The sequence below is a fragment of the Exiguobacterium aestuarii genome (assembly GCF_020171655.1).
GTDB lineage: Bacteria > Bacillota > Bacilli > Exiguobacteriales > Exiguobacteriaceae > Exiguobacterium > Exiguobacterium aestuarii_A.
The window spans coordinates 1-57,671 of sequence record NZ_JAIVAC010000001.1; the positions used below are offsets into that span (position 1 = coordinate 1).

The window sequence follows — 57,671 nt, forward strand, 5'->3', positions numbered from 1 at the left end:
GGGATCTCCCCCTGTGAGGATAGGACGTTGCCAGGCAAGATCGTTCCGCAATAGCTCAGTGGTAGAGCAACCGGCTGTTAACCGGTAGGTCGTAGGTTCAAATCCTACTTGCGGAGCCACTTTCTCTTTTGGAGAGCTGTCCGAGTGGCCGAAGGAGCACGATTGGAATTCGTGTAGGCGGCAAAACCGTCTCAAGGGTTCGAATCCCTTGCTCTCCGCCAGTTTTTCAAAATCTAAACATGGCCCGTTGGTCAAGCGGTTAAGACACCGCCCTTTCACGGCGGTAACACGGGTTCGAATCCCGTACGGGTCACCATTTAATTTTATATCGTCGCGGGGTGGAGCAGTCTGGTAGCTCGTCGGGCTCATAACCCGAAGGTCGTCGGTTCAAATCCGGCCCCCGCAATTAATGTCCGGTCTCGTGGTGTAGGGGTTAACATGCCTGCCTGTCACGCAGGAGATCGCGGGTTCGAATCCCGTCGAGACCGCCATTTTTATTTTTAGAAAATCAAGACTACATATGGCTTTGTAGCTCAGTTGGTAGAGCAAAGGACTGAAAATCCTTGTGTCGGCGGTTCGATTCCGTCCAAAGCCACCATATGTGGGGGGGTAGCGAAGTGGCTAAACGCGGCGGACTGTAAATCCGCTCCCTCGGGTTCGGCGGTTCGAATCCGCCCCCCCCCACCACTTAGGGGCATAGTTTAGCGGTAGAACTACGGTCTCCAAAACCGTCAGCGCGGGTTCGATTCCTGCTGCCCCTGTTTTAATTTAATCATGGCGATTGTGGCGAAGTGGTTAACGCACCGGATTGTGATTCCGGCATTCGAGGGTTCAATTCCCTTCAGTCGCCCCATTATTATTGGGCTGTAGCCAAGTGGTAAGGCATCGGATTTTGATTCCGACATGCGAAGGTTCGATCCCTTCCAGCCCAGCCATTTTGCGGAAGTAGTTCAGTGGTAGAATACGACCTTGCCAAGGTCGGGGTCGCGGGTTCGAATCCCGTCTTCCGCTCCAATGACTTTTTGGCGCCATAGCCAAGTGGTAAGGCAGAGGACTGCAACTCCTCTATCGTCGGTTCGATTCCGACTGGCGCCTCCAACATAATATGCCGGTGTGGCGGAATTGGTAGACGCGCACGACTCAAAATCGTGTTCCTCTGGAGTGTCGGTTCGACTCCGACCACCGGTATCCGTATGACTCTAACTGAGGTTAGGGTCTTTTTTTATTTCAATTTCATATTTATTCCATATTGATTTGTAAATCAATGTAATTTAAAGTAAGTCATATAAAGCGATAAAAATTATTTTTGTAAAAAGGAAAAAGAGTTTTATTTTTGTGACTAACTATTAATAGTTAGTCATATAATTTATGAAGAAAAATATTACATCAGGAAAAGCTATAGAAAAACTAAGTCATGGGGGTGCAGTTTTGAAATCAGGAATAACGTACAGTGAAAACTCTATTGTTTTGTCAGTTGCTGCTGGACAAACAATTCATTTAATCGAAAAATGCTTTGTACATGCTCATCCTATCTCGAATGGATATAATTATTCACCTACGAAATATATAACATTCCGTCAAGCAAATGGTGGTGTAATGAACAAAATTTACACTATTGATCGAACGTTCCCTATCGAGATGAAAAATTGGGAAAGGGAAATTAATCAATTTGATATACCAGAAATCATAAAAAAAGAACTCACAATTTATATAACTAGTCGGTACAAAGACTTTGATTTTGACAAGGCCCCAAAATATAAATTTTATTTATTGCGTTTGCTTTGTGAACTTCCGAATAATCCCCATCCTCCATCAAATAATGCAGGAGGATGGTACTATAATTTGAAAGATTTGAAAGAGAGTACTGGGGTCGTAAACACTATAAAAAAATCCAAATAAGTCTGATTGATTGGGATACTTGTCGTGATAGATATTTTATTTGTTGGCGCTAAAGATTCACTAAACCATGATTTAATCATTATTACGTGAATAGTTTACTGAATAATATTATACGGAGAATACACTATTTGTAGTAAGCTGTGAATTATCCAACTATTAAACAATTAAGATATATCAAAATATTTTTTTCAGTGATTTTAGAAAAACTTACGAATACTTGTTGACAGTTTAATGGTATAGGTGTATATTAACTGTAGTCGCTTGAACGACAACAATATTTCATGCGGGTGTAGTTTAATGGTAAAACCTCAGCCTTCCAAGCTGATGACGAGAGTTCGATTCTCTTCACCCGCTTCATATCTCTCTGCCGAGTGGCGGAGAGATTTTTTGTATGCGAAAATATATAGAGGAGGTGAACGGAATGGACCCGTACACATTAAAACAACAAATCCTCGAGTATGCCGAAACCATCGGAATCGATGAGTTGAAAGTGACGACGGCTGATCCGTTCATCGTCATGAAACAGCGACTCATTCGACAGCAAGAGAAAGGGTTTGCCTCTGGGTTTGAAGAGCCCGACCTAGAGAAGCGTACAAACCCGGAACTCTTACTCGAAGAAGCCCAGTCAATCATTGCGATTGCGATTGCCTATCCAAGTAAGTTGAAAGACGCACCCCGTAGTGTCGCTGGAGAGAGGCGAGGGCTATTTGCCCGAGCCTCGTGGGGACTGGATTACCATCGCGCCGTCGGCAATCGATTAGAGCAGCTTCAAACGTACATTGAAGAGTTGGTTCCTGGAGTGCGTACGCGCTCGATGGTCGACACGGGTGAGCTCGTAGACCGGGCCGTCGCCGAACGTGCCGGAATCGGCTTCAGCGGAAAAAACTGCTCCATCATCTCACCTGAGAAGGGATCGTACTTATATTTGGGGGAAATGATTTTAGACGTTTACTTGCCTCCGGATGAAGCGATTGAAGATGGATGTGGCGACTGTGATAAGTGTATGACGGCATGTCCGACAACGGCCCTTGTGGAACCAGGTGTACTGGATGCGAAACGTTGCATTGCCTATTTGACACAAATGAAAACGTTGATGCCACGAGAGTTTCGTTCGAAGCTCGGAGGTCGCTTATACGGATGTGATACGTGCCAGCAAGTTTGCCCGTACAACCGTAAAAAGGATTGGCGTCACCACGAAGAATTGTTGCCGGAAGCAGAAATCGTCAAACCGCTGTTAGAGCCGCTCTTGACATTGAGTAACCGAGAGTTCAAACAAAAATTCGGACATTTATCTGGCGCATGGCGTGGAAAGAAACCGATTCAGCGAAATGCGATCTTGGCGCTTGCACATTATCGGGAACCATCTGCAATCCCGATTTTACGTGAATTCATCCAAAACGATGAACGTGAAGACATGCGAGCGACTGCAGTATGGGCGATCGGTGCGATTCTTGGTCCCGATGCCGAATCGATTTTTGAAGAAATTGAACGAAAAGAAGTGTCTGATATGGTACATGAAGAGATTCGTATCTATCGAGAGGAGTGGGCACATGAAGATCGTGTCGTCTAAATGGGGACCGTTAGCGTATGAATTAAACGCAGCGGGCAAACTGACAGCTCTTGAGTTCACCACACATGAACCGTCAGAAGAAGCCCCTGACTGGTTACAACATCTCATGTTGCGCGTTGAGCAGCATGGATTCCATGAATCAGATCGTGCCTACATCGAAATGAAGGGAACACCATTTCAACAGGAAGTATGGGATGCGTTGTTGACGATTCCATATGGTGAGACACGGACATATAAACAAATTGCAGAACAAATCGGTCGGCCGAAAGCTGTTCGTGCCGTCGGCCAAGCGCTCAACCGAAATCCGTTACCGATTTTATTTCCGTGTCATCGGGTGATTGGAAGCAGTGGGAAGCTTGTCGGCTTTGCAGGAGGGTTGTCTGAAAAGCAACGCCTACTTGAATTTGAAATGAAAAAGTGAGGGAAATGAACTATGGCGATTCATGTCGTAATGTTTCAACCAGAAATACCAGCAAATACAGGGAACGTCTCACGTACGTGTGCGGCGACAAACTCGGTTCTTCATTTGATTCGTCCGCTCGGTTTCTCGACAGACGATAAAATGTTGAAGCGTGCAGGGTTAGATTATTGGCAGTTTGTCGATGTACGTTATCATGATTCGTTAGAAGAATTGTGGGAGAAGCATCCGGACGGACAGTTCTTTTATATCACGAAGTATGGGGAACAATATCCGAGTGATTTAGACGTTTCGGACGTAGAAGGCGACTATTTCTTTGTATTCGGTCGTGAAACGAAAGGATTACCGATGGAAGTGATTGAGAACAACTTAGACCGTTGTATCCGTCTTCCACAATCGAACCTCGTCCGTTCATTGAACGTGTCGAATACAGCTGCCATCATTGTATATGAGGCTCTACGCCAACAGGGATATGCAGGGTTGAAATAAAAAAAGAGCCGGATTCTTACGAATCCCGGCTCTTATTCGTTACCCTCAGGTTTACGGTTATATCCAGCTGTCAAAATCGCTGCGAGGAAGACGACGCTGATTCCAACCATCAATAATAGGCCCATCCAAAAATCCCCCTTTTAATCTCCATAACTATAAATAGTATAATATACTTGGTAGTAGAATTGCACTGAATATAAGAAATTACTGTGAAATTGGAGAAGGAACATGAAAACAAATGTGTACTTACTGAGCTATGCCCCACTCATCGGAATTATTTTGTTTTCCATGTCACTTGCGATTGCGACGTCCGAGTATGTGATCCAGTGGCTGAATCAAATTGGCGTATATAGTGAAATCATCGAACTGTTATCCGTGCAAGAAACGAAAGTATTCGTACTTGTCGTGTTCTTCACCATCTTCTTTATGTTGTTTAGTGCACTCAAACTGGTCGCCGATACGTTCAATCAACTCGGCTTCGCTTTTTTTGCGCGAGAAACAAACGGGACGTCACTCCATCGGCTTAAACCTGGGGCGATTATTTTCCTCATTGGTTCTGGGATCAGTTTTCTGTTTCTCAATACATTACTTGCCGTCATGGCCGTCCTCGTCTGTACGTTATTGATGTATCTCTTTTACTACGTCTGGCAAGTGAGTCAATCGATGTCCGTTCCCCGAGCGATCGGCTTGTTGCTCATGCAAGGTGTCATGTGGGCGACATTGATCAGTGGATTAGGATGGTCGATTCTGCGGCTGTTTAACTCTGTCGGGGACATCATCTTATGAGAGAGAAATTTGAGCCGACGTTTGATGAAATAGAGGCGTGGTGTCAGACATTTGTTCCAAAAGAAACGTTGTACTGGATCGATTCTACTTTCTTTGAAGAATTGCCGAGTAGTGTCCTCATTTTACCGAGAGGAGAGTTTTCCCATCACCCCGCTTATAAAAATCCGCATCTTTCGAATGCCTATCTGACATGGATGATGGGGGAAGGCGTCACACATGTTGTCCATGCCCCGTCAAACGCGATTGATGGTTTACGACATGACGTCAAGTCGCGTCTTCTTGAATATCAGGTGACGACGAATCGTGGGCTTGTGTTACCTCTTACGGTTGAGCAGCGGAATGAGGTATCCGATGACGCGATCGTGGAGAAGGATGGGCAATCTTTCATCGTCTTAGACGAGTCGAACTGGAACAAGCTTTCGACAGAAACCCGTCATTCGCTTATCTATCGCTATGCGAAAGAATGGGATACGTGGGAAGGGGAACGATGTGATGAACGGACACCAGCACATCTCGTTACATATGCGAACACATTTCCGATATATGAAGGGAGTAACTGTCTGGCAGCGACGTTATTCGCAGCTACACAACATGAGTGGATGATTCACCAGTGGATTCATCCGGAGACATTTCTTCAGACGATTCAGCAGAGCGGTTTTGAAACGGTAACGGATGCTGTTCCGGAAGCAGGTGACGTCCTTACTTTTTGGAACGAACAAGAGCAACTTATTCACGCCAGCTACTGTGTTCGAAAAAACCTATATTTCAACAAGCACGGTCAAGTTCGTTTTAACCCATGGAAACTCATAAATCACGATGAATTATTGAAACACTGGGGAAGCTATCGCATGCGAATCGAACGCAGCGTGTAAGTCATCAAAAAAGAGTCAGCTGATGAAAATCGGCTGACTCTTTTTGATTAATGCGCCTCTGTCCAGATGATTGCCGGGTAAGCACGGTTGGCGAGTTCGGGGAACGGGCGCGGCGTGTCGGCCCCGAGCCAAACCGCGGTGATGGTTTGATCTGTAAGTCCGACGTACCACATATCTTTATTATCGTTTGTTGTCCCTGTCTTTCCTCCGAGGTACTCATAATCACGTTTCACCTTACTCGCGTAACGTCCCGTCCCGTATGTCGTGACGGTCGCTAAAGCCTTTTTCATCGTAGTCATCGTATCGGGAGACCAGACTGCCTCATCGGTCAAGATAGGCGTCAATGCGGGCTCATCCGTTTTGAATGTGATTTGTTTAATCGTATGACCCGACGTATAGACGCCTTTGTTTAAGAATGGTGTGTAGGCGGCCGCAAGCTCTTTCGGAGAGACGCCTTGTGTGAGACCACCGAGCGCGCTCGCCAAGTTCTCGTCCTGTTCATCCCATTGACTGAACATCATATCAGCCGTCTCATAGGCTCGTTGCTGATCGATTGTGGAGAAAGCAGCCAAGGCCGGCGTGTTGTAGGAATAGGCGACCGCATCTTTCAATAACACATCTCCTAACACGCGATTATGACTGTTACCTGGACAATAAGAACCATAGCAAGCTGGTCGTCCATCGAGAACCGTCTCAAGCGTCGCCCCCGTCTCTTCAATGAATGGGGCGAACACGAGAATCGGTTTGATTGCGGACCCCGGTTGACGATAGGCTTGCGTTGCGCGGTTGAATTCACCGACTTGTGTCATTTCCGAATCAACCATCGCCACGATTCGTCCTTGTGGTGTCAGTTCCGTATATCCTCCGTTTAACCCGGATGGCAACTGACTCATCACTTGCTTCGCTTTCGTCTGTTTGGCCGTCGACAGGTACGTCTCGATCGTCGCTTCGTGCGTCGATAAATAGTCTCGTGCTTCGGCATCATCCAAATCGTATCGAGAGCGTACTAACTGAATCGCTTCACGAACAACCGTATCCATATAGTCCGGATATTGAATCGTTTGACTTCGATAAGCGGCTTGCAGTTTCACACCATGATATTGATCATAGGCGCTTTTTGAGATGGCGCCCGCCTCGAATAGTTGTGTCAAAATCCGGTCTTTTCGCTCGAAATAAGCATCTGACGGCTTGAGCGGGTCATACAGTGACGGATTGTTCGGTACTGTCAACAAATAGGCGAGTTGGTTCCAGTTGAGGTCGGCGAGCGGTCTCGAAAAGTATGTATCGGCCGCGGATTGAATACCATAAACATTATGTCCAAAGAAAATAACGTTGCTATAGGCGGTCAAAATTTCTTTTTTGCTATAACTTTTTTCTAATGCTCGTGCAATCAATAATTCTTTCACTTTTCGTTCATATGTCCGTTCGTGAGTTAAATAAACATTTCGCGCGAGCTGTTGGGTGATCGTGCTTCCACCTTGCACAGATGTCTCGTTCGCGTTATTAATAAATGCCCGGGCAATCCCGCTCAAATCATAGCCGGGATGGGCATTGAATTTTCGGTCTTCAATGATCATGATGGCTTCTTGAATGTGTTCAGGTAATGCCTTTGGAGAGACGTCATTTCGGCGACCTGCCAAGTAAATCTGCTGTTCGCCACCATTGTACGCGAGCGTGATCGCATGCTTCGACGAGAGTGGTTGCTCTGATACCAGTTCTTGTCCCCAAGATAAAATTTCATTTGTCTTTTCGATTTCTTCTTTCAAAGCATTCGCAAGCGTCAAAGAAGTCGCCAGTAGTCCTGCGAAAAACAAGATTCCAATCCAAGCTCTCATCGTTTCACCTCTTTCTACTCATTATATCGTCACATTTACGAAAAAATAAAAATGTAAACGTTATCATATAATAATTCGAGAAGGAATACTTTAGGAAAGAGCGAAAAAGGGTAAAAGAGGTTGTATATTACGATTTTGAGGAGGCTTATTATTTATGAAGCAAGAAATGGTTGCGATGCTCCTTGCGGGAGGAGAAGGAAAACGATTAGGGCCTCTCACGCGAAAAACGGCGAAGCCTGCCGTTCATTTTGGCGGAAAGTACCGAATCATCGATTTCCCATTGTCAAACTGCACGAACTCGGGAATTACAACAGTCGGGGTGTTGACGCAATACGAGCCGCTTGAATTGAATCGTTACTTAGGAATTGGGACGGCATGGGATTTAGATCGTCGTAACGGGGGCTTAGCCATTCTCCCACCTTACCAAGCACAGTCGGGGAAAAATTGGTACGAAGGGACAGCGAACGCGATCTATCGTAACTTGAGCTACATCGATGATTACGATCCGGATTACGTTTTGATCCTATCAGGAGACCACATCTACAAGATGGACTACGAGAAGATGCTCGAAGCCCACAAAGAAAAACAAGCCGATGTGACGATCTCCGTCATGGAAGTGCCTTGGGACGAAGCTTCACGTTTCGGGATCTTGAACACGGCGGATGACCTTCGCATCAATGAGTTTGAAGAGAAACCTGAAGATCCAAAGAGTAACTTGGCGTCGATGGGGATTTATATCTTCAACTGGAGCGTCTTGCGCGAACATTTGATTAAAGATGCGGAAGATGAAACATCAAGCTTTGACTTCGGAAAGAACATTATTCCAAACACGCTTCTCCAAGGGCTTGATGTTTTCGCCTATAAATTTAAAGGCTACTGGAAAGACGTTGGAACGATTCAATCGCTTTGGGAAGCAAATATGGACCTTCTTGAGGAAGAACCACCATTCGATTTATATGACCCGAACTGGAAAATCTATTCGGTTAACCCGAATCAGACACCGCAATATATTGGAAAAGATGCATGCGTCGAACAGTCTGTGATCAATGAAGGGTGTCATATTGAAGGAGAAGTACAACATTCGGTTCTATTCTATGACGTTCGTGTCGGCGAAGGATCGCTCGTGAAAGACTCGGTCATCATGCCGGGGGCTAGAATCGGGAAGGATGTAACAATTCACAGAGCCATTGTCGCAAGCTGTGCAGTCATTGAAGACGGCGCGACAGTCGGTGAGCCGGGTGGTGAAATCGTTGTTATTGAACCACACGAAAACATTGAAAGCGGCACCGTCTTCAAACAACGAGTTTGATACGAGTAAAGAGACACGCAAGGAGGCGTTACTGTTGACGAACGATTTATTAGGGGTCATTAACTTAGGCACGGAGCAAGGTCTGTTTCCGGAATTCACAGGTCATCGCAATTTAGCAGCGGTTCCATTTTCGGGACGTTATCGTCTAATTGATTTCACGTTAACGAATATGATTACACAAAACATCAGTCAAGTGGGAATCTTCACGTTAGACAAGTACCGCTCGTTGATGGACCATCTCGGATCAGGAAAAGAATGGGACTTGGACCGTTCACAAGGGGGACTACACATTTTCCCGCCTGCCTTAAAACCTGACGGGGAAGCATATCTCGGTGACTTGGCCAACTTCTCGATGCACCGTGAACATTTCATTCGCAGCAAACAGCCGTATGTCGTTATTACGGGATCGAATGTGTTGACGACAATCGACTATAACGACATGCTCGAACATCACAAGTCGATGGGAGCAGACATCACACTTGCCTATACGACTCACGAACAGAAGTGCGGCTACTGTCGTCCGATTCGCCTTGGTGAGAACGACCGTGTCGTCGGCGTGTCAGAACGCGGCTTTTCACCAGATGATGAGTACGCTTATACAGAAACCATCATCATGTCGAAAAATCTCTTTATGCGTCTCGTCGATGAAGCGACGTCTAAAGGAGAATATGATTTGTTAGATGGTGTTATTCGTCCGCAGCTCCATCGGTTGCATGTTCACGGCTACCATTATGTCGGGAAAATGCAAGTCATTCATTCGGTGCTCTCTTACTATAACGAAAGCATGCGATTGCTTCGTGGGGAAGGAATCATCTATGATTTCCCACATATTTATACAAAGATTAAGCATGAACCACCGACTCGTTATTTGAAAGGTGCGAAAGTGAATGAAGCGCTCGTGGCGAACGGGTGTAAGATTCATGGAGAAGTTCAAAACAGTATTCTCTTCCGTGGTGTTCAAGTGAGTAAGCACGCACGCGTGAAAAACTCAATCATTTCGTCGAAGTCAATTATTGAAGAAGGCGCTGTCGTCGAAAATGCGATTCTTGATAAAGAAGTCGTCGTAAAACGGGGGCAAGTCATCCGAGGTACAATCGACGAACCGATTGTCATCGCAAAACGAACAGTGGTGTGAGGAGGATTTTATGAAAATTTGGTATGTTGCTTCAGAAGCGGCACCGTTCATGAAAACGGGGGGGCTCGCCGACGTTGTCGGTTCGCTCCCTCAAGCGGTGGCGGATTTAGGAGAAGAAGTGAGTGTCGTCATGCCGAAATATGGCTCGATTGCTGCTGAATATGTGGACGAGATGGAGTATTTATTTGACCTCATCGTTCCGGTCGGTTGGCGGAAGCAATTCGGTGCGGTCTTGAAATTAGAGCGAGACGGCATCACGTATTACTTCATCGATAACGAATACTACTTTAAACGTGACGGTGTCTTATATGGGCACTTTGATGATGCGGAACGCTTCGCCTTCTTCTCACGGGCGGTCCTTGAGATGATTGGAAAGATGGAAGAAGTGCCTGATGTCCTTCATTGCCACGACTGGCAGACCGGCATTTTACCGGCCTTTCTACGAATTCACTATCAACATATTGAAGCGTATCAACACATTCGTACGGTCTATACCATCCATAACCTGCAATACCAAGGGATTTTCCCGGAAGAGATTCTCGGTGAACTATTACAATTCGGTCATGAACATTTTACGGCCGAAGGAATTCAACATAACGGTCTTGTCAATTACATGAAAGCTGGAATTGTTCATTCCGATCAAATCACGACCGTCAGCCCCTCATACCGTGACGAAATCATGGAACCGTATTACGGGGAAGGTTTGGACGGGGCACTCCGTCATCGCGCGGTTGACGTTCGAGGGATTTTAAACGGCATCGATTTAGCGACGAACGATCCAAGTACAGATGCGCGAATCGAACAGACGTATAACCTCGATACGTACAAAGAAGGGAAACTTGCGAATAAACGGGCGTTACAAGAACGACTCGGTCTAGAAGTACGAGATGACGTCATGCTCATCGGGTTCGTCAGCCGCCTTGTCGACCAAAAAGGGCTCGATTTAATCAATGGCGTATTTGAAGAACTCGGTCAACTGCCATGCCAATTCGCATTCCTTGGTTCAGGACAACCAGAATATGAAGGAATCGTTCACGAGATGACAGCAGCACATCCAGGGAAAGTGGGCTCTTATATCGGTTTTGACATCGAACTCGCTCACTTGATTTACGCTGGATCGGATGCTTTTTTAATGCCGTCACGTTTTGAGCCGTGTGGACTCAGTCAATTGATTTCGATGCGTTATGGAACGTTACCGATCGTCCGTGAGACGGGTGGACTTCGTGACACGGTTAAGCCATATAACGAATTCACACAGGAAGGGACCGGATTCGGGTTCATGAACTATAATGCTCATGAGATGCTGGCAACGATCGAAAAAGCGATTCGTGTCTTCTATGAGAAAGAAAATTGGCATGCCCTCGTCCATCAGGCGATGACCGCGGACTTTAGCTGGAAACAATCCGCCAAGCAATATCGTGAGTTATATCATTTATTCGCATGAGTGGAAGGAGCTAACTTGATTTATGTTCACAGATAAACAGAGCTTTGTCGACGCGTTTAAAGAACGATTCATCGCATTAAATGGGAAGTCGATCGAGGATGGGACAGAGCAGGAAGTGTATCAAACCTTGGCAACGATGGTGCGCGAACAAGCCATGCCAAAATGGATCCACACGCGAGACCGTCAAGAAGAAAAACATAGTAAACAAGTCATCTACTTCTCGCTTGAATTTCTATTAGGTCGATTCCTGTATAACAACTTGTTGAGTCTCGACGTGTTAGAGCTCGTCAAAGAAGGACTCGAAGATCTTGGATACGACATCACGGACATCACGGAGATCGAGCCAGAACCGGGACTTGGGAACGGGGGACTTGGCCGCTTAGCAGCCTGCTTCCTCGATTCATTGGCCGCGCTCAGTTTACCTGGACACGGAAACGGGATCCGTTACCGCTATGGTCTCTTCAAACAAAAGATTGTTGATGGGTATCAAGTCGAGTTACCGGACAACTGGCTACGTGACGGCAATATGTGGGAGACGAGACGTCAGGATAAAGCGGTCGATATCAATTTCGGTGGCTGGATTGAGATGAAGCAAATCGGAGACCGGTTACGCGTCGTCCATCATCCGGATGAAGTCGTAAGAGCGGTACCTTACGATATGCCGATTATCGGCTATCAAAATGACGTCGTGAATACGTTACGTCTTTGGAACGCGGAGTCGCCGCTTGACGATGAGGCGTATTTAGAGAAAACGAAAGGGACGTACAAAGACTTGTTGCGATACAAACAGTCGATTGCGACCATTTCGGAATTTTTATATCCAGATGATACGACGTATGAAGGAAAAGTACTGCGTTTGAAACAACAGTATTTCTTTGTGTCGGCGGGGATTCAATCGATGCTTGCTTCCTATGTGAAGCGGAATAAGTCGCTCAAACAATTAGGTGACCATTATGCGATTCATATTAACGACACGCACCCGGTTGTTGCGATTCCTGAATTGATGCGAATCTTGATGGATGAGCATGGGTACGGTTGGGACGAGGCGTGGCGCATCACGAAGAGCGTCATGTCGTTCACGAACCATACGCTACTCGCCGAAGCGCTAGAGAAATGGCCGGTCGAGATGTATCAACGGCTATTACCTCGTGTGTATCAAATTATCGAGGAAATCAATCGACGTTTCTGTCGGGATGTGTTGGTCAACTATCCTCATCTGGAATCACATATGGGGGAAATCGCAATCGTATCGAATGAGCACATCAACATGGCCAACTTGGCTGTCGTCGGCTCTCATTCGACGAACGGGGTTGCCCAGATCCATACCGATATTTTAAAACAGCGCGAGATGCGTTACTTATATGAGATGTTCCCACTACGCTTCAACAACAAAACGAACGGGATCACACATCGACGTTGGCTCTTGAAATCGAATCCGCGACTGTCTGACGCGATCACGGAAGCGATTGGACCGTCATGGGTCGAACACCCGAACGACTTGGAAAAGTTGATGGGTGTCTCGAAAGATAAGAGCTTCCAAGAAACCGTGATGGATGTGAAACAACAAAATAAATTTGATTTGGCTGCTTATATCCAGGAGGAGACGGGAGAGGTCGTTGACCCGCATTCCATTTTTGACGTTCAAGTTAAGCGTCTCCACGCCTATAAGCGTCAGCTTTTAAATGCACTTCATATCCATGCGCTTTACTTGAAGATTCAAGCGGATCCAACGTTTACGATGGTTCCTCGTACGTTCATTTTTGGCGCCAAGGCGGCACCGGGGTACTATTACGCGAAGGAAATCATTCGCTACATCAATGCCCTCGCTACGTTGATCAATAAAGATAAGCGGGCGAGCCAATTCATTAAAGTCATCTTCCTTGAGAACTATCGTGTCTCGATGGCGGAACGTATTTTCCCAGGTTCTGACTTGAGCGAACAAATCTCGACAGCGAGCTATGAGGCGTCGGGTACCGGAAACATGAAGTTCATGATGAACGGTGCGTTGACAATCGGGACGTTAGACGGTGCGAATATCGAGATTCGTGACGCGGTCGGAGACGATCATATCTTTATTTTTGGGTTATCCCCACAAGAAGTCATGAACTATAAAAAGTTCGGAGGATACCATGCGGCGGAAATTTATCATGCCCACCAAGAAATTAAAGATGTGGTCGATGGTCTCGTCAACGGTACATTCGATAAGGTCGGCGAATATCAGTTCCAGTCGATTTTCGACTCACTCCTCGTCTATAACGATGATTTCCTCGTATTGAAAGACTTCATCTCCTATATGCGAGCACAGCGACGCGTCGACGAAGTCTTCAGCGACCGTCCGCGTTGGGCAGAGAGCTCAATCGTCAACACGGCAAAATCAGGAATCTTCTCGAGCGACCGTACCATTACGGAATATGCAAACGCAGTCTGGAACATTAAACCGACGAGCGTCAAATAAAGATTATTTTGGAATAGCATTAACTTCGGTGTAAAATGAAAACGATCCACCCGTTACGGGTGGACCTCGTTTTCTGGATAGCTGATCCAGTCAGAATAGGATCCGGGATAAAGTCGAACATCGTCTTTCCCAAGAGCGTGCAGCGCCAGAATATTGACGCAGGCGGTCACGCCGCTACCGCAATAAAAAATTGGATTTTCCACGGTAAGGACGTCTTTATAAAGTTCTTTTAAATCGTGAAAATCTTCTAATGTGCCTAGCTCGGTGATGGCTTCGGCATAAGAACAGAGTAATGCGTTTGGGATATGGCCTGCCTTTTGGTCAATCGGTTCATGTGTCCCGTTAAAGCGATCCTCTGTTCGCGAATCATAGAGTGAACCGCTCGTAGCGGCTTTTACTTCTTCGAGTGTCGCGATCATGTCATCTTGAAAATCTGGGGCATAGTCACTCGCTGGGTAGTTCGGCACGTCGGTCGTGGTCTCACCGCAATAAGTGATGCCGGATTGGATACCGCCTTCTAGGACGACGACCCGTTCGTGACCGGCCCACTTGAAGAGCCACCACGCACGAGCTGCGAATGGGAAGCCATCATCATAAATGACGACCAAATCTTCTTTTTTCAAGCCGATGCGACGGAGTGTTGCCGTCCACGCTTCTTTTGAAGGAAGCGGGTGACGTCCGCCATGTTCGCCGAGCGGACCGGACAAGTCTTCCATCAAATCGAGAAAGACGGCGTTCGGAAGGTGTCCCTTTCGGTAGACATATTTACCATAGGACGCGTCGTTTAGCGAATATCGGCAATCGATGAAACGAATCGAGTTCGTATGCACGATTTGTTTTAATTCTTGGGCACGCATTGTTGGAAACATTAATATCACCTCGAGGTTTCGTTACTCTCATCGTATACAAGATGGAAGCAATTGGCGAGTACTTCGATTGAATTTTTTGAGGGTGAAAGGGGAATGAATCATGACATGGCAACAAACGTATGACCGTTGGAATCAATTTGAAGGACTTGAGCCGCATTTACGAGCGGAACTTGAGGAACTCGCAAAAGATGAGACAACGTTAGAAGACGCATTTTATAAGACGCTTGAGTTCGGGACAGGCGGAATGCGCGGAGAAATCGGACCGGGTGCGAACCGAATGAACGTATACACGATTCGAAAAGCGTCACAAGGCTTTGCTGACTTTATCGCAGCTTCGGGAGAAGAAGCGAAACGTCACGGCGTCGTGATCGCCCATGATTCGCGCCACTTTTCACCAGAGTTTGCATTAGAGGCGGCACGGACGCTTGCGTCAAACGGAATCAAGACATACTTGTTCCCAAGTTTGCGCGCCACACCGGAACTCTCGTTTGCCGTACGTCACTTGAATGCGTTCGGTGGTATTGTCATCACGGCGAGTCATAACCCGCCTGAATACAACGGGTTCAAAGTGTATGGGGCAGACGGTGGACAGCTTCCGCCAGCAGAAGCAGATGAACTCGTCAGTTACGTCAATGCGATTGAAGATGAGTTGAAGATTGATATCGAAGATGAGGCGGCGCTTCGTCAAACAGGACTACTCGTCACAGTGGACCCATCTGTCGATGAAGCGTATATGGAAGCACTCCAGTCGATTCGGATTCATCGTGACGTACAGGACAGTCCCCTTCAAATCGTGTATTCGCCACTCCATGGGACGGGACGCCGTCCGGTCATGGAAGGATTGAAAGCGTATGGGTTTGACCATGTGACGATTGTAGAGGAGCAAGCAGAACCAGATGGTGCTTTCCCAACCGTCAGTTATCCGAATCCAGAAGAAAAAGCTGCGTTTAAACTGGCGATGGAATATGGGGATCGTGTCGGGGCCGATTTGCTCATGGCGACCGACCCGGATGCAGACCGTGTCGGCTTGACAGTACGTGGACGTGACGGGGAATGGTTCGTCTTGACTGGTAACCAGACAGGTGCGCTCTTGATGGATTATATCTTGTCACAGAAGAGTGAGACGGGAACACTCCCATCGAACGGTTTCGTCGCCAAGACGATTGTCACGTCAGAACTCGGGGCTGCGATTGCGAAAGCATACGGCGTGCATCTTGAGAACACGTTGACAGGATTCAAGTTCATCGGTGAGAAAATCAAGCAATATGAAGAATCAGGCGAATATGAATTCCTCTTTGGCTATGAAGAAAGCTACGGTTATTTGATTGGTGACTTCTGCCGTGACAAAGATGCTGTCCAGGCTTGCTTACTCGCAGCGGAGATGGCGGCATATCATAAACAGCATGGCCGTACGCTTTATGATGCTTTGCAGTCGATTTATGAGAAGTACGGTTTCTATGAAGAGTCATTACAGTCGATGACGTTGAAAGGGAAAGCCGGTCTCGAACAAATCGGGCGTATGATGGAAGCGTTCCGTGCCAATCCACCGAAAGAAGTCGGGGGATATGAAGTCGTGCGTTTCGAGGACTATAAGAAGCAAGTGGCGACTGACTTACGGACGAACACGTCTGAAGCGATCGAATTGCCATCATCGAACGTATTGAAATTCGTCTTTGCCGACGGGTCTTGGTTCTGCCTTCGCCCATCTGGCACAGAACCGAAAATCAAGTTTTACTTTAGTGTGCATGCGGATCGCGCCGAGAAGACGACAGCGAAACGTGAAGCGATTGAAGCGGACGTCATGAAACAGGCGAAAGCCATCGATTGATGAGAGACATCACTCTAGCGATAGGGTGATGTTTTTTGTTTGACATGAAGACATCACGCCAGTATGATGAGGTTATTGTTTAAAACCGTGTAATCATATAAGGATTATAGGAAAGGCGGAATCATCATGAAAAAGACATTAACAAGCGTACTCGCAATCGGAGCTTCAGTCGGGCTTCTCGCAGCTTGCGGTAACGAGACAGACAGTGGAGCGGACGAAGCAGTCATCACTGTCGGGACAGAGGCGACATACCCACCGTTCACATACAAAGATAAAGGTGAATTGATGGGATATGATATCGACGTCTTGAACGAAGCGGCAGAACGTGCCGGTTATAAAGTAGAGTATGAGGCAATGGACTTCAAAGGACTCGTTCCAGCACTTGATGCAGAACGAATTGACATGATTGCCAACCAAATGAGCATCACACCTGAGCGTGAAGAGAAGTATGCGTTCTCTGACCCGTATGCGGTATCAGGAGCTCAAGTCATCGTTGGTTCGGATAACAACGACATCCAAGGCGTAGAAGACCTCGACGGCAAATTAGTCGGATCGACACAAGGTTCAGTCTATGCACAAATGGCTGAAGAAGCTGGCGCTGAAGTGAAATACTACAAAGGGGCGAACCAAGTGCTTCAAGACCTCGAAGTCGGTCGTCTTGATGCAGCATTGAACGACCGTCTCTTCATCTTGACAGAGCTTGAAAAAACAGGCTATGACGTCAAAGCAGTCGGTGACATCTTCAACACAAGTGAAGCTGGATTCATGACACGTCAAGATAGCGACGTTCTCGAGAAGTTGAACAATGCACTTGCGGAAATGAAAGAAGACGGTACGATGCAGGAAATCGGTGAGAAGTACTTCGGTGAGGACATCAGTCAATGAATGAACTGATCACGACCGTCATAGATAACCGCTCGGTCTATCTTGAAGCCGTCCAGCTCACGTTGATCGCCAGTGTCCTGTCGATTCTTCTCGCCTTGGCGCTCGGTCTGATCATCGCTTTACTTCATAGTAGCCCGATTAAAATTGTACGGTTGTTCACGCGGACGTACATTTCGTTCTTCCGTGGGACACCACTCTTACTTCAATTATTGATTTTGTATGTCGGTCTCACTGGGTTCGTGCAACTCAGTGGGATGCAGGCGCTCATCTTCGGACTTGGATTCCACTTTGCGGCCTATATCTCGGAAGCTTTCCGGGCAGCCATCAACTCTGTCGACAAAGGACAGGTAGAGGCGAGTGTCGCGCTAGGAATCCCGAAAATGAAGCGTTTCAAAGACATCATTTTCCCACAGGCGCTCTCTCGCGCCATCCCGCCTGTCTCGAACTCGGTCATCGACATCATCAAGTCGACGTCACTCGGTTCGGTCATCGCGGTTCAGGAGTTAACGTATGTGTCTGACCAAATTGCCGCAACGACGTATTTGGTCATGCCGTTGCTCTTGTTCTCGGCTTCGATTTACTGGATTTTATCGACTTTGATTCAAGCCGGTCAACACAAGCTCGAACAGCGCTATGCGATTCGATAAGAAAAAACCTCGATTCAGATGAATCGAGGTTTTTTGTATGCCTTAACGGATGACTTGTTCTGTTTCTCCGTCGAAGAAGTGCGCTTTTGTCATATCGAGTGCGAGTTCGACATCGTCACCCATGTGGATGTTCGAGCGGCCGTCAACGCGTGCTGTGAACTGTTGTCCACCAAGTTCAGCGTAGAGGTAAGACTCAGAACCCATGAGCTCAGCGACGTCGATGTGCGCTTTGAACGTGTGTGTCGTTGGTGAGTCGATGTAGATTGGCTCATCATGGATTGATTCTGGACGAATCCCGAGGACGAGTTCTTTTCCGACATAGCCACGGTCACGGAGTGTTTTCATTTTTCCTTCTGGAACGTTGACTTCTTCACCGTTCGTGATGAATTTACCTTCAGCGAGTGTACCGCGGAAGAAGTTCATCGAAGGTGAGCCGATGAAACCAGCGACGAAGATGTTGTCTGGGTTGTCGTATACTTCTTTCGGCGAACCGACTTGTTGGATAAGACCATCTTTCAAGATGACGATGCGCGTTGCGAGTGTCATCGCTTCTGTTTGGTCGTGGGTAACGTAGATTGTCGTTGTGTCCAAACGGTTGTGGAGCTGGATAATCTCTTTACGCATTTGTACACGAAGTTTTGCATCCAAGTTTGAGAGCGGCTCATCCATCAAGAAGACTTTTGCATCACGAACGATGGCACGGCCGATAGCGACACGTTGACGTTGTCCACCTGAGAGCGCTTTTGGTTTACGCTCGAGGTACTCTTCCAACCCGAGAATACGAGCAGCGTCTTTTACGCGACGATCAATCTCGTCTTTCGGGAACTTACGGAGCTTCAAGCCGAACGCCATGTTGTCATAGACACTCATGTGCGGATAGAGCGCGTAGTTTTGGAAGACCATGGCGATATCACGATCTTTAGGAGCAACGTCGTTCATTCGTTTCCCGTCAATGATAAAGTCACCGTTTGAAATCTCTTCAAGACCTGCGATCATACGAAGTGTCGTCGATTTACCGCAACCAGATGGTCCGACGAAGACGATGAACTCACGGTCTTTGATGTGTAAGTTAAAATCGCTGACGGCTTTGACGCCACCATCGTAAATTTTATCAATGTGTTCTAAACGAATTTCTGCCATGTCGTTAGCCTCCTAAAGAATCTGTATGTTTATAATAGCGCTTACAAGAACGATTATATGATGAAACCGCTTGCATTGAATATAGACAAGTTGCACAAAAACCGTCAATCGGATTTGTGCAACGTGACCATTAGTTGAAGGAGACTCGCGTCATAGAACTTCCGTGCATCATAACCCGTCGTCTCGAACAGACGATCAAGTCGATAATTCAGCGTGTTTCGATGCATGAAGAGTGCTTTGGCCGTATGGGAGACGTTCAATGAATGACTGAACAACGCCTCAAGCAGTTCAATCGTCGATAGATCAAGCATCTCCATGAGTGAAGCCGTGATATGGTTCCGCTCTTTTAAGTCCTGCTCTTGTAGTAAATAATGGTATAATAATTGACTAGCAGGGTAAGTTTTAGTAGATAGACGAGCGTATGGCATGAGCAGTTGATGTTGACGATACACACGGGCGAGAGGACCTTGAGAACGTTCGCTATAGACAGCGTGTGCTTCGATGAAACAATCGCTCGCGATGGCACGCAAGACGTCCTCGAACTCCTGAAGGTCGACAAACGTGTCTTGTTCGATAAGTTCGATATGTTTGGTTGTGATCAACACGATTTCAGCATGTGGCATGAAGTCATGGATAATGCTGATGAATGATTCGAACGCTTCCTCTTCTGCTTCTTGGAGCGAAAGAGAGATGAGCCGAAACGATTGTTCGAGACGGTACGTCTCATCTTGAAGGCGTTCTTGCCATTTTCGCTGATGTGGGTCGGACTGAAGGATCGGGGTCGCCCACATGCGGAGCAATTGTTGTTCACGTTCGGTCAATTCGAATGTTGGGAGCCCAAATATGGTACCATCTTGCGTCTCGAACCAGTCAAGGTCACCAGATGCATCTTCCGACCGATGGACAGCAGTCGGAAAAATCGATTTAATACGATCAAACGTATTCAATACTATCACCTCATCAACAATGTATCATATTTCAGATCGGAGGCTTGCAGTTTGGACGGGTTATTAAAGATTTTACTCATGATTGTGATTGGGGCGACGATTGGTGGCGTGACGAACTTTCTCGCCATCAAGATGTTGTTTCGGCCACATGAACCGAAATATATCGGTTCATTCCGGATTCCTTTTACACCAGGTCTCATTCCGAAACGTCGGGATGAATTGGCATCAAGCTTAGGAAAAACGGTCGTCAAACACTTATTGACGCCGGAAGGCATGCGAAAACGATTATTGGATGACCAAGTGACGACGCATATTACGCACTTTGCGCAACAAGAAGTTCAGGCGATGCTACGCTCGGAAAAAACCGTTCGAGAACTCGTAGAACCTCTCTATCCGAATGCAGAGGCACGCATCCTTATGTCGGCGGATGAAAAGTTACGTGACGAGCTAACGAGCGTCATGTCCGATGTGAAAGAACGGAAGTTGTTTGAATTGCTTGGAGAAGAAGGAATGGACCGCGTACGAGCAGTCATTCCTGAAATTGTTGACGCACTTCTCGTCAAATCGGAAGAGTATTTTTATTCTCCTGAAGGTGAGGCGCAACTTCGTCATATGGTCGATTCGTTCGTTCAACGTCGGCTTGGATTTATCGCAGGATTTATTCAAAATATGAATTTTGTTGAGATGGTTCGTCCAGAAATCGTCAATATTTTACGAGGTCAGTCGACTCGTGACGGCATGACGACGATGATTACACGTGAGTTCGAACGATTCAGTGAAAAGACGGTCGATACGTTGATTGATGAACGATTAGAAACTCGACTCATCGATGGCATCACCGAACAAGTCGTCACGCGTTTGCCAATCGGACAATTGTTGGATCGACCGGTCTCGTCGTATACCGAGTCCATCGAATCTCGTGTCGTCGATGAACTAGTGCCTCAAGGGGTCACCCTTGTCATTGAGCGCTTCACGAATCAAATGGAGACGATCATGGACCGCTTAAAAATCGATCAAATCGTACAGCAACAAGTCCAGTCGCTCGACACCTCGTACCTCGAAGAGATCGTGTTATCGATCTCGAAACGAGAGTTCCGGGCAATAACATGGCTTGGAGCGCTGTTAGGTGGTATGATTGGGTTGATTCAAGGGTTAATTGCCATCTTATGATGAGCTAGACCCTAATAGCATTTAGGAGGACGTTACATGTCACAAACAAACTTGTACGACCAAGCTTACCAATTGGAGAAAGCACTTCGCGATTCTGAAGAGTTCACAACACTCTCTTCTTTATACGATCGTGTCAATGCGGATGCGGAAGCGAACCAGTTGTTCGCTGACTTCCGTAACATCCAAATGACGCTTCAACAAAAGCAAATGCAAGGAGAGGAAATCTCTGAGCAGGAAATGATGGATGCGCAAACGAAAATGATGAGCGTTCAACAGAACGAATTAATCATGGAGCTCATGCAAGAAGAGCAACGCATGCACCAGCTCGTTACAGAAGTAACGAAAATCATCATGAAACCACTTGAGGAGCTTTACGCGCCGATGGTAAATGAAAACGAAGTTCAATAAGATGTGAAAAGCGGATGGCGATTGAGCCATCCGTTTTTTTGTTGATGAGATTGTCACAAGAATGAAGTAAGCGTTTTCATAGAGGGTTTATAATGAAAGTAGAATGATGGGGAAAGGGTGAACTGGCATGTGGACCGTGCTCATTCTATTCGGGATGATTCTCTTTTTCATAACAGGTTGGCTCCGAGCAGACTTGGTCGCATTGATTGGTCTTTTATGTCTCGTCCTAACTAATCAATTGACGCCGGGTGAGGCGATGGCGGGATTCTCAAATTCAGTCGTCTTGATGATTGCTGGACTGTTCATCGTTGGAGCAGGGTTGTTTCATTCCGGTTTAGCGGAACGATTGGCATCTGCACTCATTCCGTACGCGAACGGAAGTGAGACACGACTCTTTTATTTGTTCATGTTGACCGTCGCCTTGCTTTCAAGCGTCATGTCGAACACAGGGACGGTCGCATTGCTCATTCCTGTCGTCATGGCGATGTCACGACAAATCAAACGATCCGCAAAGACGTATCTGATGCCGCTTGCTTTCTTCTCGAGCATCGGAGGGACGATGACATTGATTGGGACACCGCCGAACCTTGTCGCAGCTGAATCGCTACGAGGTCTAATTGATGTGCCGATCGGCTTCTTTTCTTTGCTCCCAATCGGTGCGGTCGTGATGATTGTCGGCTTGTTCTATTTTCGTCTCGTCGGAAATCGCTTGCTCGAAGATAATCGTTCAAGGGAATGGGATGGAGGCGGTGCAATCGAGACGATCAACCCGAACGTGTATGTCCTGTCGATTGACGAGGTACATCCGTTGATTGGCAAACGACTAAGTGAATTGAAATGGTCGCGTGACGGTATCATTGTACTAAAGGAACGAGTGAAAGGGATAGGGCGGCATTACGAAACTGCTCGCGCTGACACCGTATTGCGTGCCGGGTCAATCCTCGTCAGTGGGGATGAGCAGCGAGTCCGTTCTCTCTCGGAACAACAACACATTCCGTTTCAGCAGGTTGAGGCAACAAACGTCTATGACAAGACCGGTGGCATCGTCATGTTCACGATTCCAGGGTCGAGTCAACTTGTAGGGAGATGTCTTCATGAGAGCCAGTTACGGAATGAGTTTCATGTGAACGTCTTGCGTGTCATCCGCCCACAAGAAGAAATTGCACAAGTACACCTGAAAGATACGCCGCTAAAACAAGGGGACTTGTTGATGGTACAAGGGAAGTGGGACGATTTAGAGCGGGTTGAACAAGAGGCACGACTACTCCTCTCGAACGAGCGGGTGACGGATGTAGCGAATCGGACGGTGTCGAGTCATCATCAACTTGCGGCAGGTGTGATCATGGTTATGATGATGACGTTGTTCGTGTTTGAATGGGTTGATCCGACCGTTGCGGTTTGGCTGGCGGCACTGGCGATGGTGATGAGCGGAGCCGTGCGCCACCTAGACATTGCGTATCAATCGATTCAATGGTCTTCACTCGTCTTGATTGCCGCGATGATCCCGGTAGGAACGGCGCTTGAGAAGGCGGGCATCATGACGTGGCTTGTCGACTGGATTGGGCGGTCGTTCGCGGGCTTTGGGCCAGCCTGGGTCCTCGTCGTCTTATTTCTTGCGACGATGGTCCTCAGTCAAATCATCTCGAACACCGCGACCGCTATCTTGTTCATTCCGCTAGCCATCGCTCTATCGGAATCCATGGCGGTCAGTCCAGTCCCGTTCGTCATCGCTGTCGCCATTTCAGCATCCCTTGCTTTCATGACGCCGTTCGGTTCTCCGACGAACGCGATGGTGTTTAGTGTAGGAGGCTATCGATTCATGGATTTCGTCAAAGTTGGTGTGCCGTTGCAACTACTCACCGGCATCGTCGGAATCCTGATGATTCTGTTTCTCTTTCCATTTTAAGCAGGATTTAGGGGGCGGATAACGAAAGTAAAGTGATCAGGAAATGAAAGGATGGACGACGATGAAAAAATGGATGTTGGTTTTCCTCTGCTTGTTTCTAGTAGCCTGTGGGAAAGAAGAGAAGGCCGAACCAAAACCTGAGATGACGGAGAACGGGCGGGTGGCTGAACAGTATCTTGAGAAACAACAGTACCCAATCGTCTCATATGAAGGCGAGTATATGAGTACGTTAACCTTAGATGAGTTGACGGAAGATCGTGCACAGAACACTTGGGGATTACAATCTGTGTCACCGGATGAATACGTTGGAAAGACCATATACTATGAAAACTTTACGGTAAAAGATCATCCGATTGGTGAACAATCTCCCGCCGGTCAGACTGCTGTCTCGGTAATGGTCGTGGATGGAGAGGTAATCGGGGGAACGTCATTCCCTGTGACAGACGGATCGGGTTTAGGGAGCGGATATAGTTTGAGCGGGGAATCGTTCGAGGACATTCACCCTGATATTCAGGAATGGCAGAAAGCATGGAATGAGAAATATGGAAATTAAAAAGTAGACCGAGAACAAGAATCTCGGTCTACTTTCATTATGATGCCGTTCCTTTTAATTTCCCCGGTAATTTGCAACGTTCGAAATAGATGAGTTGTCCCCGGCGAACGATGCGCGCGCCTTTATGTTCATGCCCTGCTGCTCGAAGCATGTCGAGCCCTTGCTGTTTGGCTGATTGATCATCGCTTGCTTCGAACATTTCGTTCAACACGAGCGTGCCATCATTCTCGAATCCTGTCACCGTGTATGTCTCCATTCACACGACCCCCTTTTTCTCTATTTTAATGAATGGTCATTCATTCTTCAAGAGAAGGTTTCGTCAGTTCGTCAAATGTCAGTTGACGTGTGGATTCATTTCGAGGAATCAAGTCCGATACGGTCAGTCCAATCAAGCGAACGGGCTCGGTGACATTCATCTCATCGAAGAGGCGTCTTGCTAGTCGTCGAATCTCGTCATGGTCATGCGTCGGATGATTCAATTTGATTTGATGACTTCTAGCCTGAAACTCGCTCGTCTTTAATTTGATGGTGACGGTTTGGCAACTCAGTTCGCGGCGATCGAGCTGACGCAACACGTCTTCCATTTCGGGAATGACCCGTTCGAATACTTCTTCGGGGTCGTCGATGTCAAACGCAAACGTCGTTTCCGACCCGATTGACTTACGCTCGCGCGTGGCGACGACAGGACGCGTGTCTCGTCCATGTGCTAGTTCATAAAGTTGTTGCCCGCGATCATGTCCAAAGATGGCCTTCAGTTGTTCGGGACGAGCTTGTTGAAGGTCACCGATTGTATGATAGCCACTTTTGTTAAGCGTTTGGGCGGTCACTTTCCCGACACCGTGCATTGCTTCGATGGAGAGGGGAGAGAGAAAATCAGCGACTTTCTCAGGTGAGACGACGGTAAGACCGTTCGGCTTTTCAAAGCCGGACGCAATTTTTGCGACGAATTTTGAAGGTGCGACGCCAGCGGATGCCGTGAGACCGGTACGACGTTTGATCTCTCCTAGAATATAGCGGGCGATATAGGGACCTGATGTGCTCAACAGCGTATTTTCGGTCACGTCCAAATAGGCTTCATCAAGGGATAAAGGTTCGACGAGAGGGGTGACCGATTTAAAGATGTCCATGACCTGCGCGCTCACTTGTCGATAGGCTTGGAATCGTGGTTTGACAAACGTAGCGTGTGGACACAACGCAAAAGCGCGACGTGATGACATCGCGCTGTGTACGCCGTACTTCCTCGCTTCATATGAACAAGTGGCAACGACTCCACGACTGTGAGGTGGTCCACCGACGATGACAGGTTTTCCACGTAAATTTGGACGATCCCGTTGTTCGACGGAGGCATAAAAGGCATCCATGTCCACATGAATGATGAGTCGTTCCATAACATCACCTTTCCTGTGCAAATCTCTTTTCTTTATTATAACGAACTTTTGTTCGTTTTTTTAGATTTTTGTTTCGTTTTATTCTTTGATGAAGTGGTTTGATTCGGGAATTGTAACAACGAACCAATCCAATTCTTCCGTTTCAACCATACTTGAATGATAAGAGTGAAGAATAGAATCATTAACCAGGCGAACGCGTAACCAAACGGCCAATCCAGTTCAGGCATTGCTTTAAAGTTCATTCCCCATACGGCACCGAACGCGACGACAGGGGTCGTAAGTGCTGTGAAGACGGTGAGTGCCTTCATGATTTCATTTCCCCGAAAGTTAGAAAGTGTCGAGGCGAGGTCTGTCATCGCGATGACGTCACCTTGATAATGATTGATGAGCGTCAATAGTCGACTGACTCGATAATCCGCGAGTTGGTAAGGTCTCAACGTTTGTAGGTCGATATCGAGAAAGGCCTCACGTCCTGCCATGACGAGTTCTTTATAGGGAGTGACGGTGTCGGACCAACGTTCGATTTCACTCCGAAGACCAAAGATTTCATTCATGAACGTGGCAGGAACTTGTCCTGCCATTTCTCGCTGTGCCACGAGAAGTCGTTCTTCGAATTCATCGATTCCGTGAAAGTAATTGTTCATCCGTTCGGCAAGCAATTCATAGAACGCTTCAATCGGTGAGTTGCAGTCTTTCGCAAGGACCGATTCGTGATGCAAATCGTCAAATCCAATTGTCCATAAAAAATCAGGACCGATAAAATAGTGCCCGATTTTCTGCGGCTCACGTTCTAACTGCTCGTAGTCGAGTGTGAGTGACCCGTACATATAACCATCCTCGACCACGATTTTTGTGACGCTTGCGGTCGTCAACTGCTCGAGCCAATACGTATAGGCCGGTGCATATCGAGAATCTACTTCCACATAATCCTCGGGGCGCGTGTACCAATCCCATTCCATTGTCTATTCCTCCAATTCGCTATAGTAGTAGTATTCCCAAATTGTCAGGAATGTTGGCATCTGTCGCAAAGTTTCGATAAGATGAAGGTACTGAACAAGAGAGAGGTGCTTTCATTGACGACAAAAATCGGTCAGCTCAAAGTGGGCGACACGCTAGACCAATATGTCATGATCAAACAATCGTATAAGGGACTTGCCGGGAACGGAAAGCCTTATTTAACATTAATCCTTTGCGACGAGAGTGGCGAAATCGAAACGAAATTATGGGATAGTTCGGATACCGAAAAGTATGCGACGAAAAAAATCGTCCATGCGGCCGGTGAAGTGATGGACTATCGTGGACGGACGCAATTGAAGTTGAAGCAAATTTCAATCATCGAGCAAGAAGTCGATATCGCTCCGTACGTTCGGTCGGCGCCGATTCCGAAATCGGAACTTGAAACGACAATCCGTGGGTTCATCACGTCACTTCAACACGATGAGATTCGTCGTCTCGTTGAAGAAGTCGTCAATCGTCACGAAGAGGCATATTTCACGTATCCGGCTGCTGTGCGACATCATCACGCAGTCTATTCCGGACTCGCATTCCACGTTATGTCGATGCTGAAGCTTGCGGACACGATGTGTGACCTGTATCCATCGTTGAACCGAGACCTGTTGATTGCAGGAGTGATCTTGCATGACTTGGCGAAAGTCATCGAGTTATCGGATGCAATTACCCCAGAGTATACGCTTGAAGGAAAGTTGCTCGGCCATCTCTCACTCATGGCATCTGAACTAGAAGTCGTCTCACGTGAGCTCGGGACGGACCGAGAAGTGACAACGTTGTTGCAACATCTCGTCTTAAGTCATCATGGGAAACCGGAGTGGGGATCGGCGAATACGCCACAACTCCCTGAAGCGGAGATGTTATTCTTCATCGACAACATCGACGCGCGGATGAACATGTTCGAGAAAGCGTATGAAGGTGTCGAGCCGGGTACGTTTACGGAGCGTGTCATGGCACTCGATAACCGTGCCTTCTATCGTCCAAAGTTATAATATGTCCATAAAAAAATGGCGCTCCATTACGGAGTGCCATTTTTGTCTTATTGTTCAGTCGACTCTTCAGAAGACTCGTCTGCGTTTTTGATTGCTTCTTTGACAGCGTCAAATTGTTGCTCTGCTTTTGCATCTTTTACGTCAACGTTGTATTTTTCAATCAACTCCGCGTAAATTTTGTTTGCATCGACAGAAGCTGATTTTTCTGTTGCTAACTCTTCACGAATACGGTCTTTCTCGTCTTCGAGTTTCAAGTCTTTCTCTTTACGGTCTGTCACTTTAATGACGTGGAAACCGAATTGCGATTGGATTGGCTCAGAGACTTTTCCAACCACGTCTTCTTTGAATGCATATTCTTCGAATTCAGGTACCATCGTGCCTGTAGAGAAGTAACCGAGTTCTCCACCTTTTTCACCAGAACCTGTATCTGTTGATTTTTCTTTCGCGAGTTCAGCGAAGTCTGCACCGTCATTCAACTGTTTAATGATGTCTTGTGCTTCTTCTTCTGATTCGACGAGGATGTGGCTAGCTTCCACTTCCACGTTTTCTTTTGCGAACTGTGCTTCAACTTCTTCATCCGTCACGTCGACAAGTTCAGATTTTGCTGCGTCGACAAGCATTTGTCCGCGAAGCGCTTCTTTGAACTCTTCTGTGCCGCTCATGCCGGCTTGTTGAATCGCTTGTTCGAATTCTTCTTTTGAGTTGAATTGTTCTTCTGTCTTGCTGAACTCTTCATCTACTTTTTCTTGCTCGACTTGATCACCATATTCTTTTTCAAGAAGTGCATTCATCGTCTCTTGGAATGCGAGTTGTGGCACCATGCGGTCGTAACTCATGTCCGCGATTTCACCGCGTGTGATTTCGCCGCCTTTATATGTGACGACTGCTGAATTATCTGATTCTACGCCGCCTGCGTTTGTCGCTGCGTATGTGCCGCCAGCACCGATGATCAGTGCGAGTGCAGATGCACCGACGAGAGCGCCGGTTGAGAATTTTTTATCTTGCTTTTTTGGTTCGTTTGTCATTCCGTTTGACATGTATTCCACCCCTAATAATTCTTTAAAGTTTCTAAGTCCGACTATATCACATTTTCCTAATCATGACAGCTGTTCTCTTGTCTGTACAGTATCATAGCACACAATCCTGTCGTATAATGATGTAATAGAATGTGAAATGATGGGGTGAGGGTAGTGTCACTAGAAGAGAAGGTCGAGCATTTATCATATCAGATGAAGATCTTACTCGAGATTGTTGATTGGACGGACCGTCCGTTTGAATATGAAGTGATTCGAGCGAACTTGACGAAGCAGGACGTAGAGGCGTTTTATCAGTTGCTTGAGGATATTCGGGCACGACAAAACGAGCAAATGCGCTATGGGTTTACGTCCATAGAACCGTTGCTCGTCCATTTTGTGGGTATGTTAGATTCAAGGCTAGACGTGAAAACGATTCTTGGGGCATGCGTCCGTCAAGGAATCGAGTTAGACGTCACAGAGCCACTCTATCGGCAGGTTAGGCTTCTTGACTGAGTTCATCCTCATCAGGACGTCTGCCTGCCTCTTCTGTGATCATTTTTGATGTTTCAGCAAAGATATCCATGAAGTTGTCCCCATATAAACGACGCACGATGGCCGTCATGTCTGTTAAGTCAGGGAACTTGCCATAAAGTTCTTGGAGCGGAAGAGAAGCGCGGAATACGCCGTTTCCTTCTGGATCAAACGCGTGAATCGTTTCAAGCAACAACGATTCTCCTTCAGGTGTCAATTGGACATACGTGTTTCGCTTGTCCGTCTCTTTTTTCGAAAACGTAAGTAATCCACGATCTTCTAACTTCTTCGAGAAGTTGAAAGCGGTCGAGACGTGCATGACGCCATATTTTGCAATTTCAGAGATCGATGCGCCGCCTAACGCGTGGGCAATCCATAAGATGTGGTGCTCATTGATGTTTAAATCAAATGGTTTAATCCAGTTTTGCCAATCTTTTTCGACGGTTTTCCACAAAGCCTTACTCAATTGAATAATTTTGTGGCTATAGAGCATGGCCTCAGGGCCAGTGAATTCTTTTTCGTGTTCCATTTCGATCCATCCTTTCCGGATAAAAAATCAAAAGTAATCGACGGACGATGACCTCAAACACTCACTGTGTTTGATTGACAGTGTTGTCAGTCATAGCAGACTGTACGTTCGAGAGTTCCTGAAGGTTCCCTTGAATTCGCTCGACTGAAGGCTGAATGTCTTGTTGATAGCGTTCGACTTCGGCTTTCACTTGATCAGTCAATTCTTTTCCTTGCAGTTTCCCTGCGGCGGCAACTTGCGATGCATGTTTCGCCACATTCCCAAATTGTTCTTTTAGCGTAGTGATTGTGGATGCTCGATGTTGTTGAGCAGCAGCATCGTTTGCGGTACCTCTCGCCAGTTTTTTAAACGTGGCAACTCCTAAAAATGCTAAAATAAAGCCGAAAGCAATCCAATCTCGACGTTGGCGACTCGACAAAACATTCCCCTCCTCAAGCTCGGATAATCCGAATTACATTCTTTTCATATTATTTTACCAAAAAAGAGTGATTAAAAACCTATATCGCAAATAAAATTTTTCAGAACATTCAATTTTGACCGAAAAATCATTTTATTTTAAAATACAGGTAAAGGAAGGTGATCCTCAGTGGAGAAAGCGAAGCGTTGGGTAGATGACATGCTTGACCTGTATCTCGCTGCGAAACGACTGGGAGATGACACTTGGGCCGACTCCATTATGAACACACTAGAGGCGGGGTATGAAGCGTCGAAACAAACAGAGCAGGCACGCGAAGAATCGATACGAGAAAAACGTATGCTTGAAATAGATACCCGTCTAACCGAATTACGAAAAGAATTTGAACAAGCGACATCTGTTAAGACGCGTCAACAGTTATACGAAGTGGCAATCAAACTTCAGGTCGAGCGAGCGCAATTAGAAGAAGAACGGAAACGTCACCTTGATTCAATCAATCAATCATAAAAAACGAGACCCGTCATCGATTGACGGGTCTCGGTCTGTCTTAAACGTGTGATTGAATATTCGATGCGAGGGTTGTGAGTTCTTCAGATGTGAACGCATCATTTTGTGTAATCCATTTTGCTCCGAATCCATCTTCGTGTCCGAAACGTGGAATTAAATGAATGTGGAAGTGATAGACCGTTTGTCCGGCAACTTCCTCAGCATTCGACAAGACGTTCATGCCGATTGCCCCTGTTTCGCGTTGAATGGCCTTCGCGATGGTCGGGACGCGTTTGAAGACGTCCGCTGCGACCTCTTCAGGTAGCTCGTAAACGTTTTTCGCATGATGTTTCGGGATGACGAGCGTGTGACCTTTTGTCACTTGCGAGAGGTCGAGGAAAGCGACGACCGCCTCATCTTCATATACCCGATACGACGGGATTTCTTGTTGAGCGATTTTGCAAAAGATACAGGTTGGATCGGTATGCATCTATATTCCTCCATTCTAAAAAGTCATTTCTGTTTCATCATACCACGGAAATTCAGGCGCAAGAACGATTGGAAGAGAGATTGATTCCTTTTATACTTGAAGTAAGCACTGAAGAAAGGAGGCGAAAAGATGTCGTATACAAGAAGTCGAAAGAAAGAACGTCATTCCAAAATGATTCTTCTATTATCTATTTTCACTATTTTAGTCGGAGCCATTGTCTTCTATATATATGGATACAAACCAGCGGCGGAGCAAGACAAGATTCACGTCGCATTTAAAGAGGCCTTATTAGAGGAAGACCGTGCTTTTTTTGAGGAAAAGATAGAATATCAAGGCGAAACGTTAACGCGTGCTGAGGCGTTGCGGTTTATGGGCTGGCTGAACGATGAAAAATCCATTCGTGGCGATGCCATCGCCGAAGTCGCACAAGATCGTGCGAATCGGACGAAAGGCATGGAAGCGGAAGGACTGTTTCGATTGATTGATACAGGTGAAGGGCGCTTTGGCTTTTCAGATTATCGGATTGAGTTATTGCCACAACGAATCGATGTCACTTCAGACGTACCGTTGACGAATATTTGGGTCGATGGGCAGCGCGTCGGTCGGATTGATGAAGCGAACGGACGATTCACGTTCGAGAAGATGCCAGGAAGTTATGATGTGAAGGCGGTCGCCGTGGCGAATGGTGAGACGGTGTCCGAAACAGAGACGATTCAATTAACATCTCCTGAATCGCTCGAGTATGCATTGATGCCGGAATCGAGTGAAGCGATTGCGGGACAGTTCGATTTGAAGCGGGCAGAGTTGATTGAGATCGAAGTAGAAGCGCAAACCGGTCATCCGTTAGAAACGATTGATTCGTTGATTGGACAATCGGAAGGAAAGGTTCAAGAAACGTTAGGAGAGCCAGATGGGAAACGTGACGATGAATGGGATTATGAGCGATTGACTGTCGTGTTTGAAAAGGGAGACGTGCAGTCAGTTTTAATCGATCTTGATAAACGACCAGACGACTTGATTGCATTACTCGGCGAACCAAATGAAAAGACAGAACACAAACTCGGAACAGAGTGGGATTACGGTCAATCTTTCTTCGAATCATTCTTCACGTTCTTTGGTCTTGAAACGGAGAAGCAGTTTATTGAAAAAAATGACGCGATGTATTTATTGATCCAATGAAAAAAGAGGGACATTCCATTTTGGAAGCCCCTCCTGTACATAAATAATTACTTTTTACGCATTGATTTCATGACGAACGATACAATCAAAATAAGGATAATCGCACCGATAAGAGCTGGGATAATCGCGATATCCGCTACGATTGGTCCGAAATCACCGAAGATGAGTCCACCCAACCAAGCACCGATAATCCCCGCGATGATGTTACCAATGATTCCACCTGGTACGTCTTTACCTAGAATTAATCCTGCTAACCAACCGATGATACCCCCGATAATCAAATAAAGAATAAACCCCATCATTCATTTCTCCTTCCTCTGTTTGCCCATTGTTCTTTTCAACGATTTTGTGGAACAATGGGAGTATTGATGTTTTATTTTAAAATGCCTTACAGTTCAGATTATTCCCATGTGACAACATTTAAAACATATACCACGAAAAAAAGTTGAAAATGAAAGGTGTGGTTTTCATGCTGCACGTCGATCGATTGAACGGCGGATATATCGGAAAGCAAGTTTTGCACGACGTTTCGTTTGAAGTGAAAAAAGGAGAGCTCGTTGGGTTGATAGGGCTAAATGGAGCTGGAAAATCGACGACGATCAAACACATTTTGGGTCTCTTGTCACCACTATCCGGAAAAATCGAAATTGATGGAGAAACATTAGAGTCTTCAGAAAAAAGGTATCGTAAGAAAGTAAGTTACATACCGGAGACACCGATTTTATACGAGACGTTAACCTTACAAGAACACATTGAGTTGATGGGGAAAGCATATGACGTAAGTCCTGAAGAATTGACCGAACGAACGAAGCGTTTAGCAAAAGAAATGCGAATGGAAAAACAACTTACTTGGTTCCCGTCCGTCTTTTCAAAAGGGATGCGACAAAAGGCGATGATCTTATGCGCCCTTGTGACGAAGACGCCGCTCCTCATCGTCGATGAGCCGTTCGTCGGTCTTGATCCACTAGCGATTCGTCAGTTGCTCCAACTGTTTGATGAGTACAAACAAGACTGTGCGATTTTGATGTCGACCCATATTCTTGAAACAGCGGAGCGGCATTGCGACCGTTTCGTCTTCCTTCATCAAGGTGTCGTCATTGCGAACGGGACGGCCGCACAGTTGCGAGACAAGTATCAATTGTCACCTGATGCGACACTTGATGACATTTATGTAGAGGCGATTGCGTCGGAGGAACGGTCGTCATGAATCGATTTACATCAAGACTCGGCAATTGGATGGAAGAGGTCGTCAAATATAGTCGCTACGTCGCAAACGGCGGACTCTTGTTCACACTCTACTTCACTTTGATTTACGGGGCATTCGTCTACAACAACTTTTTAGAACGAATTGATGGGACGTTTCCGGGGGTGTGGATTGCCGCAGCGGTTCTCATTCTCATCCCGCTCGGTCATCGTCCGAGAACGTTTATCCAAGAGGCGGATCAAGTGTTCCTCCTCCCGGAACTAGGGATGATTCGTTCCTATATGATTGGTGTGCGCTTGTTTAATATCGGCTTTGCGACAATCCGAGCACTTCTCGTCTTACTCATTTTATTGCCGCTTCTCGTGCGGACGGAGAGCTATACGGGAATTGAGGTATTATCACTCGTTGTCACGATGATGTTACTGTCGGCTGCAGGTCGATTGGCAAAAGTGGAAGGGGTACGCGAATGGCTCATCGTCCCGTTCGCGCTCGTGAGCGGCGCATGTCTTCTCATGGATTGGACAGAGTGGGCGTGGGTGCCCGCGTTCATGCCGTTCATTTTCTTACATGTAAAACGAAACGAACGAATCCCACTTTTACACTGGTTGGCGCTTGAGGAGAAGAGTCGGGCTCAGTTTGAACGAGTCATCAGCTGGTTCGTCGACTTGCCGACCTTGAAAGAAGAAGTGCGGGAACGACGACTACTGACAAAGCTGCTCGAAAAACGAGTACTCCAACGCGTCGATGCGTCCCGTTACGTGTACGGTCTTCGGATTATTCGTTCGAACGACTCCCTCGACCTGATTCTTCGATTGACGGCGGTGGCGCTCATCGTCATGTGGATGTCAGGCGGTTGGTATGTAGGATTCGTCACACCACTATTTGTAGGGCTGACAGCGTTACAGCTCGTTCCATTGTTTAAACGGTTAGAGGCGATTTCCATTGTGTCCTGGCTACCAATCACCCGTCAAGAGCGGATCGAAGGCTATTCGTGGTGGGCGATGCGGTTACTCATCGTGCAATCCACCGTGCTCGTGCTCGCCTCGGTTGGATTTGGTGCGACATGGGACGCGGCAGTCGGGCTGATTTTATCCATTGTGGTCATTCGTTATTACTTGAGACGGTTGACGTAAATAGTGACGAATAGATATACAAAAAAATAAACGAACGAGACGGTTCAAACAACATCTCGTTCGTCTTTCATTTTGTATTAAGCGATAGATGATTTTTTGACATGTTAATAGTCGTTCATCTTCTTTTCGGTCGATTGATGAACTTTACAAAAAAGAAGATCATAACGGAAATAAAAACGAGTAAGAATAGTGCGAAATCAAGAGCGTTTATAAGTCATACCTCCAGTGAATGTCATGATGCGTAAAAATTTCACGACTTCATTTTACCGTTATTTGAATTGGTGTAAAGCGAAAAAGGGTTAGTCACCATATTTTGGTGACTAACCCCTCCTTAGTTCGAATTATTTTTTAGGAGACATGACCGATACGCTCGAACCGAGAATCTTCGGAAGGCGTCCTGGTTTCTCTGTTGTTTCTTCGACTTCACCATATGCTGATACACCATGCTCTGCGATATCGAGACCGACATCTTCTTGTTCTTCTGTAACGCGAAGACCGATTGTGACGTCAAGGAGTTTCAAGAACGCGTAGCTTCCGCCACCAGCGATGACCATGGCGATCAATACGCCGAGTGTTTGAACGCCGAGTTGTGTCAATCCGCCGCCGTAGAAGAGACCGGCAGAACCGATACCTGTAATTTCGACGAGTCGAGGAGATGCGAAGAAACCGAGTGCGAGTGTCCCGATAATACCAGCCACGCCGTGTACAGAGAAGGCGCAGAGTGGGTCGTCCACATATTTTGCCATCAAGATGCTCGTTCCGTATGTTGCAATCGATGCGAGGGCACCGATGACGACTGCTGCCCAAGGCTCTACAAACGCACAAGCTGCTGTGATGGCAACGAGTGCTCCGAGAACACCGTTGACGATCGTCGGGATGTCTGCCGTTTTACGGTGGAGCATGACAATGGCAAGAGCACCAAGCGCACCAGCTGCTGTTGCGAGCATTGTTGTCAACGCCACGTAACCGAAGAATCCGTCAGCGACCGACATCGTTGAACCAGCGTTGAATCCGAACCAGCAAAGCCAAAGTACGAGACCGCCAACGACAGTCAACACGTGGTTGTGACCAGCGAGTGATTCCGTCTTGCGACGTGGTTTCAAGATGATAGTCGCCATGAGAGCCGCCATCCCACCTTGAAGGTGAACGACCGCCGAACCTGCGAAGTCTTGCATCCCCATTGATCCGAGCATTCCGCCAGCCCATACTGAGCGTGCAACAATCGGGTAGAGGATGGCGACGAAGAAGATACCGAAGAGAACGTAGGCAGAAAGCTTAGCCCGTTCCGCAAATCCACCCCAAGCGATAGCGAGGGATACCGCAACGAATGATAACTGGAATAAGAATTTGATGTCGATTGATACGTTCGCCCAGTCGAGGCTTGTGAACGATCCGCTTAAGAAGAATCCTTCTGTCCCAAACCAAGTCGTTCCGTCACCGAACGAGAGGCCGAATCCGACCGCCCAAAAAGCGAGTGCCGCCACAGAGAGGCTGATAATTTGTTTGACCGCGACGTGACCGGCGTTCTTCGCCCGAAGCGTCCCTGTCTCGAGTAATCCGAAACCTAATTGCATCGTCAATACGAGCAATGCAGCGATGAGTACATACAGCGTGTCCATATAATAGAGAATGTCTTCCATGTTCATGCCCTCCTTTTTCTTAGGTGCTTTCCAAAAGTTGACTTCAGTGTAAAACGAAAATTTGATGTTGGATTGCATTTTGTCAGATTATCTGACATAGTTTTTTTATTGAGGAGGGCGAGGGCAAATGGACTATAAATCGAAGAAAGTGATCGGGATGGGTGTCGTGACTGAGTTGACGGGACTTTCTGAGCGTCAGGTCCGTTATTATGAAGAAAAAGGTCTCGTCTTTCCTGAACGTACGAAAGGCGGTTCACGTAAATATTCTTTCCATGACGTGGAGCGTTTGGTTGAAGTGGCGACTAAATTGGAAGATGGATGGCGAATTCAAGATATTAAAGAGCGCGAGCGTCGATTATCGGCGAAGCAGCGTGACGATTTGATTCGCGGTCAGTTGAATTCGGCTTTCCGAACATTTCCGACAAAAAAATGACACAAAGAAAACACAATGAAAATGCTTCACATTAGCATAATTCTAATTAATTTCTGTATAATGTTTTTGAGTTCACAAACACGAGAATAAAGAGTGTAGGAGAAATTTAGAGGGGAATGACGCGACGTATGAACGATACTATTTTAAAAGCGTTTAAAGGAGAGGCGACAGACTATGTACCTGTTTGGTATATGCGCCAAGCCGGACGCTATCAACCGGAATATCGAGAGATTAAAAAGACGAGGTCACTATTCGAGATCACGCATGATCCTGAACTTTGTGCATATGTCACGGAACTTCCGGTGAAACAACTCGGAGTCGACGCGGCCATTCTATATAAAGACATCATGACGCCACTTCCATCGATGGGGGTGGATGTCGAGATTAAGAGCGGAATCGGACCGGTCATCGACAATCCATATCGAACGATGGAAGATGTGGAACGCTTAAAACCGTTAAACCCAGATGATATCTCATACGTCTTCGACACGATCCGTTTACTTCGGGAACGATTAGAAGTCCCGCTCATCGGCTTTTCAGGGGCGCCGTTCACATTGGCGAGCTATATGATCGAAGGTGGTCCATCACGGAACTACCATCGTACGAAAGCGCTCATGTATGCAGAACCGGATGTATGGAATGCGTTGATGGAAAAACTCGGTGACATGGTCATCACGTATGCGAAGGCGCAAGCGGATGCTGGCATTCAAGCGTTCCAATTGTTTGATTCGTGGGTCGGGACGCTCAGCCGTAAAGACTATGCGCGTTACATCAAGCCGACGACGGAACGTATTTTCAAAGAATTACGTTCCCTCGACATCCCGCTCATTATGCATGGAGTCGGAGCGAGCCATCAAATCGAAGAATGGCACGACCTTCCACTTGATGTGGTCGGACTCGATTGGCGTCTATCGGTACAAGAAGCGCGCGACCGCGGGATCACAAAGGCTGTCCAAGGAAACTTGGACCCGTCGTTCTTACTGGCACCGTGGCCGGTCATCGAAGAGAAGGTAAAAGAGATTTTGGATGAAGGAATGAAGCAGCCAGGATACGTCTTCAACTTGGGGCATGGGGTGTTCCCGGAAGTCGATCCAGCCGTACTCGTCAAATTGACGGCATTCATTCACGATTACTCACGCGAAAAAATGGGAGGCAATGAATCATGAAAACAGTCGGACTACTTGTCATGGCGTACGGGACACCGTACAAGCCGGAAGATATCGAACGTTACTACACGCACATTCGGTACGGACGTAAACCATCGCCGGAAGCGCTCCAAGATTTAACGGAACGCTATGAAGCGATTGGCGGCGTATCTCCACTCGCAAAAATCACGATCGATCAAGCGGAGACGCTTCGTGACATCTTGAATGAGCGCCATGTAGGTGAAATCGAGTTCAAACTGTATATCGGATTGAAGCATATCGAACCGTTCGTAGAAGATGCGGTCGCGCAAATGGCGAACGACGGCATCAAAGAAGCGGTATCGGTCGTCTTGGCACCTCATTACTCGTCATATAGCGTCAAGTCATATAACGGTCGTGCTCATGAAGAAGCAGCGAAGTATGGCATCGACATCCGTTCAGTCGACTCATGGTATGACGAGCCGAAGTTTATCAACTGGTGGGCAGAGGCGATTAAAGAGACGTTCGCGAACTTGCCTGTACCGGCTGAAAAAGCATGTCTCATCGTATCGGCACATAGTCTTCCTGAAAAGATCTTGGCTGGGGGCGACCCGTATCCAGATCAATTGAAGGAGACAGCAGATAAGATTGCTCAGGCGACAGGTGTACCGAACGTGGAAGTCGGTTGGCAGTCAGAAGGAAATACACCGGATCCATGGATTGGACCGGATGTGCAAGATTTAACGGCTGAACTTTATGAAAAGCATGGCTACGAAGCGTTCGTCTACACGCCGGTCGGCTTTGTCGCAGATCACCTCGAAGTATTGTTCGACAACGATGTCGAATGTAAAGTCGTCTGTGACCGCCTCGGTGTCCATTACGCACGTCCAGCTATGCCAAATGCAGAGCGAAGCTTCATCGAAGCCATCGCGGATCGAATGGAAAGCGTGATTGTGCATCATGCGTAAATTTACGATTGTCGGTGGTGGGATCACAGGTCTCACCGCCGCTTTTTATGCGGAGCGTTATTTGCCGGAAGACGTTTCAATCACATTGCTTGAGGCGACAGACCGTCTCGGTGGGAAGATTGACACGTATGAGACGGGCGAGTTTGCGGTTGAACGTGGACCGGATTCGTACGTTTTTCGAAAGACAGCTATGACAGAATTGATTGAAGACGTCGGTTTAGGTGATGAACTCGTTCGAAACGGCGTCGGACAGGCTTACGTTCTCCATCATGACGGACTCCATCCGATTCCGAAGCAGACAGTGATGGGAATTCCGCTAGATGTCAACGCGTTTCGTGAGACGACGTTGCTCTCGGAAGAAGAACACGAAGACTTGAAACAGATGTTGCTGACACCACCTGATGTAGAAGCACCAGATTCGGACGTCTCGCTTGGTCTTTACCTTCGTGAACGTGTCGGGGACCCGATTGTCGACCGCTTGATCGAACCGTTGCTCTCTGGTATCTATGCCGGGGACATCGATCAAATGAGTGCGATGTCGACATTCCCTCAGTTCATCGAGGGGGAAAAGAAATACGGGAACTTGTATGAAGGGATGCGTCATCTACGTCCCGAACAACGGGTCGCTGAAGTTGGGGCGAAAAAAGTAGGACAGTTTGCCTCATTAAAACGAGGACTAAAATCGCTCACGGATCGTCTGGCCGAACGATTGGAACGGACGGAGGTCGTATTGAACTGTTCCGTCGAGCAAGTGTCCAAGCGTGAGGACGGGTATCGATTATTCACGAATCGTGGAGATATCGACACGGATCATCTGGTGTTGACGGTCCCACCACGCCTCATTCGTCAGTTCCTCCCGAAAGTCGATAGTGACTTTTTGGCGGATATGAAACCGCATGCGACGGCGACTTGCTCGCTTGTCTTTAAAGAAGAAGATATCGAGCTCCCATTCGTTGGGACAGGATTTGTGACGAGTCAGGAAGCAGACGTGACGATAACGGCTTGTACGTTCATCGACCAAAAATGGCCACATGCCGTGCCGGAAGGATATCACGTCCTCCGTGTCTTTTTAGGTCGACCGGGGGCAGATGACATCGTGGAAGCGTCCGATGAAGAAATCATCGAGACCGCGTTACATGATCTTCGAGGTCTCATGCAAATTCACCGTGATCCGATTCAGACAGTCGTCAGTCGACTTCGTGACGGGCTGCCACCGTATGCCGTCTTTCATGCGGATCGCGTCAAAGCGCTTCGTGCCGAGATGAGCCGGGTATATCCTGGAGTCATTCTGGCGGGAATCGCCTATGACGGAATCGGGATGCCGGACTGTGTGAAGAGTGTGCGGGAACAAGTGAAAGCATTGCGTGAAAAAAATTGAGATTTGATGAAGGGAGGGTTCGGATTGTTCCGAATCCCTCTCTTTTTGTTATAGTTAGAAGCGAAAGAGAAAAAGGAGTGATGGAAGATGGCAACGTATAAACTTTTTGTATCAGACATGGACGGTACGATTTTGCACAACCACACCAAGATTGCGAACGAGACGGCAGAAATCGTTCGTGAAGCAGAGGCAGCAGGCATTCGATTCGCAATTGCGACGGGGCGCAACTATGTGAATGCGAAACAAATCCTAGATGAGGTCGGCCTTTCTTGCCCAATCGTATCGTCGAATGGGGGACGCGTGCTCGACACATCAGGAGAAGTCCTTCATGAGATCGACTTGACGATCGAAGAGGCACTTCAGGTCATTGAAGTCCTTCATCAAGACCATAAGTATGCGGACGTCTTTTACGAGATGTACACGGAAGCTGGACTCGTGGCGAGCCGTGGCGACTTGATTGAAGCATCGATGAAAAACTTGAAAGCGAATGGTGACGACCGCTCGCTTGAGATGTATGAATTCTTTAAGAATCGCTATTACGTCAATGAAGACGTCAAGATTGTCGACGATATCGAGAGCTTCATTCGTGAGGAAGCAGGACGTGTCTATAAGTTCATCGCGTTCTCAAGCCATCTCGAGAAAATGACGGCGCTTTGGAAAGAAATCGAAGCACAAGTCGAGGGAGTGTACGTCACATCTTCAGGTAATGACAACATTGAAGTGATGGCACACGGCGCAGATAAAGGAAACGGTGTGACGAAGCTCGCTGAACATTACGGTATCGATTTATCAGAAGTCGTCGTCATCGGTGATAACTTGAATGACGTACCGATGTTCAAAGTGGCCGGAAAAGGGATTGCGATGGGGAACAGCCATGAGGACTTGATTGCCATCAGCGACCACGTCACAGAGCGTCACGACGAGTACGGGGTGGCGAACGCCTTGAAACGAGTGATGACAGGTGAGTGGAAGTAAAAGATTTGTCGAGTCATCGTCTCGTCTCGTATAATACGAGTAACGAACATCCGACTAGGAGGAAATAGACTGTGAAATTTATTTTTAATCCAGATATCCGCGACCCAAAGCTTAACTTGGCGGTCGAAGAGTATATCTTAAAACATTTGAACGTAGACCATGAAGACTACTTCTTGTTCTATATTAACGGTCCATCGATCATCATCGGGAAAAACCAAAACACGTCTGAAGAGGTCAACTTGAAGTACATTGAAGAGAACGGCATCGATGTCGTACGTCGCCTCTCTGGTGGCGGTGCCGTCTATCACGATGAAGGAAACTTGAACTTCAGCTTCATCACAAAAGACGATGGCAACTCGTTCAATAACTATAAGAAGTTCACGCAACCGATCGTGGATGCCTTACGTAACCTCGGTGTCGAGGCGGAGCTTACTGGGCGCAACGATATTCAGGTCGGTGAACGTAAAATCAGCGGGAACGCACAATTCACGACGCGCGGACGCATGTTCAGCCACGGGACGCTCATGTTCAATTCGAACATTGAAGAAGTCGTCAACTCGCTCAACGTTTCGGAAGAGAAAATGCGCTCAAAAGGAATCAAGTCGGTCCGTAGCCGTGTGGCGAACATCACTGAATTTTTAGAGCGTGAGATGGAAATGGAACATTTCGTCGAGGCTTTGCTCCATTCGATTTACGATGGAGAGCAGCCAGAGCGTTACGTGCTTCGTGACGAGGATTGGGAAATTGTCCATGATATCTCGAAAGAACGTTATGCGAACTGGGACTGGAACTTCGGGAAATCGCCGAAGTTTGATGTCGAGTCGAAACGTCGTTTCCCAATCGGGACAATCGATGTCCGCTTGAACGTCAACAAGGGAACGATCACTGAAGCGAAGATTTACGGTGATTTCTTCGGTGTCGGTGACATCCAAGATGTCGAGCAGGCGCTCGTCGGGACTCGTTTCGAACGTGCGGCTATCCGCGAGCAATTGTTACAACTCGATCTGAAGCACTACTTCGGAAATGTTGAGCTCGAGGAATTGGTTGATTTGATTAGTTAAAAGTAAAAAGGTGTTTCGGGATGCATTTCCGAAACACCTTTTTGATGTGATTCAAAGAAAGGTTAACTTATTTCTGCTTTAAGGATGTCTAGGTTTCTCTCATAAAAATCTATATTTTGTTCAAGTCCTCTACGGTTACACCACCCAATACTGTTAAAAGCATCAGTAAATCGATAAAACGGAAGAACACGTTCGAGATCGATCAATGGTCGAATACTTGTGTAACCTTCTTGATAGGCTTCATATAACTGTAAGTCATGACTCAGATAGTCCCGATAAATCTTAGTGAAATCGACTTCTGTTGAACCAAAACGAACGGTTTCAAAGTCAATCAAACTTGAGACTTCAGATGATGTGACAAGGATATTACCTGGTCTAAAATCCATATGTATAAAACTAGGTCCATCAGATTCTGGGAGCTGCAGTTTCATTTTTTCAAAAGTATGAATGGCTTTGTTATATAATGATTCCTCCAACAAAGGCTTTGCATCTATCGCAAAACTATAAAATTGACGATCTAGAAATTGTGGCCACTCTTGAAAAACATTTTCGATATATGTGATCTTTTGATTAGCTGGTGGTGGAATGGAATGCATCTTAGCGTGCACTTGTCCCACCTGAAAAGCGATTGTGGCCGATGAATCTACGGAAAGTTGTACACCGGTTGATTCTTTCAATAGCAGGGCACCGATTGAATGTTCATCACCGGTCCAAAAGTCTAGCAATGTCGGGATTGGAATGTGAGCTTTTAAAAGTCGGTAAGCTTCAAGTTCACGAAACAATTTCACTCTCGAGAATGGGATTTTGATATAGACAGTCTCACCACTAGTTTGCACACATCGATAAACAGTTGAACTAAATGAATTTTCAACAGGAGCGGAATGTTTAATGTCCAAATCAAAAATATGGATAAGTTTTTCGAGCAATGTTCTCCCCCCTCAACACAAAAATCTATACATCTGACTAAAATAATTCACTCCAAAGTATAGCACCGGATTATAGATGTTTGGCAGTTTCGTGAACGATGATGCTACGGATTGCACCTAGAAAAAATAAGGCGTATCATAATTTATGCAAACGCTTTCGTAGAGGCTGATCAAAATAGGAGGAGTAACGATGTATCGAAGGCTCAGTGAATGGATGGATCCAAGTCGGATGTGGGTGACGGAACAAGCGACGTTTGAACGGGCTGTCATGGCGGTAGGGCTAGAGTTGGAACGTAAAGAGATTGTCGATTCTTCATTTACACGAGTGATTCTGGATCAAGAAGCGATTATTCCGTCCGGAGTGAGTGACGTGGCCGAGCCGGTAGCTGTCATCGACGTACCGCTCTCTATTTCAAAACGAGACGGCATCTCACTCCTTCATCTGTTGAATCCATGCGAGATGAAGACGATCACCGGTGAAACGATTCACGCGAAAGCCATCTTATTGATTACAGCTACGACTGAATCGAAAAAGCAGGCGTATCATAAATTGATCGATGATTTACTCATGGATGATGAGGCACTCCAAGCACTCGTTCATGTTAAAAGTCGTACCGGATTATATCATGTACAGACGAACTTTTTGGAAGCGTTTTCTTATTGAAACATTTCATGTACAATAGAAGTAATTGAAAAGAGCGCGGACAACGTGCTCTTTTTTATGGCTCAAAAGTGAATCATCATTCATTTAAAGGGGGATTACCATGGCAAACTTAGTCAAGTCACTACAAGAAGTGGTGACCGCTCACCCGCAAAAGGCTGCGTACGTGTTTGGGGAAGACACGGTGAGTTACGAACAGTTTTATGGGCAAGTCAAGGCGATGGCATCGACGCTTGAACAAAAAGGGATTGGACAAGGCGATCACGTCGCCCTCGTTCTCGGCAACAGCCCAGCGTTCTTGATCGCGTACTTCGCCGTGTTGTCACGTGGAGGGGTCGTCATTCCGATCAACCCTACATACACGCCTGATGAAATGGCCTACATTCTGCTTGATGGGGACGTCAAAGGAATTGTTGGATTGTCACCGCTCGTCGCGCAGGCAGAAGCGGCACTCTCGAAGTTACCTCAGTTGAAACTCGTCATCTCTGTCCCATATGCGGACGTACCGGCATTGAAGCGTGAAGGCGAAATTGAGTTTATCCCTTTCGCGGAAGCGTTCGCTGCGACAGAAGGAACGTTCATTGAAGTCGATGAAGAAGAGGTTGCCGTCATTCTCTATACGAGTGGGACGACCGGGAAGCCGAAGGGCGCATTATTGACGCACCAGAACCTGTTCTCGAATGCGCATTCAATCGGGGAGTATTTGGACATTACACCAGAGGATAAAGCGTTAGCCGCATTGCCGATGTTCCACGTCTTCTGTTTGACGGTCATTGTGAATGCACCACTCCTTCGTGGGGCGACGATTGTCATCTTACCGAAGTTCTCACCACAAGATGTATTTGACTTGGTGCCAAAGCATCGCGTGACGTTCTTTGCAGGAGTACCGACGATGTACAACTTCTTGCTGCAGACGGCGATGAAAGTACCGGCCTATACGTCCGCGTTGAAACATGTCCGCGTGTTCGTCTCAGGAGGGGCAAGTTTACCGGTCCAATTGCTCGAGTCATTTGAGCAGATGTTCGAATGTAAGATTCTCGAAGGGTATGGTCTATCTGAGGCGTCACCGGTCACTTGCTTCAACCCGCTTCACGGCGAGCGAAAAGCGGGATCAATCGGACCTTCCATCGTTCATGTCGAAAACAAAGTCGTCGACGAGCTTGGGGAAGAAGTCGGCGTCGGTGAAGTCGGAGAGTTGATCGTACGTGGACCGAACGTCATGAAAGGGTATTACAAGTTACCGGAAGAGACGATGATGACGCTTCGCGACGGCTGGCTCTATACAGGGGATTTGGCTCGACGTGACGAGGACGGTTATTTCTATATCGTCGACCGGAAAAAGGATATGGTCATCGTCGGAGGTTATAACGTATACCCTCGTGAGGTAGAAGAAGTTCTGTATCAACATCCTGATATCGTGGAAGCAGCGGTGATTGGTGTGCCGGATGCGGAGCAAGGGGAAGCGGTGAAAGCGTTCGTCGTCACGAAACATGAAAATGTGACGAAAGAGGACATTCGTGCATACACACAAACGAAGTTGGCGAAATATAAGCAACCAACTTATATTGAGATCATCGAAGAGCTTCCGCGAAATACGACAGGTAAGATTTTACGTACTGTCTTAAAAAGCGAAGCGTTTCAAAATAGTTGAGTAAAGGGGGGCGACTACGAGTCGTCCCTTTTTTATCATTTCATTTGACACTATTACGGGGTAGGGGTATATTGGTGGTGAGGTGATCAACATGGATGAATTTTTGCATGAACAACCACTCGTTCCGCGTGATGATGCTGAGCGGGAGGCACTCGGAAAGCGTCTAAAACGAATCGAAGGACAAGTCCGGGGGATTCAAAAGATGGTCGAGAACGACCGCTATTGTGTAGACATTTTGACACAGACGTCAGCCATTCAGGCCGCGCTGAAGCAAGTCGAGATGCAACTGTTAGAGCGTCATATGCGCAAGTGTTTGGTTCACGCAAGTGAGACGGAAAACATGGAACCTTACATTGATGAATTGATGACGATTGTCAGCCGCATCAAAAAATAAGGAGGGATTTCATGAAAACCGTTGAGTTATCCATACAAGGAATGACCTGTGCAGCTTGTTCGGCCCGAATTGAAAAAGTGTTGAACAAGATGGACGGAGTCGAAGCGACCGTCAACCTTCCGCTCGAGACGGCAACCATCCGTGTCGATGAAGGGATCACAGAAGAAGAGCTAATCGCCCGAATCGAGAAGATCGGATACGGAGCTGAACCGAAAGTGGAGATGGCACCACCGCATGATTTGCGTCCATTACAACGGAAAGTCATCATCTCTGCCTTGTTGTCGGCGCCGTTACTCCTCGTCATGTTGACGCATATACCAGGACTCGGATTTCATGCACCGTGGCTGATGAACCCATGGTGGCAACTCGCTCTTGCGACGCCCGTCCAGTTTTGGATTGGCGCACAGTTTTATCAAGGGGCGTATAAGAGCTTAAAGAGCGGTTCGGCGAACATGGATGTACTCGTCGCAACGGGAACGTCGGCCGCATACTTTTACTCTGTTTTTGAAATGATTGTGCACCCGATGAATCCACATCTTTACTTCGAAACGAGTGCCGTCCTCATCACGCTCGTCTTGCTCGGGAAATGGTTAGAGGGACGAGCGAAAGAGAAGACGACCGATGCGTTGAAATCACTCTTATCGCTTCAGGCGAAAGAGGCGATCCTTTTTGTCGACGGAGAAGAACGGTCTGTCGCCGTTGAACTCGTCAAGGCAGGAGATGTTCTCATTGTTCGTCCAGGAGAGAAGATTCCAGTAGACGGACGAATTATCGAAGGGGAGACGGTCATCGATGAATCGATGTTGACCGGTGAATCGATTCCTGCCGAGAAAACGGTCGATGCTGAAGTCGTCGGCGGTACGATCAACCAGTCCCATCGGATCCTCATGCGGGCAGAACGAGTCGGGAAAGAGACGATGCTCGCTCAAATCGTACGTGTCGTCGAGCAGGCACAAACAGATAAGGCGCCGATTCAACGGCAGGCCGACCGTATCTCTGGTGTGTTTGTGCCGATTGTCGTAGCCATCAGTGCCGTCACGTTCGCTGTCTGGGCGTTTCTCTTGAATGACATCGATACGGCCATTCGCGCATCAATCGCAGTACTTGTCATCGCTTGTCCGTGTGCGCTCGGTTTGGCAACACCGACATCAATCATGGTCGGAACGGGACGAGCGGCCGAACAAGGTGTATTGTTCAAAGGGGGCGGGCAACTCGAATCACTTAATGAAGCAAACATCGTCGTTTTTGACAAAACAGGAACATTGACGAACGGGACACCGGAAGTGGTAGAAACGTTCGGAGATGAAGCGGCGCTCCGCCGTGCTGTCATGGCAGAACGGCAATCAACACATCCTTTGGCGGCAGCAATCGGTCGAGAACACGGTGATGGTATCGTGACGAAAGTGGAAGAGCTGGCGGGTCGTGGTGTCAAAGCGGTCGTTGATGGGAAAGAACTCTTCATCGGGTCTGTTCGAATGATGGAAGAGCTCGGGTATAACTTGCCAGATTGGTCGATGCGGGCGATGACCCCGGTCTATGTCGCGGATGAGAGCGGGATTGTCGCGGCGTTCGGACTACAAGATCAATTGAAACCGAAAAGTCGTGATGTCGTACAGGCACTTAGCCAAACACGTGACGTATATGTGTTGACGGGTGACCGTAAAGAAGTCGCTTATGCGATTGCCGACGAACTTGGCCTTCCGCATCATCAAGTCATTGCCGAAGTTCTTCCGGTCGAAAAGGCAGATCAAATCGAACGCTTGAAGCAATCAGGCCGTGTTGCCATGGTGGGGGACGGTATGAACGATGCTCCTGCCCTTGCGGTCGCAGACGTCGGGATTGCATTTGGGAGCGGTACAGATGTCGCACTTGAGGCGGCAGATGTTACAATTGTAGGGCATGACATTGAAGGTGTGAGCCGGGCGATGAATATGAGCCGTTTGACGATGAAAAACATTCGTCAAAACTTGTTCTGGGCACTCGCTTATAATAGTCTTGGCATACCGGTCGCTGCAGCAGGGTTACTTGCCCCATGGATTGCCGGTGCGGCGATGGCGTTCAGTTCGGTGTCTGTCGTCTTGAACGCATTACGATTAAAAACACAAGGAGGATCATCAACATGAAAGAAACAACATTGACAGTAGAAGGTATGACATGTAATCACTGCAAAGCTGCCGTTGAGGGAGCGTTGAATGAATTGAACGGTGTCGAATCAGCAACCGTATCTCTTCAAGAGCATCGTGTCGACGTGATTCACGAAGATTCTGTCTCACGCGAGGCGATGGTCGAAGCAGTCGAAGAGCAAGGATACGACGTAAAGGCATAATGACGAAGGGTCCCGAGTAAAATCGGGACTTTTTTTGTTGTATTCAACAAATAGAATGTGTGCTATATTTAAGTTGATAATGAGAATCGGTATCAACAGGAGGCGGACATCATGGAAATCATCATGATCAGTGGAGTGTTGGCGTTGATTAGTGGGGGCACAGCGTTTTTGGCGCAACAGCTACGAACAAATTCAGTACGTTGAAGAAGGTGCGATTTCGTTGCCTTCTTTTTTTTGACTCTAAACCTTTCCCATCATTTCACGACAATTGTTTGATATGATGAGAAAAAACGTGTTGAGGTGACTTGAATGTATACAATCTACTTAGTCGACGATGAAGCAAACTTGAATAAAATGCTCGTCACGTATCTAGAACAGGAAGGGTACAACGTTCGCTCATTCGCGGACGGGACATCCGCGCAAGAAGCCATCCCGGATCAACCAGACTTATGGGTGCTCGACATCATGCTGCCGGACTTAGATGGTTTTCAATTGCTGAAACAAATCAAGGCAGTCAATGCCAATACACCGACCATCTTCATTTCAGCCCGAGACGAGGACATCGACAAGATCATCGGTCTTGAGATGGGATCAGATGACTACATCGCCAAACCGTTCCTTCCGAGAGAACTTGTCATTCGCGTTAAGAAGTTGATTGACCGTGTCTATGGATCGAAGTCGAATGAACATATCGAGTACGGGGAGTATACGATCTATCCGGACAAACGACTCATCAAACATGGGGATGAAGAGATTGATTTGACTTCGAAAGAATTCGACTTACTCCTCCTCTTCCTCGAACATCCGGGTTCGGCTTTATCGCGTGAACAGATTCTTGAAGGGGTTTGGGGGAACGATTATTTCGGTTCGGACCGAGTCGTCGATGATTTGGTGCGCCGCGTTCGCAAGAAATTGCACCGACTCGAGCTTGAAACGCTTTACGGTATCGGCTACCGTCTCGTCAGACCATGATGAACGCCCTCAAGCCGAAGCGTCTCATGTGGAAGATATGGGTACTCATCCTTCTCATCATCGTGACCCTCGCGCTCATGATTTTGATCACCATACGCTCTTCCATCACCCAGTTCATCGATGAACAAGTATATGAGACGTTACGAGATGTAGACTATTATTTGGGCAATACGAACGAGTTGGAGAATTATCCACAAAATCCGATTGAGTATGACCGACGTCAACAAGAGTCGCGTTCGGTCAACCAACTGATTTTTCTTCCGAACGGACGAATCATTTACGGATCGGCACCACTCGAATTAACGAACCGCATGTATCAGGAAGCGTTGAACCAAAGTGGTCAAGTCGAGCGATATCAGACGACGATTGATGGGGAAGACGTCTATTACATTATTCGTCAAAATGAATATGATGGAACAATCGTCTATCAAGCTTCCTACGCTTGGGATGCGTACCGTCGTGAATTAGTCTCGACGTTATATTGGCGCATTTCGATTCTGATTGGTGTCATCAGCCTCTTGTCGCTCATCCCGGCACTGCTCATGTCTCGCCAGTTGACGAAACCGATCGTCGAGATGGAACGTGCGGTCGAGAAAATTTCGAATCGCCAATGGGAGACGGCTCTTCCGCTAGATCGTCAAGACGAACTTGGACAATTGGCCCACTCAATCGATGCCATGCGCAAAGAATTGAAAGAACAGGATCTCGCCCAACAAGCATTACTCCAAAACATTTCACATGATTTGAAAACGCCAATTATGGTCATCCGTGGATACGCCCAGTCAATCGGCGACGGGATTTATCCGACGGGAGACTTAAAAGGGTCTTCAGAGGTGATTGACGAGGAGGCATCTCGACTCGAAAAGAAAGTCGTCGACTTGCTGTACGTGACGAAGCTCGAATATTTCAAAGGACAAGAGATGAAACTTGAACCGATCAATCTGGATAAGTTGATGGAACTCCTTGTCGCGCGCTTTAAACTGAGAGGACAGCTCGATTGGGAAATTAACGGTGAAGGCGGAGAGATGCTCGGGGATGGGGAACAGATCCGGGTCGCGTTTGAGAACGTTCTCGACAATGCGCTTCGTTATGCGGAAACATGCATTCGAATTGACTTAAACCGAGACGAGTCTGGTGTGGAAATCATTATCTTTAATGATGGACCACCCGTCGACGAGAGCCTTGATTTGTTCCATCAGTTCTCTCGTGGGAAACAAGGGAAGTTCGGGCTCGGATTATTTATCGTCCAACGAATTGTGACACTTCACACAGGAGAAGTGTCCCTTCGAAATACAGGAGACGGAACTGCGGTGAGATTTTATTTTCCGCGACTCAAACCGAATCATGCTTTAAAATCTAACGCTTGATTTTGAAAACCAGCCAAGAAACGGCTGGTTTTTTTATGGGAAATGTCAAAAAGTCGATTTGCGGGGCGTGCAGAATCCTGGTATGAATGACATGTAAGTCATTACATACGTTATGGGGGATGAAAAGATGAGTAGATTGACCAATGAAACGAGAGCTTTAATTCCTGTATTTAACGAGTTTGGCGAAGCGGAGACGCTCGTGTATCAACCGGAAGGCGTGATGCGAGTGAAAGGGTCACCCATCGACCTATTAGAACATGCATGTTTGTACTATGGATCGAGCATTCAAGGCAGAATCGAAGCCGCACGTCACGTCCTGGGTCCACATCGGAAGACACCTGTCGTGATGGATTGGCACGCTGACGCGGTCTTCTTTCCGACGATTGCAAAGGAGAGCCCAGACTGTGCGTGGATCAATTTTCAGCACGTGACAGCCATCAAAAAAGACGGACATCAGACACTCATTCAGTTTTTGACAGGTGAATCAGTCAAGGTTCACGTATCCGACCATACGGTGGCAAGGCAAAAACAACGGTCAATCGAATTATCATACGCATTTCAAAAACGTTTCCATGACAGCACATTGCAACACGCTTAAGGATTGAATTCAATACGAAACCCCTCTATGATGAAGAGGAGATATCATATGTGTATTTGCACATCTTCCGAAAGTGAGGGGTTTTTATGTTTTTTGAAAAAATGATTGAGCGAGGGAAACTGGTCATCGTGTTTCTTCTCGTCGCAATCGTCGTAGGTGTGCTGACGTTCTTCCAGCTCCCTAAACGTGAGATTCCTGAAACGGGAATCAACATCGTACTCGTTCAAACACCATATCCTGGTGCGACTGCCGAAACGGTTGAACGTAGTGTGACTGGCGTGTTAGAAGAAGAACTACGTAGTCTAGAAGGAGTGGAGAACGTGACGTCGATTTCGGCTTCAGAGTTCTCAAACATTACGGTCGAGTATGCAGATGGGACTGACCAGGCAGAGTTTCAGGCGAACGTACGCCAAGCTTTGTCTGATGCGACACCAAAGCTACCAGAAAATGCACTCGCACCGACAGTTAATGATTCGCTCGGTCAATTACCGGTCGCCTCTTACTTGTTGACAGCGGATGATCGTGAATCATTCGAAGATGTTCGTGCAGACATCGAGGAATTAGAGTCGAACCTTCTGCGAACAGATGGCGTGACAGGAGTCACCATCAAAGGTCTACCGGAGGAAGAGTATGTCGTCTCACTCGACTCCGAAGAACTCAGTGCACGGCAGCTCGCCTTCCCTGACGTGTTGACAGCAATCAACGAAGAGTACAAAACAACACCACTCGGTCGCCAATCGACCGATGAAGGCATCTATCAACTGGCAATCGATAACTTGACGAATGTGAACGACATGGAGCAAGTCATTGTCGGTTCATTCAATGGAGAGCCTGTCTTGTTAGAAGATGTCGGAACGGTTGAAGAGACGGCGAAAAGTGAGACGGACCTCGTTTCATTAGACGGAAAGCCAGCCGTTTCCATCACTGTACCGATTGAGTCAGGTTTGGATATCCCAACGATGCAAGATCGTGTCAACGAGGTAGTGGAAGATGGTCTTGGAGATTTGGACGGTTTTGAGCTTGTTCCGTATTATGAACAGGCGAAGGCTGTCGATGCAATCTTCTCGTCGCTGACACGTGAATTCATTATCGCGATCATCGCCGTCATCGCCGTGACAACGATTGGTCTCACGTTCTCTGGGTCAATCATCGTCAGTTTGGCAATTCCATTGTCATTCTTGATTGCGTTGATCCCATTACAATTCACCGGGGTCGACTTGAACCAGATTTCGATTATCGGAGCAATCATCGCCTTGGGGATTTTGGTCGATGACGCGATCGTCGTCAACGACAACATTTTGCGACGGTATCGTAGTGGTGATTCCGCGATGCTCGGAGCAGTTCGCGGAACGAAAGAGGTATGGGGCTCGATTGTCACGTCGACACTTGCGGTCGTCTTCGCCTTTCTTCCGCTCACGCTACTGTCTGGCGCGAACGGAAACTTCATTCGTGCCTTGCCGACGGTGCTCGCGCTCTCTGTTTTGGCCTCAATGGTCATCAGTTTGACGCTCGTCCCGATCGCACAGTATCGCTTGAACCGAAAAGAAGTGAAAGTATCGAAGCGTGAACCAGGTTGGCTCGGCGGACCGCTCAATCGTCTCAGTAACTTCTATGCCGACCGTCTGTTACCGAGTGTCGCGAAACGTCCATGGACGTTCGGGATTGTCGGTTTCGTCATCACGACAGCGTTATATGGTTTGATTCTTCTCACGCCGTTTGAGTTCTTCCCGGCGGCGAATCGTCCGGAAGTGGTAACGAGTGTGACGTTGCCTGTGCAGACAGATTTAGAAGAGACAGAAGCACGTCTTGAAGAAATTGAAGCAAGGTTCCAAGAAGAAGAAGGGGTCGTTGAAACATCGATCTTTGCAGGGGGTGGACTTCCTGGTCTATTCACGGGTGGACTCGATCAGTCCGGTGAAAACACAGGGCAAGTCGTCGTTCGTGTCGATAATGAATCAATCGATGCCATCGAGTTGATTGATAAATACACGAATGAATTGCGTGAAGCATATCCTGATGCAGAAATCTTCTTAGATACGCAACAACAAGGACCACCGGCATCGGCTCCTGTCGAATTCACAATGCGTAGCGAAACGATTGATCAGCTCGTCGCTGCACGGGACCAAGTGAAGGCCGACTTGGAAGAAATCGATGGTGCCATCGTCCTCGATAACATCAAAGAGCCGTTCCAAACGCTCACGTACGAGCTAAATCGTGAGGAGATGGCCCAAGCAGGTGTCACTGCGAAAGCCATCAGTGATCAAATCCGACTCGTCACAGACGGGATTCCAATCGGCACGTTCGATGACGGTGTGGAACAGCGTGACGTGAAGATTGTTATCGATGCGGAAGCGAACCGTGAGGCACTTGCGCTTGATGACATTTTAATCCCGGTCGAAACGGAAGCCGGTCCACCTGTTGCACCACTTAGCACGTTCGTGACAGAAACGACAACGGAGCAAATTCAACAGATTCCTCGCGAGAACGGAGAACGTTCGGTCACACTCCAAATTTATGCGAGTGAAGGCATGGATGAAGATGCGTTCAAGCAAGATGTCGAGCAAGTGTTGGATGACGCGAAGTCTGGGTTAGAAGATGAAGGAATCACGTTCGACCAGTCCGGGGCGAGTGATACGCAGAATGAGTTCTTCTTAGAGCTTGCGACATTGTTCGTCGTCGTCTTGTTCTTGATTTACTTGATCATCGCGTTCCAGTTCAACTCATTGTCATTACCACTTCTCGTGTTGTTCACAATCTATCTCGCGATTGCTGGAGCGGTCGTCGGGTTGTTCGTGACACAGACGCCGTTCAGTTTCATGGCATCGATGGGGATGGTATCGCTTGCGGGAATCGTCGTCCGGAACGCAGTCGTCCTGTTCGAGTTTATCGAACAGCGCATTCGTGAAGGCTTACCGGTCACGACCGCCGTGTACGAAGCCGGACGTGCTCGGATTCGTCCGATTCTCTTGACAGCACTTACTGCAGTCGTTGCCCTCCTACCGGTTGCACTTGGAGAAGACCCGCTCTTCAAACCGCTTGCGATTGGAATTGTATCGGGTATTCTATTCTCGACTGTGTTGACTCTCGTGCTTGTCCCGGCATACTACCTGATTTTGGCGAAACGCCGTCACAAGGACAAACCGTTTACAGAATGATTCAGCTTGAAGATGTGATGCCGTATGGTGTCACATCTTTTTTTGAACCATTTGTCACATGTTTTGGGTGATGTTGTATGGGTATAATTAGAAGAGAGGTTTTGAACAGTATGGGAGGGAATTGAAGATGAACGATTCATATACTTGGCTTAATCGCCGTAAAGTACGACCCGCATACAGTGTGACGGGGAGCCGTTCTTGGTCGAGTGAGCGTGTCGTTCGACCAGACCGTGCGCGTGGAAAGATGGTACGCGACGTGAAACGTGTACGTCGTCCATATGTAGACGAATACGGCAATCGTCGTTGGACGACGGGACGTGTCGTCGTCACGGATGCGTCACGTAAGGCACGGGCACATGGACATGGCGATACAGCCGTACAGTTAGAATTCTCGACACCAACACCGTATGAGCGTGTGAAAGAGATGATTCCGACAAAACGTGTGCTCGTTCCGGTTGTCGCCGGACTTGCCGTTGTCGGTGGGATTGCTGGTGTTGCATATGCACTCCGTAAAAAGAAACGAAATAAGAAAAACTAATAAAAAAATCGCCGAAAATTCGGCGATTTTTTTATTTGAAGCGTTCAGCGAGGATGCGCTCGAGTTCACGTTGCCCGAGTTCACGCATTTCTGCCTCATTTTCTTCGTCGTATGCATCGTCCGTGAAGCGTCCGACAAATTCGACTTTGCCGTTTCCAAGTTCACGGAACACTAAGTTTTTGCGATCGTTGTAAAAGACGACACGGTACTCACGACCATTTTCATGATCGTAGTTGAAGACGCCTTTGATGTGATCCATGTTCTTCTCTTCCGGTTGATCCTCATCATCGTCCTCATCTTCTTCTGCTTCAGCAGCTTCGTTAGCTTCATCAAGCGCGTCGGCGAGGACTACCGTTTCTTCTTTTTCTTCTGTCCCCTCTTCTTCAGATGAGACGACTTCTTTTTTTTCTTCTTCTGTCATGTGAAACGACCTCCTTTACTTACTTTCCTATCATACCCACTTTTTATAGTTGTGACTACTCAAAATGATGCGAGCAAACCCGGACGACATTCGAAGAGGACATGATCAGTCGCTGGAAGAGCTGACGTTTGATCGATTCTGGCGCATCGACTGTCTTGAGCGCTTGCTCCATGCATCCGAGCCAATGCCCGGCATGGGTCTCAGAAATCGGATGTTCATGATGAATCATCGCTAAATTCCCACCACCGCGACGTTCCGAATACAACTTCGGACCACCGAGCAATTGGGTTAAAAATTCGAATTGGTGTTGCTTCACCCGTTCTTTGTCTTCCGGAAACAGCGGAAGTAGAATCGGATCGGCATAGACGAGGTCATAAAACGCGTCAACGAGTTGTTGAACGCCGCTTTCGCCTCCAAATTGTTCATAGGCACTCACATTCATTCCCCCTCATACGTTCAGTCTAATCGATTTCGGGCAAAAATGGGAATGATGCAAGCTGTGACTTTTTTGACTAGGGTGAAGAGGAGGTTTCCCTCTACAAATAAGAGCGGATGGTTCATAATGAAAGAAAAAAGGGAAGGAGTGTTCGCTAAAATGACAGTAACCTTTCACGTCGGTCGATCGGGAACGGGGAAAAGTGAACGGATGATCGAACAGGTTATTCAAGAACTGAAACAAAACCCGAGCGGACCAACGATTTATATGATCGTGCCGGACCAAATGTCGTTTGAAATGGAGAAGAAGATGGCGACAGTGGACGGCCTGCGCGGCTCGACAAGAATCCAAGTATTATCGATGCGCCGTCTTGCATTTTTGATGATGCGGGATGCGGGAGTGGCGACTGACCAATTTTTAGATCAGACGGGGACACATCTGTTGTTGCGGAGAGTTGTCGAGATGAGCGAGGAACGATTGACCCTGTTCCGTCGAACGATGAACCAGTTCGGATTTTATGAAGAGTTGAACCAATTGATTTCGATGTTGAAGCGAGGACTTGTCGAACCCGAACATCTGTTGCGGTTGAGTGAACAAGCGCAACATCGTGCCTTGAAGTTACAGGACCTCTCCATCATCTATGAAGGATTTTTAAAGATGACAGAAGGGAAGTCGCTACATGCGGAAGATTACTTCAACGTCCTGTTGCAACTGTTGCCCGAGACGGATTTGACGGGAGTCCGTGTTTACGTGGACGGATTTAATGAGTTCTCGGAGCAGGAATTAGCCGTCCTTGTCGGTCTTGCGGAAAAAGTCGACGTCGATGTGTTGCTGACGCTCGACCCCTCATCGATGTATCGTCCTGACCCATTGTTTGGACCGACGCAACGGACGCTCATGCGCTTCAAGGAACTCTTGTCGGAACGGCAACTTCAATCGGTCGACAAACCGTATGACACCATCTATCGCTATAAGCATCCAAGCCTTCGCTATTTAGAGGCGACGTTTGACCAGATGACGGCAGAGCCGTATACAGGGGCAGAGAACCGCGTCGATTTACATGCTGCCGTCGACCGGACTGTCGAGGTGGAGGCGGCCGTTCGAGAAGTCATCCGACTCACCCGTGAAGAAGGATATCGTTACCGGGATATCGCGCTCATTTCACGTTCACTCGAAGAGTATGGCGATTTGGCATCGCAGGCGTTACAAAAGATGGGACTTCCTTACTTCCTAGATGAACGGCAACCGATGCTTGACCATCCGCTCGTCGAATTGTTGAAAGCAACCATCGACATCGCCTTGCGTAGCTATCGGGAGGAAGCGGTCTTCCGGGCATTGAAGACGGAACTCGTCGTCCTCGACCCGACACATCGACGCACGTCCGTTGACCGTCTCGAAGCGTTCGTCATTGAGCGCGGAATCAAACACTATCATTGGCACGATGCATGGCAATTGCGTCGTCGTACAGGGGAAGAAGCGCGACTGACGAGTGAAGAGCTAGACGTCGAAGCGGAGTTGAATCGATACCGGGAACGCGTCATCGAAACGTTCGATCCGTTGTTAGCGGATTTGAAGCAGGCGAAGACGATGCAAGCCTATACGCATGCCATGTATGCCTTTTTGGAGCGGATTGGTGTATCCAACTGTCTGACCCATTGGCGTGACGAGGCGATTGAAGAAGCGCAGTTGCTCGAAGCGCGTGAGCATACCC

56 protein-coding genes and 14 tRNA genes (1 of these 70 running past the window's edge) are annotated in these 57,671 nt (G+C 47.4%); 54 read left to right on the forward strand and 16 right to left on the reverse strand.

What is annotated here, in order from left to right:
* Positions 1-44 precede the first annotated feature (44 nt).
* The 20 genes from LCM29_RS00005 (at position 45) to LCM29_RS00100 (ending at position 6,034) form a co-directional block, all read left to right on the forward strand.
* Positions 45-119: transfer RNA gene (locus LCM29_RS00005), tRNA-Asn, on the forward strand.
* Positions 120-130: 11 nt separating this feature from the next.
* Positions 131-221: transfer RNA gene (locus LCM29_RS00010), tRNA-Ser, on the forward strand.
* A 20-nt stretch (positions 222-241) separates the two neighbouring features.
* Positions 242-316 (forward strand) — tRNA-Glu (locus LCM29_RS00015).
* Between the two features lie 16 nt (positions 317-332).
* A tRNA-Met gene (locus LCM29_RS00020) sits at positions 333-406 on the forward strand.
* A 9-nt stretch (positions 407-415) separates the two neighbouring features.
* Positions 416-491 (forward strand) — tRNA-Asp (locus LCM29_RS00025).
* 31 nt (positions 492-522) lie between these two features.
* Positions 523-598 (forward strand) — tRNA-Phe (locus LCM29_RS00030).
* 5 nt (positions 599-603) lie between these two features.
* Positions 604-687 (forward strand) — tRNA-Tyr (locus LCM29_RS00035).
* A gap of 3 nt (positions 688-690) precedes the next feature.
* Positions 691-761: transfer RNA gene (locus LCM29_RS00040), tRNA-Trp, on the forward strand.
* Between the two features lie 16 nt (positions 762-777).
* Positions 778-853: transfer RNA gene (locus LCM29_RS00045), tRNA-His, on the forward strand.
* Between the two features lie 7 nt (positions 854-860).
* Positions 861-935: transfer RNA gene (locus LCM29_RS00050), tRNA-Gln, on the forward strand.
* 4 nt (positions 936-939) lie between these two features.
* Positions 940-1,014 (forward strand) — tRNA-Gly (locus LCM29_RS00055).
* Between the two features lie 10 nt (positions 1,015-1,024).
* Positions 1,025-1,098, forward strand: a tRNA-Cys gene (locus LCM29_RS00060).
* Between the two features lie 9 nt (positions 1,099-1,107).
* Positions 1,108-1,188, forward strand: a tRNA-Leu gene (locus LCM29_RS00065).
* 240 nt (positions 1,189-1,428) lie between these two features.
* Positions 1,429-1,899 carry a hypothetical protein gene (locus LCM29_RS00070; RefSeq protein WP_224860151.1) on the forward strand — a complete coding sequence of 157 codons (471 nt, stop codon included), beginning with the start codon at positions 1,429-1,431 and terminating at the stop codon, positions 1,897-1,899.
* A 283-nt stretch (positions 1,900-2,182) separates the two neighbouring features.
* Positions 2,183-2,253: transfer RNA gene (locus LCM29_RS00075), tRNA-Gly, on the forward strand.
* Positions 2,254-2,320: 67 nt separating this feature from the next.
* Positions 2,321-3,469 carry a tRNA epoxyqueuosine(34) reductase QueG gene (gene queG, locus LCM29_RS00080; protein ID WP_224860154.1) on the forward strand — a complete coding sequence of 383 codons (1,149 nt, stop codon included), beginning with the start codon at positions 2,321-2,323 and terminating at the stop codon, positions 3,467-3,469.
* A complete protein-coding gene (locus LCM29_RS00085; protein WP_224860157.1) occupies positions 3,450-3,890 on the forward strand; it encodes a methylated-DNA--[protein]-cysteine S-methyltransferase in 441 nt (146 codons plus the stop codon). The genes queG and LCM29_RS00085 overlap by 20 nt, the downstream gene beginning before the upstream one ends.
* A gap of 12 nt (positions 3,891-3,902) precedes the next feature.
* Positions 3,903-4,376 (forward strand): tRNA (uridine(34)/cytosine(34)/5-carboxymethylaminomethyluridine(34)-2'-O)-methyltransferase TrmL, encoded by a 474-nt coding sequence (trmL, locus tag LCM29_RS00090; RefSeq protein ID WP_026826698.1) that lies wholly within the window; start codon positions 3,903-3,905, stop codon positions 4,374-4,376.
* A gap of 228 nt (positions 4,377-4,604) precedes the next feature.
* Complete coding sequence (locus tag LCM29_RS00095) at positions 4,605-5,162, forward strand: DUF5366 family protein (protein WP_074032604.1); 558 nt, start codon at positions 4,605-4,607, stop codon at positions 5,160-5,162.
* Positions 5,159-6,034 (forward strand): hypothetical protein, encoded by an 876-nt coding sequence (locus tag LCM29_RS00100; protein WP_224860160.1) that lies wholly within the window; start codon positions 5,159-5,161, stop codon positions 6,032-6,034. The genes LCM29_RS00095 and LCM29_RS00100 overlap by 4 nt, the downstream gene beginning before the upstream one ends.
* Positions 6,035-6,081: 47 nt before the next feature.
* Here the strand turns inward: LCM29_RS00100 and LCM29_RS00105 are convergent, their stop codons facing one another.
* Complete coding sequence (locus tag LCM29_RS00105; RefSeq protein ID WP_224860164.1) at positions 6,082-7,869, reverse strand: transglycosylase domain-containing protein; 1,788 nt, start codon at positions 7,867-7,869, stop codon at positions 6,082-6,084.
* 154 nt (positions 7,870-8,023) lie between these two features.
* Between LCM29_RS00105 and LCM29_RS00110 the strand changes: the two genes are divergently transcribed.
* From LCM29_RS00110 to LCM29_RS00125, 4 genes are read left to right on the forward strand one after another with little or no spacing between them, the layout of a single operon-like run.
* Entirely contained in the window at positions 8,024-9,178 is a 1,155-nt protein-coding gene (locus LCM29_RS00110; protein ID WP_224860166.1) for a glucose-1-phosphate adenylyltransferase, read from the forward strand.
* On the forward strand, positions 9,120-10,313 hold the full coding sequence (gene glgD, locus LCM29_RS00115; RefSeq protein ID WP_224860168.1) for a glucose-1-phosphate adenylyltransferase subunit GlgD: 1,194 nt from the start codon (positions 9,120-9,122) through the stop codon (positions 10,311-10,313). Before LCM29_RS00110 ends, glgD begins: the two co-directional genes overlap by 59 nt.
* A gap of 10 nt (positions 10,314-10,323) precedes the next feature.
* A complete protein-coding gene (glgA, locus tag LCM29_RS00120; RefSeq protein ID WP_224860170.1) occupies positions 10,324-11,757 on the forward strand; it encodes a glycogen synthase GlgA in 1,434 nt (477 codons plus the stop codon).
* 22 nt (positions 11,758-11,779) lie between these two features.
* A complete protein-coding gene (locus LCM29_RS00125; protein ID WP_224860172.1) occupies positions 11,780-14,212 on the forward strand; it encodes a glycogen/starch/alpha-glucan phosphorylase in 2,433 nt (810 codons plus the stop codon).
* Between the two features lie 53 nt (positions 14,213-14,265).
* On the opposite strand, the gene LCM29_RS00130 is transcribed toward LCM29_RS00125, so the two are convergent.
* Positions 14,266-15,081: a sulfurtransferase gene (locus LCM29_RS00130; RefSeq protein ID WP_074032609.1), complete on the reverse strand. Its 816-nt coding sequence runs from the start codon at positions 15,079-15,081 to the stop codon at positions 14,266-14,268.
* Between the two features lie 100 nt (positions 15,082-15,181).
* On the opposite strand from LCM29_RS00130, the gene LCM29_RS00135 reads away from it, so the two are divergent.
* From LCM29_RS00135 to LCM29_RS00145, 3 genes are all read left to right on the forward strand, one after another.
* On the forward strand, positions 15,182-16,909 hold the full coding sequence (locus tag LCM29_RS00135) for a phospho-sugar mutase (RefSeq protein ID WP_224860174.1): 1,728 nt from the start codon (positions 15,182-15,184) through the stop codon (positions 16,907-16,909).
* Positions 16,910-17,035: 126 nt separating this feature from the next.
* Positions 17,036-17,794, forward strand: a complete 759-nt coding sequence (locus LCM29_RS00140) for a transporter substrate-binding domain-containing protein (protein WP_224860176.1) — start codon at positions 17,036-17,038, stop codon at positions 17,792-17,794.
* Positions 17,791-18,441, forward strand: coding sequence for an amino acid ABC transporter permease (locus tag LCM29_RS00145; protein WP_015880920.1), 651 nt, complete (start codon positions 17,791-17,793; stop codon positions 18,439-18,441). The genes LCM29_RS00140 and LCM29_RS00145 overlap by 4 nt, the downstream gene beginning before the upstream one ends.
* A 42-nt stretch (positions 18,442-18,483) precedes the next feature.
* On the opposite strand, the gene LCM29_RS00150 is transcribed toward LCM29_RS00145, so the two are convergent.
* Positions 18,484-19,581 (reverse strand): ABC transporter ATP-binding protein, encoded by a 1,098-nt coding sequence (locus LCM29_RS00150; protein ID WP_214875186.1) that lies wholly within the window; start codon positions 19,579-19,581, stop codon positions 18,484-18,486.
* Positions 19,582-19,685: 104 nt separating this feature from the next.
* Positions 19,686-20,537, reverse strand: coding sequence for a PucR family transcriptional regulator (locus LCM29_RS00155; RefSeq protein WP_224860178.1), 852 nt, complete (start codon positions 20,535-20,537; stop codon positions 19,686-19,688).
* Between the two features lie 42 nt (positions 20,538-20,579).
* On the opposite strand from LCM29_RS00155, the gene LCM29_RS00160 reads away from it, so the two are divergent.
* The 4 genes from LCM29_RS00160 to LCM29_RS00175 all read left to right on the forward strand — a co-directional run bounded on the left by LCM29_RS00160 (position 20,580) and on the right by LCM29_RS00175 (position 24,565).
* Positions 20,580-21,698, forward strand: coding sequence for a DUF445 domain-containing protein (locus LCM29_RS00160; protein WP_224860180.1), 1,119 nt, complete (start codon positions 20,580-20,582; stop codon positions 21,696-21,698).
* 36 nt (positions 21,699-21,734) lie between these two features.
* On the forward strand, positions 21,735-22,106 hold the full coding sequence (locus LCM29_RS00165) for a YlbF family regulator (protein WP_074032614.1): 372 nt from the start codon (positions 21,735-21,737) through the stop codon (positions 22,104-22,106).
* A 127-nt stretch (positions 22,107-22,233) separates the two neighbouring features.
* Entirely contained in the window at positions 22,234-24,012 is a 1,779-nt protein-coding gene (locus LCM29_RS00170; RefSeq protein WP_224860182.1) for an SLC13 family permease, read from the forward strand.
* Positions 24,013-24,073: 61 nt separating this feature from the next.
* A complete protein-coding gene (locus tag LCM29_RS00175) occupies positions 24,074-24,565 on the forward strand; it encodes a hypothetical protein (RefSeq protein ID WP_224860184.1) in 492 nt (163 codons plus the stop codon).
* A 37-nt stretch (positions 24,566-24,602) separates the two neighbouring features.
* Here LCM29_RS00175 and LCM29_RS00180 read toward each other — a convergent pair whose 3' ends face one another.
* The 3 genes from LCM29_RS00180 to LCM29_RS00190 are packed head-to-tail and all read right to left on the reverse strand — an operon-like array spanning position 24,603 to position 26,912.
* Entirely contained in the window at positions 24,603-24,821 is a 219-nt protein-coding gene (locus tag LCM29_RS00180; RefSeq protein WP_074032616.1) for a YhzD family protein, read from the reverse strand.
* 40 nt (positions 24,822-24,861) lie between these two features.
* A complete protein-coding gene (dinB, locus tag LCM29_RS00185; RefSeq protein ID WP_224860186.1) occupies positions 24,862-25,953 on the reverse strand; it encodes a DNA polymerase IV in 1,092 nt (363 codons plus the stop codon).
* Positions 25,954-25,988: 35 nt separating this feature from the next.
* On the reverse strand, positions 25,989-26,912 hold the full coding sequence (locus tag LCM29_RS00190; RefSeq protein ID WP_224860188.1) for a magnesium transporter CorA family protein: 924 nt from the start codon (positions 26,910-26,912) through the stop codon (positions 25,989-25,991).
* Between the two features lie 81 nt (positions 26,913-26,993).
* Here LCM29_RS00190 and LCM29_RS00195 point away from each other — a divergent pair, with 81 nt between their 5' ends.
* Complete coding sequence (locus tag LCM29_RS00195; protein ID WP_224860190.1) at positions 26,994-27,953, forward strand: HD domain-containing protein; 960 nt, start codon at positions 26,994-26,996, stop codon at positions 27,951-27,953.
* 47 nt (positions 27,954-28,000) lie between these two features.
* Here the strand turns inward: LCM29_RS00195 and LCM29_RS00200 are convergent, their stop codons facing one another.
* Positions 28,001-28,990 (reverse strand): peptidylprolyl isomerase, encoded by a 990-nt coding sequence (locus LCM29_RS00200; protein ID WP_224860192.1) that lies wholly within the window; start codon positions 28,988-28,990, stop codon positions 28,001-28,003.
* 153 nt (positions 28,991-29,143) lie between these two features.
* Between LCM29_RS00200 and LCM29_RS00205 the strand changes: the two genes are divergently transcribed.
* Positions 29,144-29,482: a DUF1878 family protein gene (locus LCM29_RS00205; protein WP_224860194.1), complete on the forward strand. Its 339-nt coding sequence runs from the start codon at positions 29,144-29,146 to the stop codon at positions 29,480-29,482.
* Here LCM29_RS00205 and LCM29_RS00210 read toward each other — a convergent pair.
* Positions 29,466-30,029: an HTH-type transcriptional regulator Hpr gene (locus tag LCM29_RS00210; RefSeq protein WP_015880933.1), complete on the reverse strand. Its 564-nt coding sequence runs from the start codon at positions 30,027-30,029 to the stop codon at positions 29,466-29,468. The two genes, LCM29_RS00205 and LCM29_RS00210, sit on opposite strands and share 17 nt — an antisense overlap.
* A 61-nt stretch (positions 30,030-30,090) precedes the next feature.
* Positions 30,091-30,447, reverse strand: coding sequence for a hypothetical protein (locus tag LCM29_RS00215; protein ID WP_224860197.1), 357 nt, complete (start codon positions 30,445-30,447; stop codon positions 30,091-30,093).
* A 168-nt stretch (positions 30,448-30,615) separates the two neighbouring features.
* Here LCM29_RS00215 and LCM29_RS00220 point away from each other — a divergent pair, with 168 nt between their 5' ends.
* Positions 30,616-30,951, forward strand: a complete 336-nt coding sequence (locus LCM29_RS00220) for a hypothetical protein (RefSeq protein ID WP_214696207.1) — start codon at positions 30,616-30,618, stop codon at positions 30,949-30,951.
* A 40-nt stretch (positions 30,952-30,991) separates the two neighbouring features.
* Here the strand turns inward: LCM29_RS00220 and LCM29_RS00225 are convergent, their stop codons facing one another.
* On the reverse strand, positions 30,992-31,420 hold the full coding sequence (locus LCM29_RS00225) for an HIT family protein (protein ID WP_214696201.1): 429 nt from the start codon (positions 31,418-31,420) through the stop codon (positions 30,992-30,994).
* Positions 31,421-31,549: 129 nt separating this feature from the next.
* Here LCM29_RS00225 and LCM29_RS00230 point away from each other — a divergent pair, with 129 nt between their 5' ends.
* Positions 31,550-32,599: a hypothetical protein gene (locus LCM29_RS00230; RefSeq protein WP_224860199.1), complete on the forward strand. Its 1,050-nt coding sequence runs from the start codon at positions 31,550-31,552 to the stop codon at positions 32,597-32,599.
* A 47-nt stretch (positions 32,600-32,646) separates the two neighbouring features.
* Here the strand turns inward: LCM29_RS00230 and LCM29_RS00235 are convergent, their stop codons facing one another.
* Positions 32,647-32,898 carry a GlsB/YeaQ/YmgE family stress response membrane protein gene (locus tag LCM29_RS00235; protein WP_031421191.1) on the reverse strand — a complete coding sequence of 84 codons (252 nt, stop codon included), beginning with the start codon at positions 32,896-32,898 and terminating at the stop codon, positions 32,647-32,649.
* 170 nt (positions 32,899-33,068) lie between these two features.
* On the opposite strand from LCM29_RS00235, the gene LCM29_RS00240 reads away from it, so the two are divergent.
* Positions 33,069-33,806, forward strand: coding sequence for an ABC transporter ATP-binding protein (locus LCM29_RS00240; protein WP_263600772.1), 738 nt, complete (start codon positions 33,069-33,071; stop codon positions 33,804-33,806).
* Positions 33,803-34,936, forward strand: a complete 1,134-nt coding sequence (locus tag LCM29_RS00245) for an ABC transporter permease (protein WP_224860201.1) — start codon at positions 33,803-33,805, stop codon at positions 34,934-34,936. Before LCM29_RS00240 ends, LCM29_RS00245 begins: the two co-directional genes overlap by 4 nt.
* Positions 34,937-35,277: 341 nt before the next feature.
* Here LCM29_RS00245 and LCM29_RS00250 read toward each other — a convergent pair whose 3' ends face one another.
* Positions 35,278-36,582: an ammonium transporter gene (locus tag LCM29_RS00250; RefSeq protein ID WP_224860203.1), complete on the reverse strand. Its 1,305-nt coding sequence runs from the start codon at positions 36,580-36,582 to the stop codon at positions 35,278-35,280.
* Positions 36,583-36,703: 121 nt separating this feature from the next.
* Between LCM29_RS00250 and LCM29_RS00255 the strand changes: the two genes are divergently transcribed.
* The 6 genes from LCM29_RS00255 (at position 36,704) to LCM29_RS00280 (ending at position 42,515) form a co-directional block, all read left to right on the forward strand.
* On the forward strand, positions 36,704-37,009 hold the full coding sequence (locus LCM29_RS00255) for a MerR family transcriptional regulator (protein WP_074032630.1): 306 nt from the start codon (positions 36,704-36,706) through the stop codon (positions 37,007-37,009).
* 116 nt (positions 37,010-37,125) lie between these two features.
* Complete coding sequence (gene hemE, locus LCM29_RS00260) at positions 37,126-38,175, forward strand: uroporphyrinogen decarboxylase (RefSeq protein WP_074032631.1); 1,050 nt, start codon at positions 37,126-37,128, stop codon at positions 38,173-38,175.
* Entirely contained in the window at positions 38,172-39,101 is a 930-nt protein-coding gene (gene hemH, locus LCM29_RS00265; RefSeq protein WP_214696193.1) for a ferrochelatase, read from the forward strand. The genes hemE and hemH overlap by 4 nt, the downstream gene beginning before the upstream one ends.
* On the forward strand, positions 39,094-40,479 hold the full coding sequence (gene hemG, locus LCM29_RS00270; RefSeq protein WP_224860205.1) for a protoporphyrinogen oxidase: 1,386 nt from the start codon (positions 39,094-39,096) through the stop codon (positions 40,477-40,479). Before hemH ends, hemG begins: the two co-directional genes overlap by 8 nt.
* 87 nt (positions 40,480-40,566) lie before the next feature.
* The gene (locus LCM29_RS00275; protein ID WP_214785398.1) at positions 40,567-41,454 is read left to right on the forward strand and encodes a Cof-type HAD-IIB family hydrolase; all 888 of its coding nucleotides are present in this window, start codon (positions 40,567-40,569) and stop codon (positions 41,452-41,454) included.
* A 71-nt stretch (positions 41,455-41,525) separates the two neighbouring features.
* The gene (locus LCM29_RS00280) at positions 41,526-42,515 is read left to right on the forward strand and encodes a lipoate--protein ligase (RefSeq protein ID WP_214696188.1); all 990 of its coding nucleotides are present in this window, start codon (positions 41,526-41,528) and stop codon (positions 42,513-42,515) included.
* A 62-nt stretch (positions 42,516-42,577) separates the two neighbouring features.
* On the opposite strand, the gene LCM29_RS00285 is transcribed toward LCM29_RS00280, so the two are convergent.
* Entirely contained in the window at positions 42,578-43,441 is an 864-nt protein-coding gene (locus tag LCM29_RS00285) for an aminoglycoside phosphotransferase family protein (protein ID WP_224860207.1), read from the reverse strand.
* Between the two features lie 190 nt (positions 43,442-43,631).
* On the opposite strand from LCM29_RS00285, the gene LCM29_RS00290 reads away from it, so the two are divergent.
* The 10 genes from LCM29_RS00290 (at position 43,632) to LCM29_RS00335 (ending at position 55,103) form a co-directional block, all read left to right on the forward strand.
* Positions 43,632-44,105 (forward strand): PTS sugar transporter subunit IIA, encoded by a 474-nt coding sequence (locus tag LCM29_RS00290; protein WP_224860210.1) that lies wholly within the window; start codon positions 43,632-43,634, stop codon positions 44,103-44,105.
* 100 nt (positions 44,106-44,205) lie between these two features.
* Entirely contained in the window at positions 44,206-45,753 is a 1,548-nt protein-coding gene (locus LCM29_RS00295) for a long-chain-fatty-acid--CoA ligase (RefSeq protein WP_224860212.1), read from the forward strand.
* Positions 45,754-45,844: 91 nt separating this feature from the next.
* The gene (locus LCM29_RS00300; protein WP_214696181.1) at positions 45,845-46,147 is read left to right on the forward strand and encodes a metal-sensitive transcriptional regulator; all 303 of its coding nucleotides are present in this window, start codon (positions 45,845-45,847) and stop codon (positions 46,145-46,147) included.
* A gap of 11 nt (positions 46,148-46,158) precedes the next feature.
* Positions 46,159-48,270 carry a heavy metal translocating P-type ATPase gene (locus LCM29_RS00305; RefSeq protein ID WP_224860214.1) on the forward strand — a complete coding sequence of 704 codons (2,112 nt, stop codon included), beginning with the start codon at positions 46,159-46,161 and terminating at the stop codon, positions 48,268-48,270.
* Positions 48,267-48,473, forward strand: coding sequence for a copper chaperone CopZ (copZ, locus tag LCM29_RS00310; RefSeq protein ID WP_074032640.1), 207 nt, complete (start codon positions 48,267-48,269; stop codon positions 48,471-48,473). The genes LCM29_RS00305 and copZ overlap by 4 nt, the downstream gene beginning before the upstream one ends.
* A 309-nt stretch (positions 48,474-48,782) precedes the next feature.
* Entirely contained in the window at positions 48,783-49,445 is a 663-nt protein-coding gene (locus LCM29_RS00315) for a response regulator transcription factor (RefSeq protein ID WP_015880954.1), read from the forward strand.
* A gap of 26 nt (positions 49,446-49,471) precedes the next feature.
* On the forward strand, positions 49,472-50,812 hold the full coding sequence (locus LCM29_RS00320) for a sensor histidine kinase (protein WP_224860216.1): 1,341 nt from the start codon (positions 49,472-49,474) through the stop codon (positions 50,810-50,812).
* A 127-nt stretch (positions 50,813-50,939) separates the two neighbouring features.
* A complete protein-coding gene (locus tag LCM29_RS00325) occupies positions 50,940-51,410 on the forward strand; it encodes a competence protein ComK (RefSeq protein WP_224860218.1) in 471 nt (156 codons plus the stop codon).
* An 86-nt stretch (positions 51,411-51,496) separates the two neighbouring features.
* Complete coding sequence (locus tag LCM29_RS00330) at positions 51,497-54,565, forward strand: efflux RND transporter permease subunit (protein WP_224860220.1); 3,069 nt, start codon at positions 51,497-51,499, stop codon at positions 54,563-54,565.
* A 127-nt stretch (positions 54,566-54,692) separates the two neighbouring features.
* Complete coding sequence (locus LCM29_RS00335; RefSeq protein ID WP_015880958.1) at positions 54,693-55,103, forward strand: hypothetical protein; 411 nt, start codon at positions 54,693-54,695, stop codon at positions 55,101-55,103.
* 31 nt (positions 55,104-55,134) lie between these two features.
* On the opposite strand, the gene LCM29_RS00340 is transcribed toward LCM29_RS00335, so the two are convergent.
* Positions 55,135-55,524 (reverse strand): hypothetical protein, encoded by a 390-nt coding sequence (locus LCM29_RS00340; protein WP_214785391.1) that lies wholly within the window; start codon positions 55,522-55,524, stop codon positions 55,135-55,137.
* 55 nt (positions 55,525-55,579) lie between these two features.
* Positions 55,580-55,960, reverse strand: coding sequence for a truncated hemoglobin (locus LCM29_RS00345; RefSeq protein ID WP_214696163.1), 381 nt, complete (start codon positions 55,958-55,960; stop codon positions 55,580-55,582).
* 159 nt (positions 55,961-56,119) lie between these two features.
* Here LCM29_RS00345 and addB point away from each other — a divergent pair, with 159 nt between their 5' ends.
* Positions 56,120-57,671, forward strand: partial view of a helicase-exonuclease AddAB subunit AddB gene (gene addB, locus LCM29_RS00350; RefSeq protein WP_224860223.1) — the start only. 1,886 nt of this gene lie beyond the right edge of the window; only the first 1,552 of its 3,438 coding nucleotides appear in the window; its start codon is at positions 56,120-56,122; its stop codon lies beyond the right edge, outside the window.

Coding starts and splice junctions, on each gene's coding strand:
- LCM29_RS00340 (WP_214785391.1), bottom strand. CDS start 55,524: ATGACAGAAGAAGAAAAAAAAGAAGTCGTCTCATCTGAAGAAGAGGGG.
- LCM29_RS00145 (WP_015880920.1), top strand. CDS start 17,791: ATGAATGAACTGATCACGACCGTCATAGATAACCGCTCGGTCTATCTT.
- LCM29_RS00295 (WP_224860212.1), top strand. CDS start 44,206: ATGGCAAACTTAGTCAAGTCACTACAAGAAGTGGTGACCGCTCACCCG.
- LCM29_RS00180 (WP_074032616.1), bottom strand. CDS start 24,821: ATGGAGACATACACGGTGACAGGATTCGAGAATGATGGCACGCTCGTG.
- LCM29_RS00240 (WP_263600772.1), top strand. CDS start 33,069: ATGCTGCACGTCGATCGATTGAACGGCGGATATATCGGAAAGCAAGTT.
- LCM29_RS00095 (WP_074032604.1), top strand. CDS start 4,605: ATGAAAACAAATGTGTACTTACTGAGCTATGCCCCACTCATCGGAATT.
- LCM29_RS00235 (WP_031421191.1), bottom strand. CDS start 32,898: ATGGGGTTTATTCTTTATTTGATTATCGGGGGTATCATCGGTTGGTTA.
- LCM29_RS00245 (WP_224860201.1), top strand. CDS start 33,803: ATGAATCGATTTACATCAAGACTCGGCAATTGGATGGAAGAGGTCGTC.
- dinB (WP_224860186.1), bottom strand. CDS start 25,953: ATGGAACGACTCATCATTCATGTGGACATGGATGCCTTTTATGCCTCC.
- LCM29_RS00320 (WP_224860216.1), top strand. CDS start 49,472: ATGTGGAAGATATGGGTACTCATCCTTCTCATCATCGTGACCCTCGCG.
- glgA (WP_224860170.1), top strand. CDS start 10,324: ATGAAAATTTGGTATGTTGCTTCAGAAGCGGCACCGTTCATGAAAACG.
- LCM29_RS00305 (WP_224860214.1), top strand. CDS start 46,159: ATGAAAACCGTTGAGTTATCCATACAAGGAATGACCTGTGCAGCTTGT.
- LCM29_RS00230 (WP_224860199.1), top strand. CDS start 31,550: ATGTCGTATACAAGAAGTCGAAAGAAAGAACGTCATTCCAAAATGATT.
- LCM29_RS00100 (WP_224860160.1), top strand. CDS start 5,159: ATGAGAGAGAAATTTGAGCCGACGTTTGATGAAATAGAGGCGTGGTGT.
- LCM29_RS00250 (WP_224860203.1), bottom strand. CDS start 36,582: ATGAACATGGAAGACATTCTCTATTATATGGACACGCTGTATGTACTC.
- LCM29_RS00330 (WP_224860220.1), top strand. CDS start 51,497: ATGTTTTTTGAAAAAATGATTGAGCGAGGGAAACTGGTCATCGTGTTT.
- LCM29_RS00150 (WP_214875186.1), bottom strand. CDS start 19,581: ATGGCAGAAATTCGTTTAGAACACATTGATAAAATTTACGATGGTGGC.
- LCM29_RS00135 (WP_224860174.1), top strand. CDS start 15,182: ATGACATGGCAACAAACGTATGACCGTTGGAATCAATTTGAAGGACTT.
- queG (WP_224860154.1), top strand. CDS start 2,321: ATGGACCCGTACACATTAAAACAACAAATCCTCGAGTATGCCGAAACC.
- LCM29_RS00170 (WP_224860182.1), top strand. CDS start 22,234: ATGTGGACCGTGCTCATTCTATTCGGGATGATTCTCTTTTTCATAACA.
- hemG (WP_224860205.1), top strand. CDS start 39,094: ATGCGTAAATTTACGATTGTCGGTGGTGGGATCACAGGTCTCACCGCC.
- LCM29_RS00255 (WP_074032630.1), top strand. CDS start 36,704: ATGGACTATAAATCGAAGAAAGTGATCGGGATGGGTGTCGTGACTGAG.
- LCM29_RS00300 (WP_214696181.1), top strand. CDS start 45,845: ATGGATGAATTTTTGCATGAACAACCACTCGTTCCGCGTGATGATGCT.
- LCM29_RS00165 (WP_074032614.1), top strand. CDS start 21,735: ATGTCACAAACAAACTTGTACGACCAAGCTTACCAATTGGAGAAAGCA.
- LCM29_RS00195 (WP_224860190.1), top strand. CDS start 26,994: ATGAAGGTACTGAACAAGAGAGAGGTGCTTTCATTGACGACAAAAATC.
- LCM29_RS00085 (WP_224860157.1), top strand. CDS start 3,450: ATGAAGATCGTGTCGTCTAAATGGGGACCGTTAGCGTATGAATTAAAC.
- LCM29_RS00130 (WP_074032609.1), bottom strand. CDS start 15,081: ATGTTTCCAACAATGCGTGCCCAAGAATTAAAACAAATCGTGCATACG.
- LCM29_RS00225 (WP_214696201.1), bottom strand. CDS start 31,420: ATGCATACCGATCCAACCTGTATCTTTTGCAAAATCGCTCAACAAGAA.
- LCM29_RS00175 (WP_224860184.1), top strand. CDS start 24,074: ATGAAAAAATGGATGTTGGTTTTCCTCTGCTTGTTTCTAGTAGCCTGT.
- trmL (WP_026826698.1), top strand. CDS start 3,903: ATGGCGATTCATGTCGTAATGTTTCAACCAGAAATACCAGCAAATACA.
- LCM29_RS00110 (WP_224860166.1), top strand. CDS start 8,024: ATGAAGCAAGAAATGGTTGCGATGCTCCTTGCGGGAGGAGAAGGAAAA.
- LCM29_RS00200 (WP_224860192.1), bottom strand. CDS start 28,990: ATGTCAAACGGAATGACAAACGAACCAAAAAAGCAAGATAAAAAATTC.
- LCM29_RS00190 (WP_224860188.1), bottom strand. CDS start 26,912: ATGGAATGGGATTGGTACACGCGCCCCGAGGATTATGTGGAAGTAGAT.
- hemH (WP_214696193.1), top strand. CDS start 38,172: ATGAAAACAGTCGGACTACTTGTCATGGCGTACGGGACACCGTACAAG.
- LCM29_RS00125 (WP_224860172.1), top strand. CDS start 11,780: ATGTTCACAGATAAACAGAGCTTTGTCGACGCGTTTAAAGAACGATTC.
- LCM29_RS00210 (WP_015880933.1), bottom strand. CDS start 30,029: ATGGAACACGAAAAAGAATTCACTGGCCCTGAGGCCATGCTCTATAGC.
- LCM29_RS00290 (WP_224860210.1), top strand. CDS start 43,632: ATGTATCGAAGGCTCAGTGAATGGATGGATCCAAGTCGGATGTGGGTG.
- hemE (WP_074032631.1), top strand. CDS start 37,126: ATGACGCGACGTATGAACGATACTATTTTAAAAGCGTTTAAAGGAGAG.
- copZ (WP_074032640.1), top strand. CDS start 48,267: ATGAAAGAAACAACATTGACAGTAGAAGGTATGACATGTAATCACTGC.
- LCM29_RS00140 (WP_224860176.1), top strand. CDS start 17,036: ATGAAAAAGACATTAACAAGCGTACTCGCAATCGGAGCTTCAGTCGGG.
- LCM29_RS00335 (WP_015880958.1), top strand. CDS start 54,693: ATGAACGATTCATATACTTGGCTTAATCGCCGTAAAGTACGACCCGCA.
- LCM29_RS00325 (WP_224860218.1), top strand. CDS start 50,940: ATGAGTAGATTGACCAATGAAACGAGAGCTTTAATTCCTGTATTTAAC.
- LCM29_RS00275 (WP_214785398.1), top strand. CDS start 40,567: ATGGCAACGTATAAACTTTTTGTATCAGACATGGACGGTACGATTTTG.
- LCM29_RS00315 (WP_015880954.1), top strand. CDS start 48,783: ATGTATACAATCTACTTAGTCGACGATGAAGCAAACTTGAATAAAATG.
- LCM29_RS00105 (WP_224860164.1), bottom strand. CDS start 7,869: ATGAGAGCTTGGATTGGAATCTTGTTTTTCGCAGGACTACTGGCGACT.